This is a genomic window from Sporosarcina sp. BI001-red, from assembly GCF_003384035.1.
Lineage (GTDB): Bacteria > Bacillota > Bacilli > Bacillales_A > Planococcaceae > Sporosarcina.
The window spans coordinates 115,343-173,013 of sequence record NZ_QQAK01000011.1 but is presented as its reverse complement, the minus strand read 5'-3'; the positions used below and the strand labels follow the sequence as shown (position 1 = coordinate 173,013).

58 protein-coding genes and 5 tRNA genes (2 of these 63 running past the window's edge) are annotated in these 57,671 nt (G+C 44.0%); 49 read left to right on the top strand and 14 right to left on the bottom strand.

Translation table 11 applies throughout. The features are described 5' to 3' along the window. The 18 genes from rplR to rpsI form a co-directional block, all read left to right on the top strand. Positions 1 to 280 carry the 3' portion of a 50S ribosomal protein L18 gene (gene rplR, locus DVB69_RS07940; RefSeq protein ID WP_116018324.1) on the top strand. Its footprint begins 83 nt before the window's first position, so the window shows 280 of its 363 coding nt (coding positions 84-363); its start codon lies beyond the left edge, outside the window; the stop codon is at positions 278 to 280. Between the two features lie 22 nt (positions 281 to 302). Next, positions 303 to 803, top strand: a complete 501-nt coding sequence (gene rpsE, locus DVB69_RS07935; RefSeq protein ID WP_116018322.1) for a 30S ribosomal protein S5 — start codon at positions 303 to 305, stop codon at positions 801 to 803. A 13-nt stretch (positions 804 to 816) separates the two neighbouring features. After that, positions 817 to 999 carry a 50S ribosomal protein L30 gene (gene rpmD, locus DVB69_RS07930; protein WP_025783846.1) on the top strand — a complete coding sequence of 61 codons (183 nt, stop codon included), beginning with the start codon at positions 817 to 819 and terminating at the stop codon, positions 997 to 999. Between the two features lie 32 nt (positions 1,000 to 1,031). Further along, positions 1,032 to 1,472, top strand: a complete 441-nt coding sequence (gene rplO, locus DVB69_RS07925; RefSeq protein ID WP_025783845.1) for a 50S ribosomal protein L15 — start codon at positions 1,032 to 1,034, stop codon at positions 1,470 to 1,472. Beyond that, complete coding sequence (gene secY, locus DVB69_RS07920; protein ID WP_116018320.1) at positions 1,472 to 2,764, top strand: preprotein translocase subunit SecY; 1,293 nt, start codon at positions 1,472 to 1,474, stop codon at positions 2,762 to 2,764. The genes rplO and secY overlap by 1 nt, the downstream gene beginning before the upstream one ends. A gap of 49 nt (positions 2,765 to 2,813) precedes the next feature. Beyond that, complete coding sequence (locus tag DVB69_RS07915; RefSeq protein ID WP_116018318.1) at positions 2,814 to 3,467, top strand: adenylate kinase; 654 nt, start codon at positions 2,814 to 2,816, stop codon at positions 3,465 to 3,467. Between the two features lie 422 nt (positions 3,468 to 3,889). Next, on the top strand, positions 3,890 to 4,108 hold the full coding sequence (gene infA, locus DVB69_RS07910; protein WP_025783842.1) for a translation initiation factor IF-1: 219 nt from the start codon (positions 3,890 to 3,892) through the stop codon (positions 4,106 to 4,108). Between the two features lie 39 nt (positions 4,109 to 4,147). Then, positions 4,148 to 4,261, top strand: a complete 114-nt coding sequence (gene rpmJ / locus DVB69_RS07905) for a 50S ribosomal protein L36 (RefSeq protein ID WP_076758849.1) — start codon at positions 4,148 to 4,150, stop codon at positions 4,259 to 4,261. Between the two features lie 23 nt (positions 4,262 to 4,284). Next, complete coding sequence (rpsM, locus tag DVB69_RS07900; protein WP_039043301.1) at positions 4,285 to 4,650, top strand: 30S ribosomal protein S13; 366 nt, start codon at positions 4,285 to 4,287, stop codon at positions 4,648 to 4,650. Positions 4,651 to 4,674: 24 nt separating this feature from the next. Beyond that, entirely contained in the window at positions 4,675 to 5,064 is a 390-nt protein-coding gene (gene rpsK / locus DVB69_RS07895; RefSeq protein ID WP_039043300.1) for a 30S ribosomal protein S11, read from the top strand. Between the two features lie 132 nt (positions 5,065 to 5,196). Next, positions 5,197 to 6,141: a DNA-directed RNA polymerase subunit alpha gene (locus DVB69_RS07890; RefSeq protein WP_116018316.1), complete on the top strand. Its 945-nt coding sequence runs from the start codon at positions 5,197 to 5,199 to the stop codon at positions 6,139 to 6,141. A 32-nt stretch (positions 6,142 to 6,173) separates the two neighbouring features. Continuing rightward, positions 6,174 to 6,554, top strand: a complete 381-nt coding sequence (gene rplQ / locus DVB69_RS07885) for a 50S ribosomal protein L17 (RefSeq protein WP_025783838.1) — start codon at positions 6,174 to 6,176, stop codon at positions 6,552 to 6,554. Positions 6,555 to 6,828: 274 nt separating this feature from the next. Beyond that, positions 6,829 to 7,674 (top strand): energy-coupling factor ABC transporter ATP-binding protein, encoded by an 846-nt coding sequence (locus DVB69_RS07880; RefSeq protein WP_116018314.1) that lies wholly within the window; start codon positions 6,829 to 6,831, stop codon positions 7,672 to 7,674. Beyond that, the gene (locus tag DVB69_RS07875; RefSeq protein WP_116018312.1) at positions 7,650 to 8,522 is read left to right on the top strand and encodes an energy-coupling factor ABC transporter ATP-binding protein; all 873 of its coding nucleotides are present in this window, start codon (positions 7,650 to 7,652) and stop codon (positions 8,520 to 8,522) included. Before DVB69_RS07880 ends, DVB69_RS07875 begins: the two co-directional genes overlap by 25 nt. After that, complete coding sequence (locus tag DVB69_RS07870) at positions 8,519 to 9,316, top strand: energy-coupling factor transporter transmembrane component T family protein (RefSeq protein ID WP_116018310.1); 798 nt, start codon at positions 8,519 to 8,521, stop codon at positions 9,314 to 9,316. Before DVB69_RS07875 ends, DVB69_RS07870 begins: the two co-directional genes overlap by 4 nt. A 12-nt stretch (positions 9,317 to 9,328) precedes the next feature. Further along, positions 9,329 to 10,075, top strand: a complete 747-nt coding sequence (truA, locus tag DVB69_RS07865) for a tRNA pseudouridine(38-40) synthase TruA (protein ID WP_116018308.1) — start codon at positions 9,329 to 9,331, stop codon at positions 10,073 to 10,075. Positions 10,076 to 10,243: 168 nt separating this feature from the next. Further along, a complete protein-coding gene (gene rplM, locus DVB69_RS07860; RefSeq protein WP_025783833.1) occupies positions 10,244 to 10,681 on the top strand; it encodes a 50S ribosomal protein L13 in 438 nt (145 codons plus the stop codon). A 19-nt stretch (positions 10,682 to 10,700) separates the two neighbouring features. Then, positions 10,701 to 11,093 carry a 30S ribosomal protein S9 gene (rpsI, locus tag DVB69_RS07855; RefSeq protein WP_116018306.1) on the top strand — a complete coding sequence of 131 codons (393 nt, stop codon included), beginning with the start codon at positions 10,701 to 10,703 and terminating at the stop codon, positions 11,091 to 11,093. A 119-nt stretch (positions 11,094 to 11,212) separates the two neighbouring features. Here the strand turns inward: rpsI and hpaB are convergent, their stop codons facing one another. Beyond that, complete coding sequence (gene hpaB, locus DVB69_RS07850; RefSeq protein WP_116018304.1) at positions 11,213 to 12,670, bottom strand: 4-hydroxyphenylacetate 3-monooxygenase, oxygenase component; 1,458 nt, start codon at positions 12,668 to 12,670, stop codon at positions 11,213 to 11,215. A 248-nt stretch (positions 12,671 to 12,918) separates the two neighbouring features. Here hpaB and DVB69_RS07845 point away from each other — a divergent pair, with 248 nt between their 5' ends. The 4 genes from DVB69_RS07845 (at position 12,919) to DVB69_RS07830 (ending at position 16,076) form a co-directional block, all read left to right on the top strand. After that, positions 12,919 to 13,770 (top strand): mechanosensitive ion channel family protein, encoded by an 852-nt coding sequence (locus DVB69_RS07845; RefSeq protein WP_116018302.1) that lies wholly within the window; start codon positions 12,919 to 12,921, stop codon positions 13,768 to 13,770. 52 nt (positions 13,771 to 13,822) lie between these two features. Beyond that, on the top strand, positions 13,823 to 14,119 hold the full coding sequence (locus DVB69_RS07840; RefSeq protein WP_116018300.1) for a rhodanese-like domain-containing protein: 297 nt from the start codon (positions 13,823 to 13,825) through the stop codon (positions 14,117 to 14,119). 103 nt (positions 14,120 to 14,222) lie between these two features. Next, positions 14,223 to 14,936 carry an N-acetylmuramoyl-L-alanine amidase gene (locus DVB69_RS07835; RefSeq protein ID WP_116018298.1) on the top strand — a complete coding sequence of 238 codons (714 nt, stop codon included), beginning with the start codon at positions 14,223 to 14,225 and terminating at the stop codon, positions 14,934 to 14,936. A gap of 81 nt (positions 14,937 to 15,017) precedes the next feature. Beyond that, positions 15,018 to 16,076, top strand: a complete 1,059-nt coding sequence (locus DVB69_RS07830) for an Mrp/NBP35 family ATP-binding protein (RefSeq protein WP_116018296.1) — start codon at positions 15,018 to 15,020, stop codon at positions 16,074 to 16,076. A 16-nt stretch (positions 16,077 to 16,092) separates the two neighbouring features. On the opposite strand, the gene gerD is transcribed toward DVB69_RS07830, so the two are convergent. Further along, a complete protein-coding gene (gene gerD, locus DVB69_RS07825; protein WP_116018294.1) occupies positions 16,093 to 16,704 on the bottom strand; it encodes a spore germination lipoprotein GerD in 612 nt (203 codons plus the stop codon). Positions 16,705 to 16,843: 139 nt separating this feature from the next. On the opposite strand from gerD, the gene DVB69_RS07820 reads away from it, so the two are divergent. Then, positions 16,844 to 17,521: a KinB-signaling pathway activation protein gene (locus DVB69_RS07820; RefSeq protein ID WP_116018292.1), complete on the top strand. Its 678-nt coding sequence runs from the start codon at positions 16,844 to 16,846 to the stop codon at positions 17,519 to 17,521. Positions 17,522 to 17,565: 44 nt separating this feature from the next. On the opposite strand, the gene DVB69_RS07815 is transcribed toward DVB69_RS07820, so the two are convergent. Further along, complete coding sequence (locus DVB69_RS07815) at positions 17,566 to 18,228, bottom strand: hypothetical protein (RefSeq protein WP_116018290.1); 663 nt, start codon at positions 18,226 to 18,228, stop codon at positions 17,566 to 17,568. A 174-nt stretch (positions 18,229 to 18,402) separates the two neighbouring features. Between DVB69_RS07815 and DVB69_RS07810 the strand changes: the two genes are divergently transcribed. The 14 genes from DVB69_RS07810 to DVB69_RS07745 all read left to right on the top strand — a co-directional run bounded on the left by DVB69_RS07810 (position 18,403) and on the right by DVB69_RS07745 (position 29,659). Further along, positions 18,403 to 18,477: transfer RNA gene (locus DVB69_RS07810), tRNA-Asn, on the top strand. A gap of 14 nt (positions 18,478 to 18,491) precedes the next feature. Beyond that, a tRNA-Thr gene (locus DVB69_RS07805) sits at positions 18,492 to 18,567 on the top strand. A 43-nt stretch (positions 18,568 to 18,610) separates the two neighbouring features. Continuing rightward, positions 18,611 to 18,685, top strand: a tRNA-Glu gene (locus tag DVB69_RS07800). A gap of 67 nt (positions 18,686 to 18,752) precedes the next feature. Beyond that, positions 18,753 to 18,837: transfer RNA gene (locus tag DVB69_RS07795), tRNA-Tyr, on the top strand. Positions 18,838 to 18,920: 83 nt separating this feature from the next. Then, a tRNA-Gln gene (locus DVB69_RS07790) sits at positions 18,921 to 18,995 on the top strand. Positions 18,996 to 19,268: 273 nt separating this feature from the next. After that, the gene (locus DVB69_RS07785; RefSeq protein ID WP_116018288.1) at positions 19,269 to 21,377 is read left to right on the top strand and encodes a sensor domain-containing protein; all 2,109 of its coding nucleotides are present in this window, start codon (positions 19,269 to 19,271) and stop codon (positions 21,375 to 21,377) included. Positions 21,378 to 21,465: 88 nt separating this feature from the next. Beyond that, positions 21,466 to 22,374 carry an arginase gene (gene rocF / locus DVB69_RS07780; protein ID WP_116018286.1) on the top strand — a complete coding sequence of 303 codons (909 nt, stop codon included), beginning with the start codon at positions 21,466 to 21,468 and terminating at the stop codon, positions 22,372 to 22,374. Positions 22,375 to 22,583: 209 nt separating this feature from the next. Continuing rightward, complete coding sequence (gene sigW, locus DVB69_RS07775) at positions 22,584 to 23,147, top strand: RNA polymerase sigma factor SigW (protein ID WP_116018284.1); 564 nt, start codon at positions 22,584 to 22,586, stop codon at positions 23,145 to 23,147. Positions 23,148 to 23,158: 11 nt separating this feature from the next. Next, positions 23,159 to 23,800, top strand: coding sequence for an anti-sigma factor family protein (locus tag DVB69_RS07770; RefSeq protein ID WP_116018282.1), 642 nt, complete (start codon positions 23,159 to 23,161; stop codon positions 23,798 to 23,800). A gap of 142 nt (positions 23,801 to 23,942) precedes the next feature. Then, complete coding sequence (gene cdaA, locus DVB69_RS07765) at positions 23,943 to 24,782, top strand: diadenylate cyclase CdaA (RefSeq protein WP_116018280.1); 840 nt, start codon at positions 23,943 to 23,945, stop codon at positions 24,780 to 24,782. Beyond that, complete coding sequence (locus DVB69_RS07760; RefSeq protein ID WP_116018278.1) at positions 24,775 to 26,136, top strand: CdaR family protein; 1,362 nt, start codon at positions 24,775 to 24,777, stop codon at positions 26,134 to 26,136. The genes cdaA and DVB69_RS07760 overlap by 8 nt, the downstream gene beginning before the upstream one ends. Positions 26,137 to 26,174: 38 nt before the next feature. Then, positions 26,175 to 27,524, top strand: a complete 1,350-nt coding sequence (gene glmM, locus DVB69_RS07755) for a phosphoglucosamine mutase (RefSeq protein ID WP_116018276.1) — start codon at positions 26,175 to 26,177, stop codon at positions 27,522 to 27,524. A 127-nt stretch (positions 27,525 to 27,651) separates the two neighbouring features. After that, the gene (locus DVB69_RS07750) at positions 27,652 to 29,253 is read left to right on the top strand and encodes a diguanylate cyclase (RefSeq protein ID WP_116018274.1); all 1,602 of its coding nucleotides are present in this window, start codon (positions 27,652 to 27,654) and stop codon (positions 29,251 to 29,253) included. 31 nt (positions 29,254 to 29,284) lie between these two features. Next, the gene (locus DVB69_RS07745) at positions 29,285 to 29,659 is read left to right on the top strand and encodes a response regulator transcription factor (protein ID WP_116018272.1); all 375 of its coding nucleotides are present in this window, start codon (positions 29,285 to 29,287) and stop codon (positions 29,657 to 29,659) included. Positions 29,660 to 29,707: 48 nt separating this feature from the next. Here DVB69_RS07745 and pstA read toward each other — a convergent pair whose 3' ends face one another. The 7 genes from pstA to DVB69_RS07710 all read right to left on the bottom strand — a co-directional run bounded on the left by pstA (position 29,708) and on the right by DVB69_RS07710 (position 38,013). Then, the gene (pstA, locus tag DVB69_RS07740) at positions 29,708 to 30,592 is read right to left on the bottom strand and encodes a phosphate ABC transporter permease PstA (RefSeq protein ID WP_116018270.1); all 885 of its coding nucleotides are present in this window, start codon (positions 30,590 to 30,592) and stop codon (positions 29,708 to 29,710) included. Position 30,593: 1 nt separating this feature from the next. Next, entirely contained in the window at positions 30,594 to 31,550 is a 957-nt protein-coding gene (gene pstC, locus DVB69_RS07735) for a phosphate ABC transporter permease subunit PstC (RefSeq protein WP_116018268.1), read from the bottom strand. 39 nt (positions 31,551 to 31,589) lie between these two features. Then, on the bottom strand, positions 31,590 to 32,555 hold the full coding sequence (locus DVB69_RS07730) for a PstS family phosphate ABC transporter substrate-binding protein (RefSeq protein ID WP_370452940.1): 966 nt from the start codon (positions 32,553 to 32,555) through the stop codon (positions 31,590 to 31,592). A gap of 47 nt (positions 32,556 to 32,602) precedes the next feature. Continuing rightward, positions 32,603 to 33,280: a hypothetical protein gene (locus DVB69_RS07725; protein WP_199562824.1), complete on the bottom strand. Its 678-nt coding sequence runs from the start codon at positions 33,278 to 33,280 to the stop codon at positions 32,603 to 32,605. 438 nt (positions 33,281 to 33,718) lie between these two features. Next, on the bottom strand, positions 33,719 to 36,529 hold the full coding sequence (locus DVB69_RS07720) for an ATP-binding protein (protein ID WP_158541064.1): 2,811 nt from the start codon (positions 36,527 to 36,529) through the stop codon (positions 33,719 to 33,721). A 138-nt stretch (positions 36,530 to 36,667) separates the two neighbouring features. Then, positions 36,668 to 37,480 carry a phosphate ABC transporter ATP-binding protein PstB gene (gene pstB, locus DVB69_RS07715; RefSeq protein ID WP_116018264.1) on the bottom strand — a complete coding sequence of 271 codons (813 nt, stop codon included), beginning with the start codon at positions 37,478 to 37,480 and terminating at the stop codon, positions 36,668 to 36,670. 92 nt (positions 37,481 to 37,572) lie between these two features. Then, complete coding sequence (locus tag DVB69_RS07710) at positions 37,573 to 38,013, bottom strand: YtoQ family protein (RefSeq protein WP_116018262.1); 441 nt, start codon at positions 38,011 to 38,013, stop codon at positions 37,573 to 37,575. Between the two features lie 97 nt (positions 38,014 to 38,110). Here DVB69_RS07710 and DVB69_RS07705 point away from each other — a divergent pair, with 97 nt between their 5' ends. The 3 genes from DVB69_RS07705 to DVB69_RS07695 all read left to right on the top strand — a co-directional run bounded on the left by DVB69_RS07705 (position 38,111) and on the right by DVB69_RS07695 (position 43,228). After that, positions 38,111 to 39,685, top strand: coding sequence for an amidohydrolase (locus DVB69_RS07705; RefSeq protein WP_116018260.1), 1,575 nt, complete (start codon positions 38,111 to 38,113; stop codon positions 39,683 to 39,685). A 464-nt stretch (positions 39,686 to 40,149) separates the two neighbouring features. Beyond that, entirely contained in the window at positions 40,150 to 42,132 is a 1,983-nt protein-coding gene (locus tag DVB69_RS07700; protein WP_116018258.1) for a PAS domain-containing sensor histidine kinase, read from the top strand. Positions 42,133 to 42,412: 280 nt separating this feature from the next. After that, positions 42,413 to 43,228: an undecaprenyl-diphosphate phosphatase gene (locus DVB69_RS07695; protein WP_116018256.1), complete on the top strand. Its 816-nt coding sequence runs from the start codon at positions 42,413 to 42,415 to the stop codon at positions 43,226 to 43,228. 846 nt (positions 43,229 to 44,074) lie between these two features. Here the strand turns inward: DVB69_RS07695 and DVB69_RS07685 are convergent. Further along, the gene (locus DVB69_RS07685; protein WP_116018252.1) at positions 44,075 to 44,638 is read right to left on the bottom strand and encodes a hypothetical protein; all 564 of its coding nucleotides are present in this window, start codon (positions 44,636 to 44,638) and stop codon (positions 44,075 to 44,077) included. Between the two features lie 164 nt (positions 44,639 to 44,802). Between DVB69_RS07685 and DVB69_RS07680 the strand changes: the two genes are divergently transcribed. Beyond that, entirely contained in the window at positions 44,803 to 45,126 is a 324-nt protein-coding gene (locus DVB69_RS07680; protein WP_116018250.1) for a hypothetical protein, read from the top strand. 64 nt (positions 45,127 to 45,190) lie between these two features. Here DVB69_RS07680 and DVB69_RS07675 read toward each other — a convergent pair whose 3' ends face one another. Continuing rightward, entirely contained in the window at positions 45,191 to 45,763 is a 573-nt protein-coding gene (locus DVB69_RS07675) for a hypothetical protein (RefSeq protein ID WP_116018248.1), read from the bottom strand. A 268-nt stretch (positions 45,764 to 46,031) separates the two neighbouring features. Between DVB69_RS07675 and DVB69_RS07670 the strand changes: the two genes are divergently transcribed. From DVB69_RS07670 to DVB69_RS07640, 6 genes are all read left to right on the top strand, one after another. Beyond that, positions 46,032 to 47,279, top strand: coding sequence for an ABC transporter permease (locus tag DVB69_RS07670; protein ID WP_116018246.1), 1,248 nt, complete (start codon positions 46,032 to 46,034; stop codon positions 47,277 to 47,279). A gap of 28 nt (positions 47,280 to 47,307) precedes the next feature. Further along, positions 47,308 to 48,192, top strand: a complete 885-nt coding sequence (locus DVB69_RS07665) for an ABC transporter ATP-binding protein (protein ID WP_116018244.1) — start codon at positions 47,308 to 47,310, stop codon at positions 48,190 to 48,192. Next, on the top strand, positions 48,189 to 49,313 hold the full coding sequence (locus tag DVB69_RS07660) for an ABC transporter permease (RefSeq protein WP_116018242.1): 1,125 nt from the start codon (positions 48,189 to 48,191) through the stop codon (positions 49,311 to 49,313). Before DVB69_RS07665 ends, DVB69_RS07660 begins: the two co-directional genes overlap by 4 nt. Further along, on the top strand, positions 49,217 to 49,432 hold the full coding sequence (locus tag DVB69_RS17935; RefSeq protein ID WP_116018240.1) for a helix-turn-helix domain-containing protein: 216 nt from the start codon (positions 49,217 to 49,219) through the stop codon (positions 49,430 to 49,432). Before DVB69_RS07660 ends, DVB69_RS17935 begins: the two co-directional genes overlap by 97 nt. A gap of 515 nt (positions 49,433 to 49,947) precedes the next feature. Continuing rightward, on the top strand, positions 49,948 to 52,437 hold the full coding sequence (locus DVB69_RS07645; RefSeq protein WP_116018236.1) for a hypothetical protein: 2,490 nt from the start codon (positions 49,948 to 49,950) through the stop codon (positions 52,435 to 52,437). Beyond that, complete coding sequence (locus DVB69_RS07640; protein ID WP_158541063.1) at positions 52,437 to 53,330, top strand: ABC transporter ATP-binding protein; 894 nt, start codon at positions 52,437 to 52,439, stop codon at positions 53,328 to 53,330. Before DVB69_RS07645 ends, DVB69_RS07640 begins: the two co-directional genes overlap by 1 nt. A 77-nt stretch (positions 53,331 to 53,407) precedes the next feature. Here the strand turns inward: DVB69_RS07640 and DVB69_RS07635 are convergent, their stop codons facing one another. Continuing rightward, positions 53,408 to 56,062 (bottom strand): MMPL family transporter, encoded by a 2,655-nt coding sequence (locus DVB69_RS07635; protein ID WP_116018232.1) that lies wholly within the window; start codon positions 56,060 to 56,062, stop codon positions 53,408 to 53,410. After that, entirely contained in the window at positions 56,059 to 56,511 is a 453-nt protein-coding gene (locus DVB69_RS07630) for a MarR family winged helix-turn-helix transcriptional regulator (protein ID WP_116018230.1), read from the bottom strand. Before DVB69_RS07630 ends, DVB69_RS07635 begins: the two co-directional genes overlap by 4 nt. A 324-nt stretch (positions 56,512 to 56,835) precedes the next feature. On the opposite strand from DVB69_RS07630, the gene DVB69_RS07625 reads away from it, so the two are divergent. Next, on the top strand, positions 56,836 to 57,033 hold the full coding sequence (locus tag DVB69_RS07625; protein ID WP_116018228.1) for a YwbE family protein: 198 nt from the start codon (positions 56,836 to 56,838) through the stop codon (positions 57,031 to 57,033). 33 nt (positions 57,034 to 57,066) lie between these two features. Beyond that, positions 57,067 to 57,671, top strand: the 5' portion of a protein-coding gene (locus tag DVB69_RS07620) for an NAD(P)H-dependent flavin oxidoreductase (RefSeq protein ID WP_116018226.1). The gene runs 412 nt beyond the window's last position; 605 of the gene's 1,017 nt are visible here — the first part of the coding sequence; the start codon lies at positions 57,067 to 57,069; its stop codon lies beyond the right edge, outside the window.

Genomic DNA, 57,671 nt, shown 5'->3' with positions numbered 1-57,671 from the left:
TCCTCGCTTGAACGTTTACCGTTCAAACAAACACTTGTATGCACAGTTAATTGATGATGCAAACGGTGTTACACTTGCAAGCGCATCTACAATGGATAAAGAATTCTCAGCGGATTCTTCATCTAATACAGAAGCTGCTATTAAAGTGGGCGAAATGATTGCGAAAAAAGGTGTAGAAAAGAATGTCAAGGTTATCGTATTCGACCGCGGTGGCTATCTATACCACGGCCGCGTTAAAGCACTTGCTGACGCTGCACGTGAAAATGGACTTGAATTTTAATTAAGAAGGAGGGACATATTCCATGCGTCGTAATGAACAAAACAAAAGTGAATTCGAAGAGCGCGTAGTTACCATCAACCGCGTAGCTAAAGTTGTAAAAGGCGGACGTCGTTTCCGTTTTACTGCTCTAGTCGTTGTTGGTGATAAAAACGGCCGCGTTGGTTTCGGTACTGGAAAAGCACAAGAAGTTCCAGATGCAATCCGTAAAGCAATCGAAGATGCGAAGAAAAACCTAATCGAAGTACCAATGGTCAGAGGCACAACGCCTCACCAGATCATCGGACATTTCGGAGCAGGCAACATTCTCATCAAACCGGCTGCACCAGGTACAGGAGTTATCGCCGGCGGACCTGTCCGTGCGGTACTTGAACTTGCAGGAATCACGGATATCCTTTCTAAATCACTTGGTTCTAACACACCAATCAACATGGTACGTGCTACAATCCAAGGATTGACGAATTTGAAGCGTGCTGAAGATGTAGCACAGCTTCGTGGTAAATCCGTAGAAGAACTGTTAGGTTAAGGGGGGAAACACAATGGCAAATAAACTTGAAATCACCCTTACTAAAAGTGTGATTGGCGCTAAGCCAGCACAACGTAAAACAGTCGAAGCACTTGGACTTCGCAAAATGAATCAAACGGTTGAGCACCAGGATAATGTCGCAATCCGCGGCATGGTCAACAAGGTCAGCCATTTGGTAACTGTCAGCGAACAATAATCAGTTATTCTTGAATAAGGAGGTGCCGAAAGATGAAATTACACGAAATGAAACCTGCAGAAGGTGCTCGTAAAGAACGCAAGCGTGTTGGACGTGGTATGGGATCTGGATCAGGTAAAACATCTGGTAGAGGTCATAATGGTCAAAACTCACGTTCAGGCGGCGGTGTACGTCTTGGATTCGAAGGTGGGCAACTTCCACTTTTCCAACGTCTACCTAAGCGCGGATTTACGAACATTAATCGTAAAGAATATGCCATCGTAAATCTTGAAACGTTAAATCGTTTCGATGAAGGCACAGAAGTAACACCAGAATTGTTGATTGAAACAGGTATTGTGAGCAATGAGAAATCCGGTATTAAGATTCTTGGTAATGGGACTCTTGAGAAAAAGATTACTGTCAGAGCTCACAAATTCTCTGCTTCTGCTAAAGAAGCGATTGAGAAAGCGGGCGGGCAAGTCGAGGTGGTTTAATGTTTCAGACAATCTCAAACTTCATGCGAGTAAAAGAGATCCGGTCTAAAATAATTTTCACACTGCTATTGCTCATCGTATTCCGTCTCGGAACGTTTATAACGGTACCGAACGTGGATGCGACTGCGCTCCAGCAATCGGACAATCAATTCATTGGATTTTTGAACATCTTTGGTGGAGGAGCACTTTCTAAGTTCTCAATCTTCGCCATGGGGATTATGCCGTACATCACAGCATCAATCATTGTGCAACTTTTGCAGATGGATGTTGTGCCGAAGTTTGCAGAGTGGGCAAAGCAAGGGGATGTCGGAAGACGGAAACTTGCACAATTCACTCGCTACTTCACCATGATTCTTGCGTTTATCCAAGCGATTGCAATGTCATTTGGATTTAACCAAATGTTCCAAGGAAGACTTGTTGAAGATAACGGAATATCGACATATATTGTCATTGCTCTTGTGTTAACAGCAGGTACGGCTTTTCTTCTCTGGCTAGGTGAGCAGATTACAGCGAAAGGTGTCGGTAATGGTATTTCAATCCTTATCTTCGCCGGAATCGTTGCTGCTATTCCGAGTGCAGTCAACCAATTGTACGTTTCACAGATCCAAGATGCAGGGGATGCTTTGTTCATCCGTATTGCTATGATGGTTCTGTTACTCGTTGCAGTTATTGCAATTACAGTTGGCGTGATCTACTTCCAGGAAGCACTTCGTAAAATTCCGATTCAATATGCAAAACGGGTGACGGGTCGCGGGCAGTCTTCTGCCGGACAACAAACGCACCTACCATTGAAACTGAACGCTGCAGGGGTTATCCCGGTCATCTTTGCGGTTGCGTTCTTTACAACACCGCAATTACTTGGCACGTTTTTCAATGACAACAGTACTGTTGCTGCTATTACACGAGTGCTCAACTACTCGCATCCAGCCGGCATGGCACTGTATATCGGTCTGATCATAGCCTTCACGTACTTCTATGCATTTGTTCAGGTTAATCCTGAGAATGTTGCAGATAACTTGAAGAAGCAAGGGGCTTATATCCCAGGCATCCGCCCTGGTCAGAACACACAGGACTATTTGACAAGCACGCTTTATCGACTGACTTTTGTCGGATCGATTTTCCTTGCTACAGTCGCAGTTCTGCCGATTCTAATTATTAAAATTGCAAATCTTCCGCAGTCCGCTCAAATCGGTGGTACTAGCTTGCTGATCGTTGTCGGGGTTGCCCTCGAAACAATGAAGCAACTTGAATCACAATTGGTTAAGCGCCACTACAGAGGATTTATGAAATAAATTCAAGTGAAGGTTTTCTCCACTTGATTATCGATGGAGGGCAAGGCGTATGAACATCGTATTAATGGGTCTGCCTGGTGCCGGTAAAGGAACTCAGGCCGACAAAATTGTCGAAAAGTACGGAATCCCTCATATTTCTACAGGCGATATGTTCCGTGCTGCGATACAAGAAGGCACGGAACTTGGAGTCAAAGCTAAATCGTATATGGATCAGGGCGCACTTGTCCCTGATGAAGTTACGATCGGTATTGTCAGTGAGCGTCTTCGCAAACCTGACTGTGATAACGGTTTTCTATTGGATGGTTTCCCACGTACTGTTCCTCAAGCGGAAGCGCTTGATGGCATACTGAAGGGAATGTCTCGGAAAATCGAACACGCACTCAACATCCAGGTAAACAAAGAACTCCTTGTTGCTCGTCTGACTGGGCGCCGGATCTGTAAAGTTTGTGGAACGTCTTATCACCTCGAATTCAACCCGCCTAAGGTTGAAGGCGTATGCGATAAAGACGGAGGCGAACTCTATCAAAGAGCTGATGACAATCCGGAAACTGTCACAAACCGTCTGGAAGTAAATATGAAACAATCTGCACCGCTACTATCGTTTTACGATGGAAAAGGCGTGCTGACAAACATTGATGGTCAGCAAGACATTAATGACGTATTTCACGACGTGGATGCTGTGTTAACAACGCAGGTTCACTAAGCCTTTCCGAAGCATGCAGACGTCAGGGCATCACGTCCGGCAGCGTTCTGCTGTACGGAAGGAGCAATTGATTAGAAAGAGCTGCAAAAGCAGTTGATGCTAAGCTGAAAATTGGTAACAGTCGGCGGTTGAACGCTCGGTACTTCACACATGCATTTTCTTGTTTTTCCGAGTATAATGTGTTGTTGTGAGTGGGTTTGTAGTCTTAGGATGTGCAAACCAGAAGCAAACTGTCGGTCATGTATGAACCGATTTGAAGTTCCAGACAACATTTTGGGACCGGCAAACTGGCATGGATTGTGATTTGCGTCTTTTCGAACATCACTCGCGCATACCGGACATATGTTGAAGGAGCTTGTAAAGCGACTGATGCCGCTCGGAAGGTGAGGGCCTTTATAGGATATAGAAGGGAGACTGAGCTGATGGCGAAAGATGACGTAATTGAAATTGAAGGTACTGTAATAGATACGTTGCCGAATGCGATGTTCAAAGTGGAATTGGAAAACGGACATACTGTGCTTGCACACGTATCCGGTAAAATCCGTATGCACTTCATCCGCATTTTGCCTGGTGATAAAGTGACAATCGAATTGTCACCTTATGACTTAACACGTGGTCGCATCACATACCGTTTCAAATAAAATTTTGCAACTCCGGACTAATGAAGGAGGTTGGGTAAGATGAAAGTAAGACCATCTGTAAAACCGATCTGCGAAAAATGCAAAGTTATTCGCAGACGCGGCCGAGTAATGGTAATCTGTGAAAATCCAAAGCACAAACAGCGTCAAGGATAATATAAAGGAGGTGCGCAACCTATATGGCACGTATTGCTGGTGTAGACGTACCGCGCGATAAGCGCGTTGTAATTTCATTGACTTACATCTACGGAATTGGGAAAACGACAGCACAGAAAGTTCTTGCTGCAGCTGACGTTTCAGAAGAGACACGCGTTCGTGATTTAACTGATGCGGAACTCGACAAAATCCGTGAACAATTAGATGCATTGAAAGTAGAAGGGGATCTTCGCCGTGAAACTTCACTTAACATCAAACGTTTGATGGAAATCGGTAGTTTCCGTGGAATCCGTCATCGTCGTGGATTGCCTGTACGCGGACAAAACACAAAAAACAATGCACGTACACGTAAAGGTCCTAAGCGGACTGTTGCAAACAAAAAGAAATAATAGCTAAAGGAGGTATTTTCGAACATGGCACGTAAACAACAAACTCGTAAACGTCGTGTAAAAAAGAATATTGAATCCGGAATTGCACATATCCGCTCGACGTTCAACAATACAATCGTAACGATTACCGACACTCACGGAAACGCGATTTCATGGTCTAGTGCTGGTGCACTTGGTTTCCGCGGATCACGTAAATCGACTCCTTTTGCGGCTCAAATGGCTGCAGAAACAGCTGCAAAGTCTTCTATGGAACACGGCCTTAAAACTTTGGAAGTTACTGTTAAAGGACCTGGTGCTGGACGTGAAGCAGCGATTCGTTCACTACAAGCTGCTGGTCTTGAGGTCACAGCAATTCGTGACGTAACGCCTGTTCCGCACAACGGATGCCGTCCTCCAAAACGTCGTCGTGTTTAATGGTTTCTATTCCAATTGATTGAGAAACACAATTTTTGGTAAGAATGAATTGTGCGATTGCATTTTGCTGTCTATAAAAATCGATTTCAATAAGGAACGACCCACACAGACGTTTTGAAGGAGGGTAAATGAATGATCGAGATTGAGAAACCGAAGATTGAAACCGTTATGGTTGCTGATGATTCCATGTTTGGTAAGTTTGTTATCGAACCATTGGAACGAGGGTATGGAAATACTTTAGGGAATTCATTACGCCGCGTCTTGTTGTCTTCTCTGCCTGGAGCTGCCGTAACATCGATTCAAATCGATGGCGTTCTTCATGAGTTCTCAACAGTCGAAGGTGTCGTAGAAGACGTAGCGACTATTATTCTAAATGTTAAACAGTTGGCTCTTAAAATCTATTCTGATGACGAGAAAGTTATTGAGATAGATGTTAAAGGCGAAGGTGCGGTGACTGCTGCTGACATTACTCATGATAGTGATGTAGAAGTATTGAATCCGAATCTTCATATTGCGAAACTTGGAAAAAATGGTCACCTCCGTATGCGTATGTATGCAGTACGAGGAAGAGGCTATGCTCCTTCGGTACAAAACAAACGTGATGACCTTGCGATTGGCGTTATTCCAATCGATTCTATCTACACACCGGTATCTCGTGTAAACTTCCAAGTTGAAAATACTCGGGTTGGTCAAAGTACAAACTTTGATAAGTTAACACTAGATGTTTGGACAGATGGTAGTATTGGTCCTAAAGAATCTGTTTCACTGGGCGCTAAAATCCTTACGGAACATTTAAATATTTTTGTCGGTATGACAGACGAAGCACAAACTGCAGAAATCATGGTAGAAAAAGAGGAAGACCAAAAAGAAAAAGTTCTTGAGATGACTATCGAAGAATTAGATCTTTCTGTTCGTTCTTACAACTGCCTGAAGCGTGCAGGCATCAATACCGTTATGGAACTTGCTAACAAGTCCGAGGACGAAATGATGAAAGTGCGTAATCTTGGCCGAAAGTCACTTGAAGAAGTAAAGCTGAAATTGGAAGAGTTGAATCTAGGATTACGCTCTGAAGATTGAAGACAGAATTAGATTGAAGGAGGGAATCTTCTATGGGTTACAGAAAACTTGGACGCACAAGTTCACAGCGTAAAGCGATGCTACGGGACCTGGCAACAGACCTTATCATTCACGAACGCATCCAAACAACGGAAGCACGTGCGAAAGAGCTTCGTTCAGTTGTTGAAAAAATGATCACACTTGGTAAGCGTGGGGACTTGCATGCACGCCGTCAGGTAGCTGAATTCATCCGCCGTGAAGTAATTCTAGGTACTGATGATGAAGGTAAAGAAACAAAAACATTTGCCATTCAAAAATTGTTTGACGATGTTGCACCGCGCTATGCAGAACGCCAGGGCGGATACACACGAATCATGAAGATGGGACCGCGCCGTGGAGACGGAGCACCTGTTGTAGTCATCGAACTCGTGTAAGGAACTTGAGGGTGTGACTGGCGACAGCCACACCCTCTTTCCACATAATGATTTATACGACAATATGAAAAGCTGAGTGTTACGATCGACAGACATCGTTTCTGATTGGTCTAGCTCTACGCATCTCATCCGCGATGACGGCTTGAGCACCCGGCATCGAAACATTTTGCTGCGCATTCTTCGGATGAGATGCGCGCTTTTTTTATTTATAGAAATCTTCAACTGGATTTCTAGTTATACATACATAAGTTCACAAGAAAAGAGGCGGTCGTGTATGCGGGAAGTTTTGTCATTGGACGGTATATCGTTTGCCTATGAAACAGAAGAAGATGTGTTCGTACAAGCCGTCCAAGATGTCTCCCTTACAGTTCGTGACGGGGAGTGGGTGTCAATTGTCGGGCATAACGGTTCAGGTAAATCGACGCTTGCCAAGTTGATGATTGGGTTACTCTTTCCTGCTACAGGTACGGTTAATGTCTTTTTGGATCCGTTGAAGGAAGATAATCTATGGGACGTTCGTTCGCAGCTAGGCGTTGTGTTTCAAAATCCGGATAATCAGTTCGTGGGTGCTACCGTGCAAGACGATGTTGCTTTTGCGTTAGAGAACAATGGAGTTCCTTACGATGAAATGCAGACGCGTGTGAAACAAGCTCTTTCTGACGTTGGGATGTCGGCGTATCACAGCCATGAACCGCATCATTTATCTGGAGGACAAAAACAGCGCGTGGCAATTGCTGGAGCACTTGCGATGAATCCAAAGATTTTGATATTGGATGAAGCAACGTCGATGTTGGATCCACAAGGTCGTAATGAAGTTATTGAATTGATCACTTTATTACGTAGAACCACTGGACTCACTGTCATTTCCATTACTCATGATCTGGAAGAGGTTCTTCTAGCGGATCGCGTTTTTGTCATGAACCAGGGGAAGCTTGCTGCGTCAGGAACGCCTACCTCTATCTTTGAACAAGGAACTAAGCTACAAGAGCATGGACTCGATTTGCCATTTGCTCTTCGCCTCTCACAGCTATTACGGAATGCTGGGCTGCCTTTAGTAGGCGATCATATGTCGGAAAAAGAGTTGGTGAACGAATTATGGACATCTCATTTCAGCAAGTGAATTTTGCGTATGCCCCAAATACTCCTTTTGAGAAGAAAGCGCTTCATGACATCAATGCTTACATTAAAACAGGCTCGTATACAGCAGTGATTGGTCATACCGGTTCTGGAAAGTCGACGTTACTTTTACATTTGAATGGGTTGCTGAAGCCCACCGAGGGGACTGTACGAGTTGGTGATACGCTCATTACATCTGAAACAAAAGGAAAAGCGCTCCGGAATGTCAGGCGACATGTCGGAATTGTCTTCCAGTTCCCTGAGCATCAGCTATTTGAAGAGACGGTTGAAAAAGACATTATGTTCGGTCCCTTGAACTTTGGCATACCGGAAGAGGAAGCTAGAGCGAGGGCACACGAGTTAATTGAGATGCTGGGCTTGCCACCAGAGGTTGCGAACAAGTCCCCGTTTGAACTATCAGGCGGTCAGATGAGGCGTGTTGCGATTGCAGGTGTGCTTGCATTTAAACCATCCGTTCTAATTTTAGACGAACCGACTGCAGGTCTCGATCCACAAGGACGCCGTGAAATTATGCAGCTCTTTGAAAGGTTCCACAAAGAAGAGGGCCTGACAACTATTTTAGTTACCCATAGCATGGAAGACGCAGCCCGTTATGCAGAGCATGTCATCGTGATGCATGAAGGTCATACAGTCCTCGCTGGTCCCCCGGAAGAGGTATTGACGGATGTAGAGCAACTTGCGAGGTATCGCTTGGAACTACCCCGTTCTGTGCGGTTCCAGAGAGACTTCGAACGTTTGGTTCACCACAAGTTGCCGAAACCTGCTCTCACGGAGGAACAGCTTGCCGAAATGATTGCAGACCTAGCTAAAGAAGTAGGTGAGCCGAAATGATGGAGAAGATGATTTTCGGACGTTACTTACCAGGTGATTCTATTACTCATCGCCTGGACCCGAGATCCAAGCTAATTTTCATATTTTTATTCATCTTTGCAGTTTTTCTGGCGAATAATACAGTGACCTATGCAATCTTACTTGGATTTACAGTGTTTGTTATTCTCCTTTCAAAAATCAGGATTCCTTTTTTGTTGGGTGGACTGAAACCGATTCTATTCCTCGTGGTTTTTACGCTGCTCATGCATTTGTTTCTAACTCGTGAAGGAGACGTCCTCTTCCATTGGAAGTTCATCACAATTTATGAAGAAGGATTGCGCCAAGGTATATACATTTCGTTACGATTTTTAATTTTAGTATTGATGACAACCGTACTCACACTGACAACCTCGCCGATATCGATTACGGATGGCGTGGAAACGTTACTGAATCCGTTGAAACGACTGAAACTGCCAGTACATGAGCTTGCCATGATGATGTCGATTGCTTTGCGATTCATCCCTACCTTAATGGATGAAACCGATAAAATCTTGAAAGCGCAACTCGCGCGTGGGTCAGATATCAGTTCAGGAAGTGTTCAGCAACGTGTGAAAGCTGTGATTCCATTACTCGTTCCATTGTTTGTCAGTGCATTCAAACGTGCTGAAGATCTGGCAGTTGCCATGGAAGTCCGCGGGTATCGCGGAGGAGAAGGTCGGACGCGGTTTCGAAAGCTGAATTGGCAGGCGAGCGACACAATGGTTCTTGTTTTGTTAGGTGTGCTCTCAGCCATCATGTTGTATTTCAGAGGGTAAAGGAGGACACGCATGATGCGATTAAAAGCTACCGTTGCATATGATGGAACTCAATTTTCTGGTTACCAATCTCAACCAAATATGCGAACGGTACAATCAGATATCGACAAGGCACTTCGTAAGATGCATAAAGATGATTCCATTCATAGTGTGGCAAGTGGGAGAACGGATGCTGGTGTGCACGCATGGGGACAAGTGATCCATTTTGACACCCCCCTCAATCTGACTGAAGATAATTGGCTAATGGCATTGAATGTGTTGCTACCCAAAGATATTCGTATCCTATCTGCCCAACCTGTAAATGAGGATTTTCATGCTCGTTATTCAGCAAAAGGGAAAACGTATCAATACCGCTGGACAAGGAAACCCATCCAAAGTCCATTTGAGCGTAATTACTCCGTTCATTTAGGCAAATGGAACCCGGACCTTAAACGAATGCAAGAAGGTGCGGTGCATTTACTTGGTAAGCATGATTTTACGAGCTTTTGTTCATCCCAAACAGCAACGTCCAACAAAGTGCGGACGATTCGTATGCTTGAGATTGAGGAAAAGGGCGATGATCTTATTTTGACCATCGAAGGGGATGGCTTTTTATATAACATGGTGCGCACGATTGCAGGTGTTCTTTACGCTGTCGGTATAGGATGGGATGAGCCTTGCGAAGTTGCTGAAATTCTAGAAGCTCGAGATCGTAAACGAGCTGGAAAAACCGCGCCATCACACGGTTTGTATTTGATGAGTGTTACGTATGGAGAGTAAAGCAACTTTTCCAGGTGTATTTATGATAATTGCTTGACTTCCTAGACGATAACGGGTAAGATAATCTTTGGTATTTCAATAACCCCACAAAAAGCCCCGAAAGTTTATTTGTGTTTAGGGATAGAGAAAACGGAACAGACTGATATTCATTTAGGAGGATATGAAACTATGCGTACAACATTCATGGCTAAAGGCCACGAAGTAGAGCGGAAATGGCTCCTAGTAGACGCTGAAGGCCAAACGCTTGGACGTCTTGCTTCAGAAGTCGCTACATTGCTTCGCGGTAAACATAAACCGACATTCACACCAAACGTTGATACTGGTGACCACGTGATCATCATCAATGCTGAAAAAATTCAACTTACAGGTAACAAGTTGAAGGATAAGAAATATTACCGTCACTCAGGTTACACTGGTAGCCTTAAGTCTCGTACAGCGCTTGAAATGCGTACAAACTATTCAACAAAAATGCTTGAACTAGCTATCAAGGGAATGCTTCCAAAAGGTCCACTTGGTCGTCAAACAGCGAAAAAGCTTCACGTTTTCGCTGGAGCAGAGCACACTCATGCAGCACAAAAACCTGAAGCATTTGAGCTTCGCGGGTAATTAAGAGGAGGAAACACTTTTGGCACAAGTACAATATATCGGCACAGGCCGACGTAAAAGTTCAACAGCTCGTGTACGTTTAGTTCCTGGTGAAGGTAAAATCATCATCAACAAACGTGATGCAGAAGAATACGTACCATTTGAAACACTTCGCGAAATCATTAAGCAACCACTTGTAACTACGGATACACTTGGAAGCTACGATATTCACGTAAACGTGAACGGCGGAGGATACACAGGTCAAGCAGGAGCAATCCGTCACGGAGTAGCTCGTGCATTGTTAACTGTAGATCCTGATTTCCGTCCAGCTCTAAAGGCTGCAGGTCTCCTTACACGTGACCCACGTATGAAAGAACGTAAGAAGCCAGGTCTTCGCGGCGCACGTCGTGCACCACAGTTCTCAAAACGTTAATTATCAATTACGTACAGTCCATTCCCTTACCGGAATGGACTGTTTTTGTATGATGAAAATTACTTTCATGTATGCAAAAGTCGTTCTTGATTTCAGGTGGTTATCGTTTCCCTGCATAACTACTCTAGACTACAATCCAAGGGCCCAAGCAAAGACTCAATCATGGAAAATCTGCTAGTTGACGAGTAGGACCGGTACAATTGACTAGATAATCGAATAGGGTCTCCAAAGAAGTACCGCTCATATTGAGTTTGTCGGGTGCCGAAAGAACTCATCGTCAAATCCCATGCCAGTCTGAAGATTTTCACACGATCTTCTGCAGATTTAGTAGCCCCTTGCAAATACTGGACTAGGTCATGATGAATCTCTGATTGGAATGCTTTTTCTGTAGGGATGGTCACCAACCCGCTAGCTCCTATTAGTTGAATGATTTCGCTAAAACGAGGATAGACTATCGGGAAGATGTTACTTGCCACCTGGAGCGGGACTATACTAGGTCGTAAATACCCCCACTGATCGAGTGTTGCATCCTGCTCGGACTTATCCAACAATGCTTTCATCGTTTCTAAACTAATAATAATTTCTGATACTTTGCCTTGGACGTGAGAGTATTCGCCAACGTTTATCGTTTCTATAAGAAGCATTGCAACACTAAGTATGAATTCGGTTTTGACAACTTGTCGAGTAATGACTTGATGGAGTGTGTATGGATGGAACGAACTCATTGAGAAAAATCGTGATGCTGCTTCTGGATTTTGATAAAAGAAAACTCGATCCCATGGGATGAGCACGTTATCGAACACGACAATGGAGTCCATCTCTTCGAATCGTGAGCTTAGTGGGTAATCGAATGTGGAATCCCCGTTTGTAAAGGATTCTCTGCAGATGAAACGTATCCCATCCGTATCTGAAGGGAGGGTGAATGCAAATGCTTCATCGGGGTCGGGAAGCAGTCTTGGTGCGCTAAACACAAGAATTTCATCCGTCAGTCCGCCCTGTGTTGCGAGTAATTTCGCCCCCTTAATAATGAGTCCTTCTTCTGTAGTTTTCACGATCTTTGCGGAGATGGGCTCATCAGAAGACTCGAAGTACATCGATGCGCGATTTACTTGAGGGGTGATGAATGTATGAGTGAACGTTAAGTCTTGTTCTCTTGCACGTTCATATGCAGATTGAATATTCTCGGGGAAACAATTTTCTTTTCCTTCTAGAAATGATGCAGAGCTTGCAAAACTCATAAGAGCTGTATTCAGATAGTCTGGACTTCTGCCCATCAGCCCACAAGTCTGGAAGGCCCAATTCTCGATCATAGTCCTGCGCTTTTTTAAGTCCTCCTTTGTTGTTGGCTGTAAAAAAGAAATCCCTACTCTTTTTCCAGATGTAGGAGAATCGTAAGTCATCTCGGACTTATGTTCATCCGAGATCTGGTAGTCGTATAAAGTAGCTTTAGACTTTAACAACCCCTTGAACTCTGGACATTCGGAAATAGGTCCCTTCAACTGATGACCATCTACCCAAATTTCCGTTTTTAATTGGTTAATGCGACTAATGAATTCTTTACCGTTTTTTGCTCCCATAGAACTCCTCCTGCTTTTGTTGTTTTGTATAGTCTATTAATTGCCAATGAAAAGTGTATACATAGAAAAATCTGGAGGGCAGGAAGGTGAATGCGGAAGCCTTCTATCCATTTACCGGTATAGGTTACATGTTCAAGTTGAAAGTAATTTTCTGACTTGTTAACTCAGCATCGGATTGCTTGAAAGTACGATTTCATATACGTTATGCTATTTCAATGCAACACAATGAAAGTGAGGGGAAGTTTACGATGCAGATTTTTGGGATACACATTCCTCTTGAAATGGAGAAACTAATTGCAACAGCCATCAAGCTTGCTATAGTAATTGTTGTCTTTTCAATTGCGCTACCTCTAGGTAAAAAGATGATCAGCGCAACAGTTCAGAAAATGTCCCTGACTAGAAAAACAACACCAGGTCGAATTAAAACTTTGGATAAACTATTGTTGAATGTCTTTTCTTACGTGATGATTTTTATTTTAGTTGGTACATTACTTAGAACGTTCGGTGTAGATATCGCGCCGCTAATTGCAGGAGCTGGGGTAGTAGGACTAGCCATCGGATTCGGAGCACAAGGGCTAGTCAGTGACGTCGTAACCGGCTTCTTTATCCTTCTAGAGCAACAGATGGAAGTAGATGATTATGTGACGGTTGCAGGGATTGACGGTGTCGTGGAAGAGATTGGTCTACGCACAACGAAAGTACGGGCATTCGACGGTACCCTTAATTACTTACCAAATCGGATTATCGAGAATGTAGCGAACCACACACGTGGCAACATGCGTGCTCTTGTTGATATCGGTATCAGTTATTTCAATGATGTCGATCAGGCAATTAGTGTTTTAGAACAGGTGTGCGAAAACTTTCAGAGAGACAATCGTTTCAAAGACGGTCCAAATGCTATCGGTGTCCAAAGTATTGACGGTACAGACGTGGTACTTCGTATAATTGGGCAAGTTGAAAATGGTCTTCAGTGGGAATGTGAACGGGACATTCGTAAAGCCGTGAAGGTGGCATTTGATGACGCGAATATCGAGTTGCCATTAAATTATCAAGTCATTCATCAACAGCAACAATTAGGCGAAAACAATGGACGCAATTGAATAGAACGTATATGATACCGATAGCAAGTTAAGCGTACAGGAGGCGTAAAAAATGAAAGAAATTACAGCGATTGAATTGGAAACAATATTAGACGAAGGTCAACAAGTCAACATGATTGACGTTCGGGAAGCAGATGAAATTGCGACAGGTAAAGTTATTGGTGCCATTCACATTCCGCTTGGAGAAATCCCTGTCCGTCTAAACGAGCTTGACAAAACGAAGCCCTATACACTCATTTGTCGATCGGGTGGACGTAGTGGTCGGGCTGCTGATTTTCTAGAAGAAGAAGGATATGACGTAACTAATATGACCGGCGGTATGCTTAGCTGGCAAGGCCCCATTGAATAAGTAAATGCAACAGACGACTTCCGTTTTAGGAAGTCGTCTTTTTTTATGCTTGGTCATATTCGAATCCACAGCTGCGTATAGTGGATGAAAAAGGCGGTGTCATATGAAGCGTGTAATGATTATTACCTTATTACTAGTGTGTTCTTTAAGTGTTGTCTGGTATGGAGTGAATGCTTCGGATCGAGCATTTTTCATGCCGGCTGAGCTTGCAGGCGTAAAAGTGCTGCTGGATGCAGGACATGGAGGAGAAGATGGCGGCGCCTCTACGGATGAGCTCATCGAAAGTGACGTCAATCTTGCCATTACAAAAGAAGTGGAAAAGAAGCTGAAACAAAAGGGTGCAACTGTTGTCATGACGCGCACGAAATCAGGAGATGCAATAGCTGAGCATGCGCCAGACAAAGAGTTTTCATCGATGCGTGAACGCAAGTTTGAAGATTTGAAGATGCGCGTCCAGATTGCAGAGACGGAAGAACCTGATTTATTTTTGAGTGTCCATGTGAATGCAATCCCAGAGAAGCAGTGGAGAGGTGCTCAAGTATTTTATCATCCAGAAGGTCATGAAGGCGGAGAGGCACTCGCAAAATCGATCCAGGGCTCTTTTAAAGAGCGATTAAAGAATACTGACCGGGAAGCAATGAAGATTAAAGGCGTGTATTTATTGAAGAATATCCAAGTCCCATCTGTGATTGTGGAAACGGGGTTCATTTCCAATCCGGAAGAGCACAAATTGTTAGCCGATCCAGCTTATCGTAAGAAGGTTGCCGATGCGATTGTTGCAGGGGTAGTGGCGAACCAGCTTATGGAACAAAAGTGATAAGCGAATGGACTTACGTAGAAGGAGTACTATGCTATACTTGGAGGTGAATGTACTAAACCTCGTAAGGAGTGTTCCGTTGTGATTAATGAAGAAACAGTACGTGAATTACTAGGCGGTATGAGCGATCCTTTTTTACATAAAACATTGGCAGAGACAGATGGGATTGTGGGTATTACCATCAAGCCTGAAAAGTCTCATGTGAGTGTGAAATTGGCGATTGCCAAAGTAAATACGGCAGAACAAATGACCCTACAAACTAAAGTTGTAGAAGTATTAAAAGCTGCAGGAGCCAACTCGGTTGGTATTCGATTTGAAGAATTGCCACAAGAGACGCTGGAGAAGTTCCGTGGAACTGCGACAGCTGCAGAAGCCCAGGATTTACTATCCCCTATCAATGACGTGACGTTCATCTCCATCGCGTCAGGTAAAGGTGGGGTCGGGAAGTCGACGGTTTCCGTTAACTTAGCAGTCGGTCTTGCTCGTCTTGGTAAAAAAGTAGGGCTGATTGACTCGGATATTTATGGGTTCAGTGTCCCGGATATGATGGGGGTTACGGAATCACCTGTAATTCGCGGAGATCGGATTATTCCTGTGGAACGTAAAGGCGTTAAAGTCATTTCAATGGGCTTCTTTGTTGAAGACAATGCACCTGTCGTTTGGCGTGGTCCGATGCTTGGTAAAGTACTCGACCAGTTTTTCAGAGATGTCGAGTGGGGCGAACTGGATTACATGATTCTTGACCTTCCACCGGGTACAGGTGATGTTGCGCTCGATATTCATCAGATGATTCCAGCTTCTAAAGAAATCGTTGTGACCACGCCGCATCCAACAGCTGCATTCGTTGCTGCTCGTGCGGGTGCAATGGCATTGCAAACAGATCACGCGTTACTCGGAGTTATTGAAAACATGTCTTGGTTCGCGTCCAAACAAACGGGTGAGAAGGAGTTTGTTTTCGGTTCTGGCGGGGGGAAGCGGCTAGCTGAAGAACTTCGCACAGAATTGCTTGGGCAAATTCCATTAGGCCAGCCGGATTGGGATGAAGAGGACTTCGCGCCATCTGTTTATGCAGCTGACCATCCAATCGGAAAGATTTACTTGGATATCGCTCAAAACGTCATTGATAACATACAAAAATAAATAAAAGCGGAGTGGGCTATTTACCCTCTCCGCTTTCTTCTTTGTCGTCTTTTTTGTCGCCTTCTTTTTTCTTTTTCTTTTCGTCTTTTTCGACAGGTTTCACCTCACCTGCTTGTAGAATGAGTTCTTGCCATTTTGCTTGGAGTAAGGGGCTGCTAATCGTCTCTTCAATGGCTTTTTGAAATTCCTTTTTCAAAGATCCCGAGTGCAAAATGTTTTCTAGCTGTTTTTGCATATCCGGTGTCCCAAAAAACTCTTCAAGCTCTTTTTGGAAGGATGCGTCATTCATCAATGCTTTCATAATTTCTTGTTGCTGATCCTTCATACTTGTTGCAATGGTTTTTTGGAACTTAGGATCATCGAACTTTTCTTTCCAAAAGTCTTTTCCTTCTTTTGAAAGTAGCGTCGATTCAATGGCGGAAGCTACTTCAGGTTGTTCAAGGACGAGCTGTTTACGGAATTCTTCTTCCGTAAGCAACTGTCTGATCGCTTTTTTTCCTTCCTCCGTTTGTATCGCATCAGTCATCATCTTTTTCGTTTCATCGTAAGAAGGAGCTGCGTTTTGTGCGTTGCTACATGCGGATAAGACGAATAGGACAGGGAGCAGATACATTGCTAATTTTCTCATGGTTTAGAAATCCCTCCACTGGCTTTTCAATTATTGTTCACAACTTTCCGCAGATTATGCAAAGACTGTTGAATGAAATAGATTTTTCGATAAATCGCTGTTACACTATAATTAGTAATTAAAACGGGGGAACGCTGTTGTGACTATACGAAATTGGATGAAATTTTTTATACGCGCTCTGCTCTTGGGAGGCGGAATTACAGGACTTGTCGGACTAATTGTTCGTTGGGACTTTTTTTACTCATATTTATCAACAGGTGAGTTTTTTCAGTTTTTAGGTGCTTTTTTATGGATGGTATTTCTAGGCTTTACGATGAGTGTTATCGCACAAATGGGCTTCTTCGCTTATTTAACCATCCATCAGTTCGGAGTCAATCTGTTTAGAACGTTGACACTCTGGAACTGGGTGCAAATGTTATTAATTGTCATCGTTCTGTTTGACTTAGTGTTTTTCAGATTCCGTCTTACTTCAGACGATACAGGACGTACTGTTCTCTATATGGTATTGCTTGCAATACTAGTAGGTACTGCTGTAGTAACGGCATGGTTCAAAGCACAGTGGACAAAAAAGCATATTCTAATCTCTGCATTGTTTTTCATGATTGTCATTACAACTATAGAGTGGTTGCCAGCGTTGATGGTTCGCAATGGCGAAGTCGACACATGGGTGACAATTATGTTATTCCCTCTTGTTGCGGTGAATGCTTATCAACTACTTGCACTTCCCAAGTACAATCGAAAGTCTGATGAGGACAAACTAAAATTAGATGCACGAAAAGCCGAGCGTAGAAAACAAAAAGCTGCGAATGCAAAATAACAAAAGACGCACACTAACGAAAATCGTTAGCTGCGCGTCTTTTGTTATTCGGGAATCTTTTTGGTTTTGACATTTGTCGCAAATAGTACATCTTCCACAGAGTGAAATTCACGGCTGTCTAGTAAACGATCAATGTCATCTAAAGTTGTTTTGCCCTTGCGCTCTAGGGCAATGGTCAATATTTCTCCTTTTTTGTGGGAAGGGAGTTTACCACCCTTCCAACGTAAAGTGGAACCGAGAGCATTTATTTCATGCTTCCATAAGGATTCTTGAAGTAGTTTTGGAAATACTTCATCGCTTGTACGGAACCAAAGAGGTCTTTTCTCGAATAGAATAGTGAATTCTTCTAGCTGCTTAGTTAAAAGGGTAGAATCTTCTTCATAGACGGCTCCTTTTTTACCCAAAAGAGCAACCGGGATATTCTTTTTACGAATGAGTTCAGAAGAGTCTGGGAAGCGCTTAGCCCAAGCGGTATCCACTAGTAACAAAGGATAGGGGGCTTCTAGATCTGCAATCCAGTTTTCAAGAGCAGAATCGCCAAAAGAAATATCCAGGGTCAGTGCGGAGCCGGATGTGCCTCTAACGATGACATCAGGTTCTTCTGTCAGTTTAAACACACTCAATAGTTGCGGAGCTGTAATGAAAGAGGGCCATAATACGAGAGTTAGCATACAAATAATCATGATCCAACCTATTTTTTTTAGCACAAAAAGCTCCTTTCAACATGTTTACTGTACTTTATGATGAAGGCTTGACCGTTATGCGCATCACATGCTATTATGTAAAAGTCGTCAATAGACGAAAGAACGCGAAAAAAACTATTGCTATATTTTGAAGTTCTGGTATAATTTTCGTTGTTCCATAAAAGCTAATTATATTATTCCGCAGTAGCTCAGTGGTAGAGCAATCGACTGTTAATCGATCGGTCGTAGGTTCGAGTCCTACCTGCGGAGCCATTTTCCATGCCTATGCTTCCATAGCTCAGTAGGTAGAGTGCTTCCATGGTAAGGAAGAGGTCACCGGTTCGAATCCGGTTGGAAGCTCCAGTAATCTGTACTGAACAGTTGGCGGCGGTTTAGCGGTTATTCCGGCCCCTTGGTCAAGCGGTTAAGACACCGCCCTTTCACGGCGGTAACACGGGTTCGAATCCCGTAGGGGTCACCATGTTTGTTCCAGTAATACATAGCAGATAAGCGATGTCGCCATGCACGCTTATTTATAATTAATCAATGGTGGGGTAGCGAAGTGGCTAAACGCGGCGGACTGTAAATCCGCTCCCTCCGGGTTCGGCGGTTCGAATCCGTCCCCCACCACCATTTTTCATGTATAGTTTCTAATAATAGTGGTTATCCTAATTTGTAGTACTCCGGCGCAGAGATGAGCCGATTTTTTTAATTATTGGGGTATAGCCAAGCGGTAAGGCAACGGACTTTGACTCCGTCACTCGTTGGTTCGAATCCAGCTACCCCAGCCATTTTTTAATTACTTGCAACAAACACCATACAGAAAATGATTAATCCAATCCAAACCAAACCACTCCAGTAGTGAAAACACCATTTAGTATATGTCCACAAACCTTGAATAATTCAAAAAATGATTTTTTGAAAAGTTGTAAAGCTGAACCGATAATTATAATAAGCCGTTCCTTGATCCTTCCTTGACTTAACGGAAAGGGTCTTTTTTGTTTTGTAGACATCAATAAAATTATGCAAAGCCCCAGGTGTGTCCTGGATGAAAGAGGTGTTATATGACGGACCATCAAGATATGATTCGTAACCTAATTAATCGTCATCAACACTTTGAAGTTTCGCAGTTGTTGAACGACATCGTTTTTGCAATAGACAATTCAGCGATTGTAGCAATTACCGATAGAACTGGGGAAATTATTTATGCAAATGAGTTTTTCTCAAACCTTTCAAAGTACTCTCAAGATGAGCTCATAGGAGCGAATCAGCGTATCGTCAATTCAGGATATCATCCTAAAACATTTTTTAAGGAAATGTGGAAAACAATTGGCCAAGGACAGATCTGGAGAGGTGAGATCTGCAATCGCGCTAAAGATGGTTCTCTCTATTGGGTGGATACGAATATTGTCCCTTTCCTAAACGAAAAAGGGATTCCTGAACAATATATTTCTATTCGACACAACATTACTGAAAAGAAAGGCATAGAAGCATCATTGCGAAAACAGGCAGAATTGTATCGGCTGATTACGGAGAACTCGGGTGACTACATTGCTGTCGTGGATACGGGTGGCATGATTCACTACCAATCGCCTTCAGTAGAAAAGTTAATGGGTGGCAAAAACCCCAACGTATTGCATGCAATGATAGAAGAGGATCGAGTCAACGTGAAAAAAGCTCTTCAACGGGTCAATCAAACAGATGTGCACGAAGTGTCGGTTGAATTTCGTTTGAAAGTAAACATAAATTGTATCTTACAAATGAGCGGAAGTTTGTCACGTATAACACCTGAAGGGGAATATGCAGGATACAGCGTTTTAGTCATGCACGATAACACCGTGACAAAAAAGCAGGAACAACTTATTTTAGATTTAGCATCCATCGACCAACTAACAGGATTGTTAAATCGAAGAGCCTTTTTAAAAGAGCTGTTTGTTGAAATCGATCGTGTGAAACAGACGGAAGAGTTACTTGGTCTAGTCCATGTCAACATTGACAAGTTACGTTATGCGAACGAAACTTTTGGTCATGATCGGGGTGATGAGATCATTAAGAAAATAGCAGAGCGCCTCACGTTGCATCTGAATGGGGCAGTATGCGGGCGAACAGCTGGGGATGAATTTGCTTTTGTAATGAAAAGTGAAAAGTCCACCACTGAACTACTCGAATGGACTCGCGATTTGCAAAAAATAATTGAAACACCTGTTGAAGTGGCAGGACAATTGTATAACCCATCTGTCAGTTGTGGATTATCTGTTTATCCTCTCCACGCTACTGAAGTGCCAGGTTGGATTACAACGACAGAGCAAGCGATGCAGTATGTGAAGAAACAAGGTGGCTCAGGAAGCGCTATTTTTGTACCAGATATGTACTCGAAATCATTGGATAGAATTATTCTGGAGAACGAGCTTCGAAAAAGCGTAAAAGAGGGACATTTCATATTAGAGTATCAGCCGAAAGTGAACTTGGATCAGGAGGAAATCGTTGGTTTTGAAGCGTTAGTGAGATGGCAACACCCTGATCTTGGAAGAATCCCTCCTGACAAGTTCATAGGACTTGCAGAAGAAACTAGGATTATTATTCCTCTTGGAGAATGGATCTTAGAAGAGGCATTTATCAAAGCGAAGCAACTTCAGGTTATGCGTACATGTCCGATCACGGTTGCAGTCAACCTCTCGGCAGTTCAATTAGAGAGTCCGGATCTCATTCCATTTGTTCGAAATCTTATGGAGAAAACAGGTGTAGATCCTGCGACCATTGAAATGGAAGTAACGGAAAGTGCTTTTGCTGATCGTTTAGAAATGAGTTCATCTCTTAGGCAGTTGCGAGATCTTGGATTTGTTGTATCCATCGATGATTTTGGAACAGGGTTTAGTTCGTTCAGCTATATAAAAGAATTTCCTGCGGAAACATTGAAGATAGACATGTCTTTTGTCCGCGATGTTGAAACGAGTGAAAATAGCCGGGCGATTATTAAAGCGATCGTCACCATGGCGGATACTGCTGGAATGAAAGTCATAGCGGAAGGAATTGAGACTGTGGGCCAAGCAGAAATTGTTAAGCGTCTAGGTTGTAGGGAGGGGCAGGGCTATTTTTATAGCCGACCACTTCCAGCGTCTGAGATAGCAGGACTCCTCAATAACTTTACAAAAACACGACGACCTATTGAATAAATATTCAATATATTGCTTGGTTGAGTCAATAGAATGAAGCGGTTACAATATAAATGTAGACAAAGAAAACTTCAGGGGGAAAAGAGATATGAAGAAGAATTTGAACATTTCATTGGTAGGGGTTCCGCTTGATTATGGACAAAGCCGTAGAGGCGTAGATATGGGGCCTAGTGCAATTCGTTACGCGGGTGCCGTACCTCGTCTTGAAGCGATTGGTCATCAAGTGACAGATACAGGAGATATCGCTATTCCAACAGGAGAGCGCGTTGGGCATGACAGCGATGGGTTGAAAAACCTGGATGAAGTTACAAATGCATGTACGGATCTTGCTGAACGTGTGGCAGAGTTGACGAAGACTGGACAGTTCCCGCTTGTTTTCGGCGGTGATCATAGCATGGCAATTGGTACACTTGCAGGACTTTCAGAGAAATACAATAATCTAGGAGTTATCTGGTATGATGCGCACGCTGATATCAATACTGAGAAAACATCTCCTTCTGGCAATATTCACGGGATGCCTCTAGCAGTCAGCCTTGGAATGGGCCATGATCGGCTTGTAAACATCTATAAAAAAGGTCAAAAAATCAAACCTGAAAACGTCGTTATCATCGGAGCACGTTCTGTAGATCCTGGCGAACGCGAAGTGATTAAGGATTTGGGGATTAACGTGTTCACCATGCACGAAATAGATAGGGACGGTATGACGTCTGTTATGAATCAGGCTATCGACTATTTAACATCTAAAAATATTGACGGTCTTCATTTGTCACTGGACTTGGACGGATTAGACCCACTTTATACGCCAGGTGTTGGAACGCCAGTACCAGGTGGAATCAGCTATCGGGAAAGTCATTTAGCAATGGAGATGCTTCAAGATTCAGGATTGCTAACTTCTGCGGAGTTTGTAGAAGTGAATCCAATCTTGGATGATAAGAATGCGACTGCTGACGTAGCTGTCGGACTAATTGGTTCGTTATTTGGCGAAAAACTTATATAGTACCGGACAAACGCAGTTTTTTAAATTGAAAATAATAGAGTGAAAAGCGACATGCAACCTATTGCATGTCACTTTTTTTTTACCGTATTGTAAATAGTGAGGAAATATTTTGTGTTGTTTGGTAAAATGAATTTATATTTAATGAAACCTGTAGACCCCTTCATCCGTATAGAAGGGACAGCCGCAGCAGAAGCGGAGGATGAGACTCGTTGGATGAATTGATCAATAAACGAATAAATGAAGTGCTGAAAGGAAATCAGGATTCTTTTGAAGAAATTGTACTGCTGTTTCAGCACCGCTTATATCATGTCTGTTACAGGATGCTCGGTAGTCGGGAAGAGGCACAAGATATCGCGCAAGAGGCTTTTGTGAGGGCGTATTCTAATTTGCATACATTTGACCAAAAGCGGAAATTCTCAACTTGGATTTTTCGAATTGCGACAAACCTTTGCATTGATAGGATTCGGAAAAAGAAACCAGATTATTCCTTAGATGCGCAAGTTCCTGGTACAGAAGGACTCGATATGTACTCACAAATTGCAGCTGCTGAAGATTTGCCCGAAGAGGAAGTCGAACGTATGGAGACACAAGAACGTGTTCAATACGAGGTCGGACGTTTGCCGGAAAAGTATCGTTCTGTCATAACGCTAAGGTACATGGAAGAACTACCACTCCAAGAGATTGCCGACATATTAGATTTACCGCTGGGCACTGTAAAAACACGTGTGCATCGAGGGCGGGACGCTTTACGAAAACAGATAGGTACAATGTAGGAGGGGTAAGGATGACTAATTGTCCAATTGAAGTTGTCCAGTATATGCACGAGTACCTGGATGGAGAAATCTCTCCTGAACAAGAGCAGGTACTGAACGAACATCTAGCTACATGCGAAGAGTGCCAAATACTTTTTGAGGAATTAAGTGATGCGGTCGCGCTTCTTGAACTCGCAGACCCGATGCAAGCACCTATTGGATTTGCAGAGGGAGTCATGGCTCGATTGCCACAAAGTACACAGCACAAAAAGAAGAAAGGAGTAAATCGTTGGTTACGCCGACATCCATTGTTGTCTGCAGCAGCGTTATTTCTCATTTTGATGAGTGCAGCACTATTTTCAAGTTACAATACAAACGATCATTTTTCAGTTACGATGCAACCAAACCTCGTGATTGAAGGGGATACAGTTGTCGTCCCGGCTGGTGAAGTGATTAAGGGAGACCTTGTCGTGAAAAACGGGGATATACGTATTGAGGGAGAAGTGGATGGCAATGTAACTGTCATACGGGGAGAGAAGTACATGGCTTCTACTGCCGTAGTAACGGGGAACATTGAAGAAATCGATGAGCTATTCGACTGGTTATGGTATAAGATCAAAACTGCATTCAAAGGACTGACCCCTGAAAAAGTTGAAAAGCAAGAAACTGAGTGAGCGACGTGCAATTATGCCGATCGCTTTTTCAGTAATTACGGGAACTTGAAAGCTTATATTCCCGTCTAAGTACAGCATGTAAAGTGTGCTCTATGGTATACTTAAATAAGTGAAAAATTGTCTGTAAAGGTAGGGGAAGCGCATGCCTGATTGGGGAATAGTTACAAATATGAATGCTGTTGAAGTCTTGAAAGCCATTTTGGATGTGCTTCTCGTTTGGTTTGTTGTGTATAAACTCATCACAATTATCAAAGGTACAAAAGCTGTACAGCTGTTAAAAGGAATATTTGTCATTTTAATTGTTCGGATATTGACAGACTTACTTGGACTCGACACTTTGAAATGGATGGTAGAGCAAGTTCTGACATGGGGGTTCCTTGCGGTTATTATTATATTCCAGCCTGAATTGCGTCGTGCACTTGAACAGCTAGGTCGTGGGCGATTGTTTGCTCGAAATCAAATGCAAGAGGAAGAAGAGCGGGATCGCCTAATTAGTGCATTTACTAAGTCAGTAAGTTATATGGCGAAACGCCGAATTGGTGCACTTATAACAGTCGAAAAAGAAACAGGACTCAGTGAATATATTGAGACGGGCATAGCGATGAATTCAGATATTTCCTCTGAATTAATTATCAATATCTTTATTCCCAATACACCGTTGCATGATGGGGCAGTTATCGTTCAGAAAAACAAAATTGCTGCAGCGGCATGTTATTTACCGCTTTCCGAAAGTCCATTCATTTCAAAGGAACTAGGAACACGCCACAGAGCGGCATTGGGAATTAGTGAAGTCACAGATGCCTTTACAATTATTGTTTCAGAAGAAACCGGAGCAGTGAGTGTGACAATTGACGGGGATATTAATCGTAATGTCACGATGGAAGAATTTGAAAAGATCGTACGTCTCGCATGGTTCGAAGACACTACAGCGGTTAGCGCTGTAAACTCCATTTGGAAATGGGGGAAGAGGAAAAATGGATAAATTCATGGATAGTCCTTGGTTTCTGCGATTAACGGCACTCGCACTTGCACTATTTCTCTTCTTTTCTGTGCGTGCAGACCAAGAAAAATCATCTCTTGCAAATGCAGGGGACTCGATGGATATTATTGGTGATGTACCCGTGGAGGTTTACTACGACAACGAAAACTTAGTGGTTACAGGGGTACCTGAAACGGTTAATATGACCATTAAAGGGCCGGCGACTATAGTGCAAAAAACGAAATTGCTTAAAGACTTTACTTTGAAAGTCGATTTGAGGAGCATGCCTATGGGAAGTCACACGGTTCAAATTCAGACTGAAAATATTTCGGATAAAATCAAAGTCGAATTGGATCCAGCGACCATAGAAGTGAACATTGAAGAGAAAGTTACACAATCATTTAGAGTGGATCCGGAAATGAATGATAAGTTACTGGCAGATGATTATGAACTGGCGAAAATGGAAGTGGATCCATCGACGATAGAAGTGACGGGCGCGAAAAGTGTTGTGGATTCCATTAATTTTGTAAAAGTTTCTGTAACTGGTGATAATGGGATCAACAAATCGTTCGAGCAAAAAGGAAGAGTTCGAGTACTCGATCGGGATTTGAATAAGTTGAATGTTTCTATTGAACCAGAAGAAGTCACTGTAAAAGTGCATGTAGAAGCGTATCATAAAGAGGTACCGATTTCCGTAAAGCAAAAGGGGAAAACAAAAGAAGGAGTTACCGTCAATTCCTTAACAACCGATGAAGAAATGGTTACCTTGTATGGTCCCCGTAAAACGGTAGATGCCATCGATCAGCTGAACGTGGATGTAGATGTAAGCGAGCTGTCCGGAAGTGGGAAGCAATCGATTGAATTGCCGAAACCTAAAGGGATACTGAAAATGTCTGTTGATAAAATAAACGTCAATATCGATGTCAAAGTATCTTCAGAAGGAGAAAAGGAAAAGGCTGACGACGATAAAGAAGATGATCAGGCCAGTCTGCCTACCTCTGAAGGATCTACGAATTCGGATGTCACAACAGAAGAACCATCCTTCAATGAACAGGAACCTACAGCAATTACTAAAAAGACTCGTGAATTCACTGGTATAAATATTGGGATACAAGGTCTAGACAAGAGTCTTACAGGGAATATCGTTAAGCCTTCAGATGGAGTAGCGGCCGTTACGGTAACAGGCGAAGAGAAAATAATCGATGCCCTTACTGAATCGGATGTTATAGTATTTGCTGATGCGAAACGTGTGAACCATGTAGGAGACCATGTCCTCCCCGTTTTTGTGCAAGTACCACCAGACGTTCATTATGAAGTGAATTTTAAAGATATTACAGTAATGGTTGAACACGCGTAAAGTACGCAGAATGGCTAGGATCGAAAGGGAGAATGAAAATGACTAAGTATTTCGGTACGGATGGTGTAAGAGGCGTTGCAAATTCAGAATTGACTCCAGAGTTGGCATTTAAGTTAGGTCGTTTTGGTGGTCACGTCCTCACGCAACATTCAACGGAAGTAGCACGTGTTCTTGTTGGAAAAGATACCCGTATTTCTGGTCAAATGTTAGAGAGTGCGTTAATCGCAGGGCTTTTGTCAACAGGAGTCGAAGTCATGACACTGGGTGTAATCAGTACACCAGGAGTCGCCTATTTAACAAGAGCAATGAATGCTCAAGCGGGTGTTATGATTTCAGCTTCACATAATCCAGTCGAAGATAATGGTATTAAATTCTTTGGAGCAGATGGCTTTAAGCTATCGGACGATCTTGAATCTGAAATTGAGCAGCTCTTAAATGCGGAGATAGATACCTTACCGCGTCCAACTGGTGGCGATGTAGGCACCATTACAGAATACTTCGAAGGCTGTCAAAAATACAATCAGTATTTGAAACAAACAATAGATGGTGATTTTGAAGGTATGCACGTTGTACTCGATTGTGCACATGGTGCAACTTCTACGATTGCGACACACGTTTTTGCAGATTTAGAAGCCGATCTCACTACGATGGGGGCATCCCCAAATGGATTGAACATTAATGACGGGGTTGGCTCTACACACCCTGAAGAACTGGCTAAACTAGTCCTTGAGAAAAACGCCCAAATCGGACTCGCATTTGATGGTGATGGGGATCGTTTAATCGCAGTTGACGAAACAGGTACAATTGTTGATGGAGACCAGATTATGTATGTAATTGGAACCTATCTTCATTCTAAAGGCGCGTTGAACTCAGATACGGTTGTTTCTACAGTTATGAGTAATCTTGGATTCTACAAAGCGTTAGATGACCAAGGAATCCAAAGTACCCAAACAGCTGTAGGTGATCGGTATGTAGTAGAAGAAATGAGAAGAGGCAACTACAATCTTGGCGGAGAACAGTCGGGACATATTGTTTTGCTGGACTACAATACAACAGGAGACGGTCTCATCACTGGACTCCAACTTGTGAATATTATGAAGAGAACAGGTAAGAAGTTATCTGAGTTGACGAGTGGGATGACGATTTATCCTCAAAAGCTTGTGAATATCCGAGTGACGGATAAGCATGCAGTGACGGATAACGCCAAGGTCGCTATGATTATCAACGAAGTGGAAGTTGAAATGGCTGGAGAAGGACGGGTTCTCGTGCGACCTTCAGGTACAGAGCCACTAGTTCGTGTGATGGTGGAGGCACCTACAACGGAAGCATGTGAAAGTTACAGCACAAGGATTGTCAATGTGGTTACGCAAGAAATGGGATTAGACTAACGATATTTTACGAAGAACTGAAGTTCCTGGATATAAAAGGGCTTCAGTTTTTTTAAAAGGAATGATGTTTCATGTATAAAGGGGATAAAGAGAAGATCTACCGTAGTTGGGACGGGGAGGTGTAGGGGTGGATTACGAAAAATATCGAAAACTACTGGCTGAAAAGATTGAAGATTCTTTTACACAATGGGGTAACAAGAAAATAGTGAACGAGTCAGAACTCTATGCATTTCTTCATACATTGAAGGGGACAGCAGGAACGATTGGTCTTCAGCCCCTAGCTGAATTTTGCGATGCACATTTAGAAATCTTGTCCCCAGATGATGAAGCGGGTATACCAATTTCATCATTAAAAAATTTTAAAAAGAACATTCGATTACTGGCAAATGGGAACGAGAAGAAAAGACGGGATCTTGTATTGCCAGACTTATCCGTGAATCATTTCGACCAGGATACTTTCATCTTACTCATTGATGATGATTTAGAGTTTGTCTCATTTGTTAAAGAATTGCTGGAACAGCTCGGTGCCCAAGTACTTGTCGCCATGAACGGCACGCGTGGTATTCAGCAATTTTACGATATGCAACCAAACATGGTGATGATCGATCTGCAACTCCCGGATATGACAGGTTTGGATGTGTTTGAAAAAATCCGTGATACTGCCAGTGACCGACATGTGGTTTCTATATTAATGAGCAGTAACCATTCAGATGAAGTCATTGGTCAGGCATATACAGCAGGCTTGATGGATTTCATCCGCAAGCCATTTGACCTGAACGTATTTTTGCCTTACTTATTCAATAGGGATAAATTGAGGAAAGCGATTAGTCAATCCATTACAACAGACGGATTAACTGGCGTAGGTAATCGGAAGCGTTTGGATGAGATGCTGAAGTATTGTGAACGGCTAACATTACGCTCAGGAATTCCTTTCTCAGTCGTTATGATAGACTTAGATCATTTTAAGAGTGTAAATGATACATATGGACATCATACAGGTGATGAAGTGCTTAAAAACTTCAGCAGGATCGCTCTGGCAGAAAAACGAGAGACTGACTATATCTTCCGTTACGGTGGCGAAGAGTTTGCCATGCTCATTTCTGGTGGCAAAGACGAAGCGCATACTTTCGTAGAACGATTGCATGAATCCTTTAATGGAGTTGTGTTTGAAGAAGGAGACAAATCATTTTCCGTGACGTTTTCTGCAGGAATAGCAGAATATGAAGGAAGGCTAGAAATGCTTCTTATTGAAGCTGACCAAGCACTTTATCAGGCTAAGCGCACAGGACGAAATCAAAGTGTTATTTTTGATAAGAATCAAGTAGAAGTAAAACGTAAACTTCAAGTCATTATTATCGACGATGATCTTCTTATTCGTACAATGTTGGAAGAGGAACTAAGCGGATGGAGTTTGCCGGACATTGAGTTATCGGTGAAGTTGTTTGAAGACGGAGTTTCATTTTTAGCAGCAGATTGGTATGATCCTGACACGAACTTCATTATCCTGCTAGATGGGATAATGCCGGGTATGGATGGACTGGAAGTATTAGAACGTCTCAAGCGAAGACCTGATACAAATAATATCCTGGTCTCGATGATGACGGCCCGAACGAGTGACCAAGACATTAAGTCTGCACTATGGCTCGGTGCTGATGATTATATGATGAAACCATTCCAAAAGAATGAGATTTTATCCCGCATCCAGAACTTGTCATCCAGATTGTTTTAATACAAAATTGGCTACACCAGGAGGATCGCTCATGGAAGAAGGCAAGAAGATATTGGTGGTCGATGATGAAGAAATTTTAAGGATGCTAATCGCTGATACGCTTTCTTTTGAAGGATATGCGGTGGAAGAAGCGCAAGACGGACAAGAAGGGCTCGACAAGGCTGTAACTGGTCATTTTGATGTCATACTCCTCGACTACATGATGCCTAAATTGACTGGGCCGGAGTTGTTGGAACGCTTACAGCCACTCAATCTTGGGATTCCAATTATTATGCTAACTGCCAAAGCCCAGCAATCAGATAGAGACTTAGCTGCTCATTTTGGAGCGGATTACTTCATGCCTAAGCCTTTTAGTCCTTCAGAACTTGTAACGCTCGTAAAACAAGTATTGGAAGGGTCCGTATAACTATAAGAAAACGCTAGTTCCGTTAAATGGGAACTAGCGTTTTTGTTGTTATGCTTTCATACTGTACTTGTTTCTCAGGTAAATCGCGGAACCGTTTAAGAGGAATAGGCTGATGAGCAATACAATGCTGGCAGCTGCTGCTAGGTGAGCATAATCAGCGACGAGCGCTGCATCCAATGTCCAGTAGTAGATTTGCATCGGTAACACTGTGAAACGATCTAAGATTCCTCCTGGGAATGGGATGAGTAACGCAGGTATACCGAGTACGACAAGCGGTGCAGTCTCTCCGATAGCTCTTGAAAGAGCTAAAATTGCGCCCGTCATAATAGAGGGGAGGGCGACAGGTAAAATCACTGACTGTATAGTTTGCCATTTCGAACCACCTAATGCGTAAGAGGCATCACCAAGCTGACTTGGAACGGATCGTAGTGCTTCTTGAGCAGCCACAATGACAATTGGTAGGATGAGTAATGACAACGTAAGTCCTCCAGCGAGCACGACACTTCCAAATCCAAGTACTCTTACAAAAACAGTTAAACCTAGAATTCCGTAAACAATCGAAGGAACGCCAGCAAGATTCGCGATATTGGTTTGAATGAACGTTCTGATCTTACCGTTCTTTGAATAGAGTTCCAAGTAAACAGCAGAACCGATTCCCACGATCATAGTTACAGGAACAACAACGGCAAGTAACCAGAAGGTGCCGAGCACGGCACCCATAATACCTGCCTTTTCTGGAGAGGTAGAAAAGCGCCCTGTTAGAAAGTCGAGTGAAAGCCAACTCAGCCCTTCAGAAGTGATACGAGCCAACAAGATGCCCATGATGACAATTCCAAATAGAGCCGCAGCACCAAACACTAGTTTAGCCGCTCGATCAGCTAGAAGACGGAAACGAATTCTGGATGGACTAGACGGTTGTCGGGTATGGAGCATATTAATAGACCTCCCGAAACTTACGTGCGATTTTCCCAGCAAGTAAATTCATGATTAAAGTCGTTGCGAATAGAGTCATCGCAACTGCATACAGGCTGTAGTAGACCGTGGATCCCGCTGCTGCATCACCACTAGTAACTTCAACGATGTAAGCAGTCATCGTTTGCATAGATTCAGTAATGTCAAACGTGAAGTTTTTAGAACTACCGCTTGCAATGGCGACAATCATCGTTTCACCGAGCGCACGTGATATTCCTAGAACGAATGAGGCGATGATACCAGAAAGTGCGGCAGGAACGACCACTTTCAATGCCGTTTCCAATTTGGTGGCACCAAGTGCCGCAGAGCCTTCGCGCATTGCTGCAGGTACAGATCGCATCGCATCTTCAGAAAGAGAGGCAATCATAGGAATGATCATCACTCCCATTACCAAACCAGGACTCAAGATATTCGTAGCCTCCAGGCCGGGAATCCATTGACGTAGTAATGGCGTCACAAATGTGAAAGCGAAGAATCCATAAACAATTGTCGGCACACCCGCTAATAATTCAAGAGCAGGTTTAAGGATGCTGCGAACTCTTCGTGAAGCATATTCACTTAAGTAGATTGCTGCCATGAGACCAATTGGACCGGCAACTAAGATTGCAATACCGGATGAAACCAGGGTTCCCATCACAAGTGGAAGTATCCCGTAGGCGGGTGTTTGACTCAATGGTTTCAACACAGTACCTGTAAAGAAATCGAGGATTGGAACTGCTTTAAAAAATTCAACAGTCTCGGTCAATAAAATAAGGAGAATCCCTACCGTCGTAAAGACGGATAGGGATGCTAGTAGAAACAGAAACCGTGGAATCCATACTTCCATTGTTTTTCTAAAAGACTTCTGATCCTGATTGTGACGGATGAGGTCACGGATGTTGCTGGAGCTACTTGAGTTTGCTTGGAATGGAGATGTCATAACCTCACATCCTCCTTTTCTGCGATGGGTGGCGGTGATTTACTTGTCGCTGAGTGTATTCAGGAAGTCTAAGTTCTCTTTACTCTCAGATTCGGGAATTGGAGCAAATCCGGTTTCACCGGCCATCTTGTTGGCATTCTCTAAAACATACTTTGCATAGTCGAGTACTTGTGGCTTGTCTTCTGCGTGCCCGACATTTAAATACGTAAACACAGGACGCGTGAATGTTGCGTATTTACCGTCTTCTGCAATCGTTTCAAGAGACGGTTCAACCGGTCCTTCTCCAAAATCTACAGGTACTGCTTGGAGCTTCTCTTGGTTACCTGCATAATAGCCATATCCAAAGAATGCGATGCCATTCTTGTCTTCAGAGACAAGTGTGACGAGTGTTGAGTAGTCTTGTTGCAAGTTAACGGAAGGCTTTAAATCTTGTTCTTCCAACACTTTCTCATAGAAGAATTCGTAAGTCCCGTGGTTTTCGTTAGGTCCCATTGCCTTGATTTCTTCGTCTGGCCAAGAAGGATCCAAATCAGACCATTTTGTTACATCACTATCTGCTTTAAAAATACTTATAAGTTGTTCAGGTGTCAGTTGATCCACCCAATCATTATCTTTATTAACAACGAATGTGAGGCCGTCCAGTGCGAGTTTGAGTTCTTTCACTTCAATCTCTGCATCCTCTGCAGCCTGACTCTCTTCATCTTTTATTTTACGTGAAGCATCATTGAAATCTGTTCCATCCTTCACAAGAAATTTCTTGAATCCAGCACTTGTTCCGGCCCGGCTCACTTCTACAGAAACTCCTTCTTGTTCTTCTACCATGTAGGTTTCAGCGAGTTTCGCCATGAGAGGGTATACGGTGCCTGAACCATCGATGAGAACGCTACCTTCAAGTTCCGTTGAAGCAGTGGCAGAAGCTGTGTCACTCTCTTCATCCTTTGAGCTACAAGCTGCGAGTGTAAGTGCCGCCACTCCGATAAGCATGGTTTTTTTAATGGATTTGATCAATGAATGTTCTCCCCTTTGATTATGTTTTGTATGCCTTTCAACTCTTAGTATAGGGATGGAGTGTAAAGGCGGTATGGGAGAAGTGTAAAGACTGTGTAAAGATGAAAGGGAGGCAGGAGTCGGCTTGTCCTAACGAGCAACCCGCTCGTATCAGCGGTGAACCCGCTCGTTCCGGCGTTGAACCCGCTCGTTTCAGCGGTGAACCCGCTCGTTCCGGCGATGAACCCGCTCGTTCCAACGATGAACCCGCTCGTTTCAACGGTGAACCCGCTCGTTCCGGCGATGAACCCGCTCGTTCCGGCGTTGAACCCGCTCGTTCCGGCGGTGAACCCGCTCGTTCCAACGATGAACCCGCTCGTTCCGGCGGTGAACCCGCCCGTTTCAGTGGTGAACCCGCTCGTATCAGCGATGAACCCGCTCGTTCCGGCGATGAACCCGCTCGTTCCAACGGTGAACCCGCTCGTTCCGGCGGTGAACCCGCTCGTTCCGGCGGTGAACCCGCTCGTTCCCACGATGAACCCGCTCGTATCAACGGTGAACCCGCTCGTTCCGGCGATGAACCCGCTCGTTTCAACGGTGAACCCGCTCGTTCCGGCGATGAACCCGCTCGTTCCAACGGTGAACCCGCTCGTTCCGGCGATGAACCCGCTCGTTCCAACGGTGAACCCGCTCGTTCCGGCGGTGAACCCGCTCGTTCCAACGGTGAACCCGCTCGTTCCCACGGTGAACCCGCCCGTTTCAACGGTGAACCCGCTCGTTCCGGCGATGAACCCGCCCGTTTCCCATGGCAGGGTATCTTTTACAATTTGTATCGATGCTAGCGACTAATCCATCTTTCCCCGATTCAAAACCAAGACTAATTGGTGTGCTCCGCTTCGCATCGCATTTACTGCTGGGAGATTCATAGAAACTAGTAAATACCGATCAAGCAAGAGGCGAATCCACTCAAGTAATGCCAAAAGTGATCAAGCAAGAGGGGAATCTGCTCAAGCAATGCCAAAAGTGATCAAGCAAGAGGGGAATCTGCTCAAGCAATGCCAAAAGTGATCAAGCAAGAGGCGAATCCGCCCACCCAACCCACTCGTTCCCTCACCATGGCCAACCCCTCAAAAAAGCCACCGGGCGATGCAGGAAACTTCCTGCACACCCAGTGGCTCATGTTACTCATCTTTCGTAGGATATAAAATTCGCCCGTCATCCACTTTCAGCGTTTCAGCAACGGTTTCTGTTAGTGTTCGAAGCGGATAAGGCTTTGTCATGTAATGACTGATTCCAAACTTGCGCGTTAACTCTTCTTCACGTTCCAACGCAGAAGAAATTATGATTGGGATGTGGCGTGTCTCGATGTCATCCTTCAACATGCCGATTAAATCCCAGCCGGTCAGTTCTTCTCTAAGCATTAAGTCGATGACCATACAGTCGGGATGATGCTTCTTCGCGTAAGCAAACGAACTGGCTACATCTTGGAATTGGAAAACTTCATATTCATGTGCTTTCAATTCTTCTTCTAATAACAGTGCGATACTTGCATCATCTTCGACTACAACGATTGCAGGTAAGCCGGAGCGCTTTGACAATCGCGTCTGAGAAAGTTTTAAAGGAATTGTGAAACTGACTGCAGTGCCAACATTTTCTTCAGATTGCACGGTTATTTCTCCACCATGTTTTTCAATGATCTTACGGCATATCGCAAGACCTAATCCGGTTCCTCCGATGTTTCTTCTATACGTATTATCGAAACGATAGAATTTTTCAAACATATGCTTCAATTCATCCGCCGGAATGCCAATTCCTTTGTCCTGGACGGTGACTTTCAAATGTTCCCCTTGTTGTGTAAATGTCACACGTACATCGCCACCATCTGGAGAAAACTTAATCGCATTGCTGAGCAAATTCGTGAAAACTTGAACAATGCGATCCGGATCCACCATGCAAATGGTTGGTTTATCATTCACTTGTAGTGTTATCGAATGATTATCCTGTGATGAGAAGTTTTGTATGGTCTGCTGTGCAATGTCCGCAATGTCCACTTCTTGCATCCTATATTCCTGGTTCCCGGACTCCATACGTTGCACGTCTAAAAAGTCATTGATCAAAGAGGTAAGGCGTTTTGCTTCTTTATAAATCGCATCGAGATAACGGGAGCGCCTTGAACTATCCATCTCTTTACCGATGAGTAATTCGGTAAATCCGAGAATACTTGAAAGCGGAGTCCTTAGTTCATGACTCACTGTTGAGACGAGTTCTGTTTTCATTTTATCTACTTCAAATGCTTTAGTAATGTCTCTGTGGACAAACAGCGTACCAATCCGTTGACCTTCGTAGTATACAGGAGATCCATAAAGAGAAATCACTTTCGCTTCTGAACCCTCGACTGTGTAGACTGTCTCTGCGAGTCCAGGAGTTTCGTCTTCTAGAGAAGTATTTATAAAACTTATGAGTGCCTCTGGATTACTGGATAGTTCAGCCATTCGTTCTTTCCAGTCCTGCTGAGAAAGTGATTCAGAAGGAAGGTCCATTAAGGTCGATAGCGCCTGGTTCACTTGAACAGAGGCGTCTTCCATGGAGATAAACTGAATGCCTTCCTCCAGATTATCGAGTATCGTCTGGTTCAGTTGCCGTTCCTTACTTATAAGTTCATGTTGGTCGATTCGATCGATTGCAAAGGATACACGGCTTGCGAGCGCGAATAAGTCTGCCTGATCTTCTACTGAAAATTCGAGTGATGAACTACTAAGAACGAACAGTGCATTAAATGTTTGACCACTAATATGGGGTGCTGCATAAAATTCATAGGTGATTGAGCCGTCTTCTCCTACACGTTGTAGTTGGAAGTAAGGTTCCGCCTTTAAGCGATCAATTGTTGCTTGTGTCAGCAGATCTGGGTAACTAGCATAAGACTCATCTAAATCTCCTTGTAACACATGCTGATCGGTCGAGGGCAGGTAGATCATTCCATGGTCGATCAAAAACAAGGTATCCAAGTAGTTGAGAGTTGAAGTTGCAATCCCCTTCGCATCATCCGAAAAGGATAGCTGATGACTAAGACCGTTATAGCGTTCTAATCGTATTTTAGAATTGCGCGCTTCTTCGAGAGCACTCTCGAGTTGTTTCTTCTGAACGAATAATTCATCCTGCTGTGAGAGTAATTCTTCTTGCTGGGACAAAAGCTCTTCGTTTTGTGCTAGTAACTCTTGTTCCTTCACCTGTATCGTTTCCATCATTCCAGCAAACGAACGGGAAAGGGAGCCAAGCTCATCTTCTCGGATTTCAGGTTCATAATTCACATCCTGATCAGACATGTAGCGTTCGGTCGCTGACGTCATAGATTCAATAGGAGAGATGAGTTTACTCACAACTCGCCAACTAAAGAAAATCAGGAACAAAAGTGAAAGAACTCCTACGAGTAGAATGGCTACATAGAGCTGATTCAACTGCCGCTCAGATTTTTGATAAAATTCATCTCGAGCTTCTTGTGCCTGTTTTTCGTATTGGTCTGCATATTTGATGAACTGATTGACTGAGAGGTTTGTACCTGAACTAGACAATTCACGCAAGCCTTCGTAGTCATCATCGTCTACTAACTTTATGGCTTTAGGTAGAATAACCTTTTCAAAATTAGAAATGAACCCTTTAATTTCAGTGGTGAATTGTTGTTCTTCCTTTGTTAACTCAATCGTACTCAATCTGTTGTTTAACTCGTCAATTTTAAGGAGTTCTTCATTAGCCAACTTCAGTTCGTGTTCGAATTTGAATGCATAGAATCCACGAGTTCGAAAAAAGAGATCTGAGATGCTGTCGGAGAGTTCACCAATTACTTTCGCTTTTTCAGTTTGTGCCTCTAGATTTTCACTTCGATGTTCGAACATGGAAGTGCTATAGAAATAAGCTGCTCCAAGTAATAGAAACAATCCAATCGAGAGCGCTGCAATGATTCTCATATAATAGGTACGAATGCTCTTTCTGCGCACGGTCCACCTCATTAACTTCTGATTTGATACTCCTATTCTATCACGCCGGTTGAAATCGCGTAGTAGTTTTTTCACCTTTTATAAAAATAAAAAACGGGCCATTCCCTTCAAATAAGAAGGGAATGGCCCGTTTAGGTTTCATCCAAAACGACCGTTTACATAATCATCCGTCAAATGACTGGATGGCCGTTCAAAAATAGCTTCTGTACGATCATATTCCACCACTTCGCCGTGTAAGAAGAAGGCTGTGCGATCTGAAATCCGTGCAGCTTGTTGCATGTTGTGCGTCACGATAACAATGGAGACGTCTTTCTTCAATTCACCGATCAATTCTTCCACTTTGTTGGTCGACACAGGATCCAGGGCAGAAGTTGGCTCATCCATAAGTAAGACAGATGGTTCAATAGCGAGTGAGCGTGCGATACACAGTCGTTGCTGTTGTCCCCCAGAGAGCCCAAATGCGCTTGAGGTTAGGCGATCTTTCACTTCGTCCCAAAGAGCGGCTTTCTTCAGGCTGTTTTCTACGATTTCATCCAACATCGCCTTTTTACGGATTCCATGAAGCTTCGGACCGTATGCGACATTGTCGTAAATCGATTTCGGGAATGGGTTCGGCTTTTGGAACACCATTCCGACTTCAGAGCGTAACCGTTCGACAGTGGCGTGCAACAGATCGGTGTCTTTAAACGCTGCGCTCCCAGCAATCCGAACGGCAGGATCGGTCTCAACCATTCGATTCAATGTTTTTAAATAGGTGGATTTCCCACAACCAGATGGACCAATGATTGCAGTCACTTCGTTTTCAAAAATAGTTAAATCGATATTTTTTAGTGCGTGAGTATCTCCATACCAAACGTTCAGACCTTCCGTTGTAAAAATCGCTGCGGGCGCTTCGGTTTGTGCAACGACCCGCAAACGAGTAGCCGGTCGGTAATTCGTTAATGTAGTCATGCGCGCTGCCCCTCTCTTGTATCTTCTCCATCAGTATAAAGAAGAAGTGTTGAGGGGGTATGAAGGTAGTGTAAAGATTGTGTAAAGATTGGTTACTCGAATATATACTTAAGTGCTTTTAATGCCTGATCAGGCGTTTCCACAGTGGCGTGGGATTTTCTAGAGAGTTCCTTAAGTGCATGGTGATGCTCATGCGGGCGGATTAAAATTAGCGGCTTGTTTAGCGAAACTGCTGTACTTGCATCCATTGCCGTATTCCATTGCTTATACTTTTCACCGAATAGTGCAATGACAAGATCACACTTCTTCAGTAACAATTCAGTCCGTAAGTTATTGAAGCTCGACGCAGCAGCATCTTTTGCGACAGCGTCATGTTGTGTGCCAAGGATTTCTTCCCCGATATTGTCCGAACGGTCGTGGTCTTCCATAGGACCGTAAAACGTGACGGGCAACCGAAGTGCGGCTGCTTTTTCTTTGATTTCATCACGCCAAGAGCTGTGGATTTCACCTGCTAAGTAAACCGATAATTCCATTTGGATCTCCTCCTCAATTCTATTGATTTCATTGTAGCAGAATATTGCCTCAAATTGTCGAGGCGAGTACACTAAGGGAAAAGGAGTGCATGGGGATATGAAGACGATTTGGTATAACGGCATGATTTACACGATGGAAAAAGAAGGCGAGACGGTAGAAGCGGTGTTAACGGAAGACGGGACGGTTCGGGAAGTAGGAGTGTTAGATACTTTACGTGCACAAGCAGATCACGAAGTAGACTTGCAAGGAGCAGTCATGTATCCGGGATTCATAGATAGCCATATGCATATGATCGGACACGGCAGTCGATTGTTGCAATTGGACCTGTCGTACGTAACGTCTGCAGAACAAATGCTCAGACGTTTGGAGGAAGCAGCTGTGAGTCATCCTGAAGGCGAATGGTTCACAGCGGACGGCTGGAATGAAAACAACTTCGCGGACCATCGCGTTGTGACCAGCTCTGAGCTGGACGCCATCAGCACGTCTCCCATGTTTTTGAAGCGCACATGTCGTCACGCAGCCCTTGCCAATTCCAAGGCTTTGGAACTGGCAGGTATCACGAAAGACACACCTGATCCAGGCAACGGAACAATTGTGAGGGATGAGTTAGGGGAAGCGACTGGTTTACTCCTTGAAGGTGCAGCGGATCTGGTGGAGGCCGTCATTCCAGTACCCGATGAAGCAGCACTCACGCGTTCGCTACAAGCTTCCGTTGAAGACTTGCTTGCACGCGGGATCACAGGAGCTGTGACGGATGATCTTGGCTATTATGCAGACTATCGCAATCCGCTTCAAGCATTTCGGAACGTTATTGGGGAGGACAAGCTGAAATTCCGTGCGCATTTGTTACGTCGTTCTACTGTCTTTCAATTACTGATGGAAGATGAAGCAACGTATGACGAACCGTGGATTCATGGGGGAGAGATGAAGTTCTTCATCGATGGGGCATTAGGCGGAAGAACTGCACTACTTAGTAAACCGTATTCCGATGACCCAGGGAATTCAGGGATGGCCGTTCTGACGGATGAAGAGATTCGTGAAAATGTTGCAATTGCACGTAAATATGGGGAAGCCGTGGCGGTGCATACGATTGGGGATAAAGCATTGGAGAAATTACTTGATGTAATTGAAGCGAACCCGCCTGCAGCAGGAAAACGGGACCGCATTATTCACGTCAACGTGCTGAGTGCGGAACTGGTCGATCGTATGGAGAAATTGCAGGTTATCCTCGACATCCAACCCGTGTTTGTATCATCTGACTTTCCATGGGCCAAAGACCGCCTCGGAGAAGATCGTATGGACTGGGCGTACGCGTGGAAAAAGCTGATCGACCGTGGCTTCATTTGCGGGGGCGGTTCGGACGCACCGGTCGAAGAAGTAGATCCATTGCAAGGAATTTATGCGGCTGCTTATCGTCGTAAGCAGGGAGAAACGCACAAAGGTTATCTACCGGAAGAGAAGCTGAGCCGTTATGAATCTGTTGCCCTCTTTACTTCAGGCAGTGCAGCGACTATGGACAAAGTGGACAGTCGCGGTAAAATTGTAAAAGGTTTTGACGCGGACTTCACGATTTTGGATCGGGATTTGCTAACGGTGGACAGCGAGGACATGCTGAATGCTAAAACGGTCATGACTGTTGTGGCGGGAGAAATTATGTATAAAGGGAAATAGAATGTATACGTTATAGTTGAACAGAACTTCTAATCCTACATTTATATAATGGGATTAGAAGTTTTCCTTTAGCAATATGGTATTGAAAAGGAATTCGATAATTCACATATAAGTGTTATGCTTGTTCGGACAGATTATAATACTTAGCAAACAACCACTATTAGTTTATAGCAAACCATCAGTAAGGCCATAATTAGTGAGGTAGTAATAGAGGTTTTAAGAAATGGACTCCTTGCTTTGAAATAATCTTAATGAAAACCAATAAGGGATTGTCCTTTTAGACAATAGTTTTGGAAGTATGCCAAGTCGGTTTCAGCCATGTGATTAAACCAGTTGTACCATCATTTTGACGTATCTCTGCCGTGGTTTTTGATACGCCCTTTACATGAAAGATGAATAATTAACAGGTTCTACTTCTACTACTTGTCTACGAAAATAAAAATAAAACATGCAGGTGATACACAATGGCAAAAGGCTTACAGAGATTAGCTGAAAATCCACTTCTTTATACTAAAGATAATATGATATATAGGGTGAGCGAAAGTTTCTTACACTTAACTGGCTATGAAGAGTGTGATTTGATTGGGAAATCTCTTCTAGAATTAGACAGATTATTAAAATCCGAACATCAAATATCGTTCCAGGATCTGAAAGGTATATACTATCCCTATATTTTTAATAGCGATAACGAGCCATTAGAAGTAAAAGTTAGCTTTGATATCTTAGATAAAGAAGACCATAAAGTGTATTACTTTGAAGAACAGAAGAATCTAGCGCTACAATTCTTGTTGAAAAATTTTGGCGGCAGTAAAACGAATAAAAATGGAACTACAGCAGTATTTAGCTATCCAAATTGTATTTTACTTAGCCATGATCAAAACTACATCACAACGTTGTGCTTGATGGACATTGCTTCTGACAATCCGCTAGGCAAATATCCTTCATTCTCAAACAGTATTTTAGATGTACTTAAACAAGGGACATCCTTTCATGAATTCGAGGTAGAATCACGTGGTTCTGACGGAGCAGCTACGTATTGGGATATAAATGTAAAAATGATTTGGGGAGATGGGACAACGCAGTATGTAGTAATTTCTTTTTATGACGTTACGGAGAAGACACGAGAAAGAAAACTTCTTATGAAGAAGAGAAGTGAAATGGAATTCATAGTAGACAGTATGTCAGATGTCGTAAAAAGTCTAGATAAGGACGGAGAGTATACATATAAAAATATAGAACCAGGTTATAAAAATGAAGAATATACAGCGTTGCAAGAAAGTGTAGAAGAGATTTCTATGTACTATGCATCATTTTCTCACAAAGACTATAAAATAAATTATCTCAATCAGTTTGCGTTTCAAGCCTTTAAAGAAGAATGGCCAGAGATAAAAATAGAATCGGATATAATTGGGAAAGACTTTTTTAATTACTATAGAACCGAAGATGTTGAGGAATTGATTCAAGATATTAATAAATCGATTGAAACTCAAACCTCATATTTGCATAAACTTGAGTTTACTAAAGATGGGAAGACATATCATACGAAAACAATTTTTCAGCCTATTATCAATCAAAATAATGAGGTAGAAAAGATAATTGCTTTAGGAATAGATATATCTGATGAAGAACTTGCTAACAAAGCGATGGCAAAACTTCTTAAAGCTCAAGAAGAACTATTTATCAACACCTCTCATGAACTGAAGACCCCATTAACTGTAATATTCAGTGGCGCTCAATTATTGAATTTGTACTTGGAACATGATTCTTTAGAAGACTATAGAGAAGATATACTAAATGTAAATAGAATGACAATAAGGAATTGTTACAGGCTGACCAGGCTCATAAATAATATATTGGACATTTCTAAAATAGAAACGGGACTGTATGAATTAAACTTATCTAATTACAATATTGTGGGGATTGTAGACGATATTGTGGAATCAGTTTCAGAATACACGAAGTCGAAAGGGATCAAAATTGTATTTGACCCGGATTTGGAAGAACTGATGATGGCGGTCGATGTTTCTAAATTTGATAGAATTTTACTTAACCTAATTTCGAATGCAATTAAATTCTCTATTGCGGGTGAAGCCATATTAATCAGGCTAGTGGAAAAAGACAAGCATACTGTAAGTATCTCTGTAACAGATGAAGGCATAGGAATAGACCCAAAGAATGTAGATGTGATCTTTGAGAAATTTACGCAATTGAATAGGAGTTTAAATCGCATAGCGGAAGGTACTGGATTGGGATTATCCATAGCTAAATCTTTGGCTGAGCTACATGGAGGCAGTATCAGTGTAAAGAGTACTTTAAATGAAGGGAGTACATTTACAATAGAACTTCCTACTAAAAGAATTGATAGCAGTGATAATAATCAAATCTATACTAACAACATGGATAGAGTTGAGTTGATAAAATATGAGTTTTCGGATATCTACTTATAAGGGTAAAAGACCCTTTTATCAAAAACCTAATCGTAATAAATTAATTTAAATCATACCTGTGTATGAAACTTAGTGGGGAATTGAGATGCGATTTCTACACCAAATGCTTTTGAAGGATATTTTTTCCTGGAGAGTATTTCAATTAATGGAAAGTATGTTAAGATTGACGGAATAGTTAAATGGCCGTTTCGGTATAGATGCTTAATAAGTCACTATGCACCAAACGGGATAGATTGTTTTAAGGAAATAAACAACTTCAATTTTGATAGAGAGAGGTGAAATGGGAGTTTTGGATAGTTTATTAATAATAAAAATGATTATTATTGGGTTAGTTCAAGGCTTTACAGAACCAATTCCTGTGTCATCTAGTGGGCACGTAATGATTGCAAGTGAAATCTTGGGGTTGGGTGAACAAGGATTTACTTTTGCTATATTAACAAATACAGCGTCACTATTTGCGATACTTTATATTTATAGAAAAGATATCGTAAGGCTTGCATTAAATTCCATTCTTTATTTGAAAACGAAAAATGTTCGTTATAAGAGTGACTTTCGTTTTGTTTTCTTTATCGTGATTGGTACTATTCCAGCAGGTGTTCTTGGGATATTATTAAGTAATTATATAGCAGAAAGTGTTAGTATGACAACGATTGCGGTGATGCTTTTCGTGACAGGGATTGCCTTGTGGTTAATTCGTAATCTGAAAGGTAATAAAGGCGAGGGTGATATTACTATTAAGGATGCTTTCATAGTGGGATTAGGGCAAGCTGTTGCATTAACACCAGGGATTAGTCGTTCTGGAGCAACGATTATTTCAGCAGTTGCTGTTGGAATGAAACAAGATACAGCACTTCGATTTTCATTTATGTTGTATATTCCCGTAAGCCTCGGAGGAGTCATACTAGGTTTTTCTGACTTTTTAAATGAACCGAATAAAGCAGACTTAGCAATTCCTTATTTAGCTGCATTTATCGCAACACTTATAATGACCTATTTTGCGATGAAGTGGTTTATGGGAATTATGAAAAACGGGAAACTGGTTTATTTTACATACTACTGTTTCATCGTAGGTATATTACTTCTAATTTTCTTTTAACGGATATTAATTATTGAACTATCGAGTACCATTGTGGCACAACTAGATTGGGAAATTGGATGTAGACAACAGTTTCATAGATAGTACTGAAAAACCGTTCCGGTAGAATATCATCCGGAACGGTTTTTGGTTTGTAATTTCAGCACTTCTCTAATGGTGTAGCAGAAGAAATTCAAGGTGATTAATGAACCCAAATGATAAAACACTAATTTCTAAGTCATTGAACCGAAAAGGCAATGCATAGTTCGCCTGACCCTTCACTTCCAAATCCCAGGTCACGGTCGCAAGGTAGAAATACAGCCCGGGTTCCTCCGGCATATTAAAGCTATCACCGACATTTTCATAATGCGTTTCACTGCCTTTGAAGAATTGGGTGATATCGACCTGGGTGCCCTGCCAAGAATCGAGACCGTTTTAGAAAGCCATGTCCAGGAAGGGTTGATGGCGACAGAAAAAGAGAGTTGACCGCCTGGTTTTACCTTTCCGGTTATGGAATCTGCCATCATATCTTGGGGATCATCCGGTTCTACCGAACAGCTTTCACCATTTTCACTCCAGCAATATTGCCCCAAAATGACAGACGTAGCATTCTCCGCTTTGTTACCACCATTAGCGAAGAACTCTGCTGGTCTTCCTAACTCTCTTTTCTCTTCAAAATTTTTTTCGCTTTCATCTTTGGATGGCTGCACCGGAGGCAACTCGGTTCGTGGTTGCGGACTGCAGGCATGTAAAAAGAATAAGGTGATCAGTATAAAAGCTACTACTGATTGGTTTGTCTATCACTACCTTTCCTCTCCCCTCACAAACGAGATATCATTTCATATGCTCTATGTTTCTCGTGTTTTCCTAGTTGTCCGGGGATACTGAAAACGCGAAGGCATAATTCGCCTGGCCTTTCATTTCCTTCTCCCAAGTTACAGTCGCCAGATAGAAATACAAACCAGGCTCTTCCGGTGCTGTCAAACTAAGCCCTACATCTTCATAGCGAGTTTCAACTCCTTTAAAGATTTGCGTGACATCAATCCGGGCATCCAGCAAGGAGTCTACGTTGTTGTCTGAAAGGTAAGTCCACGCCGGATTAATCCCCATAGAGAATTGGATCAGGCCGCCAGGTTTTATTCGGCCGGAAGTCATACCTGACAGCAACTCACGTGGGTCCTCGGGTTCCACCGAACAGCTGTCTCCGTTCTCCCCCCAACACCAATTACTTAAAACTTGGGCCGCCGCATTATCAGTGGTCCATACACCCAAATCAGCTGGTCTTCTCATCTCCTCTTTCTCTTCAGGGTGTTCTGTCAGTTGCTGTTCGCTCACCTGAACTGGAGGAGCATCAGTTCGCGGCTGGGGACTGCAGGCATGTAAAAAGAGTACGGAGATTAGTAAAAAGACGGTTGTTAATGACTTACGCATGACTTTCTTTCCTCCCTTCAACAAGATCTGAGCTTACTATAACATGTAGAAGATAATGAATTATAATTATTTGGGATAATAGGAGGGTATTTCAATTACTTGTAGAATATACCACTAACCAGTGATATTCCAATTCGCTGGCTAATAAGAATGGAGGATGAATCATGAAGAAAAAAATTGTAAGTACGGTTGCAGCAGCCGGTCTAGCATTGACACTGTCGTTTGGTTTGCCAAGCCAGTCGTTTGCAGAATTGAGCCCTGCGGAACCAGTGATTGTCGCAGCGGCTAGTAAAGTGGTGAGCATACAAAAAAATTATAGGACAGGGGACAACATAAAGTCGTACTTAGTGTATAACACAGGGGGTTGGAGTGGCACCCTGTATCCTGTCTCCAAGCAGGCCGTCGATGGTGGATATCTCGTCATCTATTCGGGAACTGTTACCTGTTCCGGGAATTGTGCGGTTCCGCAAACTGTCTCACCGAAATGACTGAGATGATCGAGCACCTGATCTGGAAGTTCCTGATCCGGTGCTCGTTTTTTACCATGAAGGCCTAGTAGTCCGGTGATACCGAAAACGCAAAGGCATAGTTCGCCTGGCCCTTCACTTCCAGATCCCATGTCACGGTCGCCAGATAGAAATAAAATCCGGGTTCCATTGGTGCATCCAGGTGGTCTCCGACGTTTTCATAACTTGTTTCAATTCCATCAGAAATTTGAATGACGTCAATTCGGGTACCTTGTATGGTATTCAGGTCATTTTCAGAGAGCCATGTCCATGTGGGATTGATGGCCATGGAAAACTGGATTCGTTCTCCAGGTCTCGTTTTGCCATACCGTTCTTCAAACATTAACTCTCTTGGATCGTCCGACTCTGCCGTGCAGGAAGTTCCATTCTCACTCCAGCAATAGTCCCCCAGAATTACGTCCGAGTCACCTTCCACTTCATTACCTGACCACGCGTAAAATTCCCCGGGTCTCCCTAATTCCTTTTTTTCTGGAGGGCTGCTTATCGGTTGCTCTGCCGCTTCCTGAACCGGCTTCACATCGGTACGCGGCTGTGGGCTGCAGGCGCTGAGTATCAGCAGTGCCATTAGTAGAATGAAGCGGATTGTCCTGTTCGCCATGCTAGTCTTCCTCCTTGTTTAACAAGCTGATGCGGTCTATTGCACCCATTGTACAGGAGATTGTTTGTAAAATATACAAATTATTGTTTATTTTCAATTTATAATAGAGTACTATGGAAGCAAGTGCTGCTGGGTCCTGCAAGGCATAGCAAAAGCGGTCCTTGCATAGGCTGTACGATTACCTTACGAAAGCGTATTGATCTGTCATACATATGTTGGAACGTGAAAGCAGTCGGGACATGCCGGCTGTTCAAAAGGGGGCTGTGCCGTGAGATTGCTGCAATTCGAATGGAAGAAGTTATGGACGTCCGGTCTATTCAAGATCCTCCTCGTCGTCTTCTTCCTCAGTATCGCCTGTTACTTTGTATACGCTTACATGAACACCGTCCGAGTGTCCGATGTGGCACTCGAACTCCGAGATCAAATCCGGCAGCACGAACTGCAGATGGAGGAGCAGCCAGATGAAGAGGACGGAGAGTCTACGGAAGCGGCGCAGTTCTGGAAGGAGTACAACGAGAAACTGGAGGCCCAGCTGCAAGCCTATGAAACGGGTGACTGGAATACGGTTCTCCAGATGGAGATCGATAAGATACAGCCCGATCTCGACACCCTCATCGTCAGCCGGCAGTATTACACATCATCCTTCCCGACTCTGTTCACAACAGAGACGCGGCGGGCACTATTCCAGTATATGCAGGAACACGGCGTGACCCCGACTCTGCCCGTCGATATCTACGCTTGGCGCACGCTCTACGATCTCAATTTTCCGATCGATGGATCGAACGACGACGAATTCCTGAAAGACTTTGTGACGGAGCACAGCACGCTGAATTCGTCGGCCGGCATCTACTTCCTGAAGCAGGTGACGGACCTGCTGTTCGGTCTCAGCGGGCTGCTGTTCTTCCTGCTGCTGTTCAGTGATATCGTGACGAAGGAAGGGATCGGCGTGAACGGGCCAATCCATCTGTTGGAGACACAGCCGATCCGGCGGCCGCTCATTTTGCTGGCGAAATTCGTGACAGTGCTTCTTACGAGTGCAGCGGTTCTGGTGGGCGCCGCCCTGTTCTCACTCGGTCTCGGTACCGGCTTCGACAAGCTGGGGGACTGGGACTACCCGGTTCTCGTATATGGGGAAAACTATGCGTATGAATTCATGCCGATCGGTCTGTATCTCGCGAAAACAGCGGTCCTGTTCTTCTTCGGCCTGCTGTTTGCGGCAGCCCTGTTGTTCTTCTTCTCGTATGTCACGAAGCGGGCCATCGCGGCTCTCGTCCTGACAGCCGCCGTTATCCTGCTCGGCATCCAGCTCAGCAACCAGGTGGCGGGACTCGCGTTCGCCCCATATGTGCCGTTCGCCTACTTGGCATCTCCGTATATTGTCACGATGCAGACAGCGGCGATCTGGCAGGATTTCCGGTTCACATTCCCGCTCGGCCTGCTGGTGCTCGGCGGTGCATCCGCCGTCCTGCTCGCCGCGGCCTATCTAGTGTCCGGTCTGCAGCGGAAACGGGCATGAAAACCCTGGTCAAAAAGGAGGAAACCCGATGATCATCCAAGTCGAAAATCTTCATAAACACTATAAAAAACAGCACGTCCTGCGTGGAATCAATATGACGGTCAGCGAGCCGCAGATTATAGCCCTAGTCGGACCGAACGGCTCAGGGAAGACAACGCTCCTGAACTGCATGACGAACCTGCTGCCGTTCCAGGAAGGGAAGATTGAGCTGCTTGGAAAGAAGAACACCGATATCTCCGTGTTCAAAGACGTCTCCTACTTGCAGGACAACCGGATCCTGTACGGGGACCTGACAGGGTACGATCATCTGAAGTTCGTGTGCAGCATCCAGCAGCTGCCAGCCACAAGGATCCGCCAAGTGACCGACCGTGTCGGCATGACAGCGTATGTGAAGAAACGGGTGCGCAATTATTCGCTCGGCATGAAGCAGCATCTGCTGCTCGCGATGGCTATCTTGAATGAGCCGAAACTACTGCTACTGGACGAACCGCTCAACGGTCTGGATCCTTCCAGTGCGATCACGATGCGCAATATTCTGCTGGAACTGCACGGAGAAGGGACGACGATCTTCATTTCTTCCCACAACCTGGATGAAATTGATCGGTTGACAGACACGATCTACTTCATGAAAGACGGGGAACTGCTGAAGGAATCCTTACAGGACTTCTCAAGGAGCGAGTATACGATTACTGTCGACGCACCGGATCAGGCGGCAGCCGTCCTTACGCAGACAAGTCTGCCGTATACAGCAAACGAAGACGGGCAAATCGAGTTCTTGGAAACGGAGGCACCGCTGCAAGATCTACTCGATCAGCTGAAGGCGGCCGGGCTGACCATCTTGCGCATCGATAACCGGAAAATCGGGGCGGAACGACGCTATCAGGAGTTGTTTGCAAAGGAGAATGTACGATGAAGTTATTCCGGTTCGAGCTGAAGAAATTGCTGTTCAGCAAGAAGACGCTTGCCGTCCTCGCTGTGCTCGCAGCGTTCGTCATTCTCCTGTTTGTCCGCAACTTGACGTTCCAAACGCAGGTCGAAAAAGCGGAACGCCAGGCGATCGATGCCCAGGTCCGGACGAGTCAGGCGAACGGCCGCGCCCATATCCTGCTGTTGGAAAAAGATCCTGACGATGAAAAGCAGAAAGAACTGCAAATCGTCAACCTGGAAATCCGGGATCCGCTGTATGATCTCGCGGCGAATTTCTCCCATGAGGACTGGAAGCACAATCTCGAAGTCCAGAACGGTATTTTGGAAACGACGCTGACCTACAAAGAACTCGGTGGTGAAAGCCCGCTTTCCGTCAAGGAGATCGAACGCACAATAGCGCAGAACAACGAATTCCTGAAACGCGGAATCCGGCCGGAACACAGCGCCTACAGCATCGCGCTGCCGAATTTCCTGCAGCAGATCGTATCGCTCTGGATGTATGGCGGCGGACTGCTTCTCGTGTTACTGCTCGCCGGGGACATCCTCGCGTCCGAGTATGAAAGCCAGTCCGTCAACCTGCTGTTCACGCAGCCGATCCGCAAAGCACAGTGGCTGCTCAGCAAACTGGGTGCAGCTTGCATCGCGTATGTCCTGGCGCTATTCGCCGCACTGATCACTGCTGCAGCGGTGAGTTCCTTGTTCGGGGACAAAGGGTCGTTTCGCTATCCGGTCCTTATCGAAAAGGACGGCTCCCCGGCCTTTAGCAATCTTGGAGTCCAGCTGATTGAAGGAATCATCATCACCTCGGTTCTAGCACTTCTCGTCATCTCGCTGATCCTGCTGTACAGCCTGTATGCGAAGAAGACGCTGCCCGTGCTGGCCGCTGTTCTCGGAACACTCGGTGCAGGCTACGGCATCACGAAATTGTTCGGTACCTCTATCCCCAGCTGGCTGAACCCGTTCCTGAATCTGTTCTCGAGCGATCTCCTCCATCTGCAAAATGGTCGGACATGGTACGAAGCGCTGCCGATTACACTGGTTGCAGCCATTGTGATAGTTATTGCCGCTGTCCGGGAAGTGAGAAAGAGCTATTTACGAGGAGGATAGAGACGAAGCCAGGAACACAAATCAAAAAAGAAAGACTGCGACAAGGCGTGAAACTGGAAGTACTTGCAAAGGGGATCTGTTCCCCCTCATACGTTAGTCGTATTGAAAACGGAAAATGAAAACCAAATGAGGAGATTCTATCGCTGCTGTCAAATCGATTGGATTTTTCTTTGACAGTAGATTGTGGTCATACTCTTCCTGATATTAATGAGCTGGAAGCTCGGTGTTTTCAAATAATCCACTTACGAGACAATGGAAAAGCAGTTAAGATGACAGCAGAGATCGAGTCAATCTTTGTAATCAAGCAGTTAGCTTATACAACAAAAATAAGCGTTTGGGTTACAGAAGTAAGAAACGGTAAAACATACTCAGGATATTTATACAACAGAGGAACTACGGATAATAACAGAACTTCTACTTTTTCTGGTTACCTAAAAACAGGCCCCTACGCACCGACTAGCCAAAATCTTGAAAAGTGACGTGAAGAAAGTCGTGGAATATGGAAAGTATAGGAGTTAATAGGATTCCAATTAAATTGACTGCTCAGTTATAAACTGACGCAGTCAATTTTATACGCAAGAGGAACTACTTGCCATAAAGGAATGCTAAGTTGTTATGACGAGGAGGAGGTATTGTGAGAGCTGTTGTCAATTACGTAAGTAAAGGTGTCTTTAAAAGTAAATATATTTTGTTGTTCTTAATCGCTATTATTCTTATTTCTTCTGCTTTACTACTAACCAATCTCCGTTACTCTGGAAACACGTTCACTGAACTGCAAGAGATAAATGATAACCGTAAAGAATCTCTCGACTTTCTTATTAGTAAAACATTAAATAAGAAAAATCATATCGGACTTCCTGACGAGCAGCAGCAGGCACTGGATAGCTTGCTAGCCCAAGAGGATTTGATAAATGAAATCGATCAAGACTTACATGACGGTAATCTGACGATTGCGGCTGATCTAATTGGATACATAGATGAATACGAGAATTATACAAAGCTTCATTTCGTAAACTTCGAAAATGAAAGCTTGTTGAAAATCGAAAAAGACAAAGCACAGATGTTGGTCATGCATAATTTACCCTACACCGAACAACAAAACCCTGTTTACTCCGTACTTTTCACAAAGCAGCTGCTACAGTTATTCTTAAATCCTATTACAGCGATGCTATTTCTTCTTTTCTTCACCTATAAACATATTTCGGATGAACAAAATCGGACATTTGACTTTTTCAGGGTGAACTCTGTTTCAAATCGAGCTATCTATTTTGGTTATTTGATCTCTTTTCTCCTGTTCATGGCAAGTTATATTGTAATCGTCAGTATACTTTCTGTGCTACCGCCTCTATTAACCGGTAACCTTGACACTATCCACTATCCAACCGAAGTAATTGTTGGGGCGGAAACAAAGATGGTGCCCGTATGGAAATGGCTTCTCTTCATCCCAATTGGCTGGGGAGTTTTTGTCTCATTGCTGCTGACTGTAGCAGTATGTCTATGCAAACAGCGTATTTCTTTAGGCTTGCTTTTGACGTCAATTGCACTGCCGGTGTTGATTACCTATATCATTTCCGCACAAGCAGGATTTCATATGGCAAACCCCATACATTTAGTGCTGTCCTATGAAGCACCATTATTAACTGGCTATCAGTTCGTTCCCTATTTGGCAGGTATGCTGGGACTGCTCCTTGTTGTGCTGTGTGTTTCCTATCCACTGTTGCGAACGAAGAGACCAATACTGAAGATACGGATAACAACCGGTAATCGAAAGCAATATCAGCCGAAGATGAAATGGAAGATGCTTCAATTCGAAAAGTTGAAGAAGAGGCGGAGCGGTCAATTTTTATTTTTAGTTTTTCTTCTTTTTGGTGTATTTGTCGGAACGGTCATTATGGTGAACCAACAAAATGAAAAACTTCCGGAAAAAGCGCTGCGTGCCATTACTGATTTGCAAAGTTTCTATATCGATCGGCAAGTGGATTTTAAGCTGTTAGCGGAGGAATTCGAACAGAACCGGCAATCTGAACAATCAGATGTCTCGACCGAGGAGGAAACAGCAGCAAATCCTTACACGGAAATAGTTGAGGAAATGATGAAAAAAGCATCTATCCTGGAAAACTTGAAGAAACAGGCGAATTCTCCGCAATTTGTGGAGGCATATAGAAAAACAATGAAATCAATAGATGATTATCAATCATACAAAGAGCTGGAACAGACGCTTTGGAGCGTAACTGTCATGGCCACGGAAGAACAGCAGGTACTTTTGGAAAAAAAGGGGTTATCCCCTTGGCCAATCGGTGATGTATGGGTGTCGAACTTAGATGATCCGAAGACAGCGGCGCTTGATAGCCAACATTACAAAACATTAGTGGAGAAACAGGAGGGAAACACGAAATACGGAAACAGCGCTTTGTTTACCAGCTACCGTTTCTTCACGTGGAATGTGCCGTGGCTTGTGCTCGGCGTATTTGTCCTCTTTCTTTGGACTAGTATGGCAGAGGAGAAAAAGCCGGTTCCGTCCGTCCAGTTCCTATCGACCCAGCCACTCCGTCTCCGGTCGGTCTATATCAGTAAAACGATCTATAACCTGGCAATGGCTTATGTGCTGTTGTTTGTGGCAGGCGTGCTGGTCTTCCTGTTCAATTCACTGCTTGGCGGAATCGGGGATGCCCAGTATCCGATTGTGACGTACGCCACGGCGGCTGCCGCTGAGAGTTCAAAGGAGACCCTGTTCTACTCCCCGGTGGACCTGACGTACTTTTCGTTTGATGGTTTGGGAAGTCTTCTTGTGAAATGTCTCGTTCTCGTGCTGGCGCAGCTCTTTTTTCTGAACGGCCTGTTCGGATTGCTCGGCAGGTGGATGAACCATCCATATGCTGCCATCCTGACGACATTGTTCCTCACTATCGCAGGAGTTGTAGCGGCGAGCCAGTTCCCGGCCCACGACCTGATGGTGTTCAATCCGTTTTTGTATTTTGATACGTGGAATATCGCAGACGGCTGGAAATCGGTGGAGGCAAACTCTGCCAGCGTGAATGTCCTGACTGGGTGTCTGGTCCTCGTCATCGGCGGGTTTGCATTATTCCTTTTAGGCCTACTATCCCCTGGAAAGAAGGTGTCATGATGTCTGTTTTGACGGTTCATCAGCTAACGAAAAAATATGGGAAACGCTCCGTATTAAAAGAGATATCTTTTACGATGGAGAAAGGAGACGTCATCGGGCTAGTTGGCCCAAACGGAGCTGGGAAATCGACGCTGATGCGCTCTATTCTGTCACTCGAGAGGGTGGAGCAGGGCTCGGTGACAGTCGAAGGGGTTTCCAATCAAAACCCTGAGTTTTTCCAATACGTATCCTTCTTACCAAGCGATAACTATTTATATCAGCAGCTGACCGGGTATGATCATCTGGCGTTCGTTGCCAGCATCTATAAGCTCGAACGCCAAATAATCGACAGTGTAGTTGACAGCATCGGCGTCCGAAGCTATGTGGACCAGCCGGTTAAGTCATACTCCTACGGAATGCGACAGCATTTACTGATTGCCTTGAGCATTCTGACCAATCCGCGTGTCATTCTGATGGATGAACCATTCAACGGGCTCGATCCTACGAGCGTGATAGAATTGAAGCAATTGATCCGCTCGCTACGTGACCGGGGAATTAGTATCCTAGTTTCTACTCATAACTTGGACATACTGGAGGATCTGACGAAAACTATTTGGTTCCTTAAAGACGGAGAACTTGTGAAGACCAGTATGGAGCACTCTGAGGAGACGCCGTTCTATATTGAGTTTTCCATGCCGGACGGCCGCTCAGCCGCTCAACTGTTGGCGAACAGTAACAGTCCGCTGCCGTTCCGCGAAGCTGAGGACGGATTGGTCACAGATCCGGCATACCCATTAGAAGCCTATTTAGGAAAGTTATTAGAAAGCGGAGCGAAAGTGCTGGGAGTCCGTCGGAGCAATGGCAATCTCGAACAGCTGTATAAAGAATTCTATGAAATCGATTCGACCGTCTGAACGATGCCTGAGTACAAAAAAACGCCCGGAACAGGTAGTAATCTGTTTCGGGCATTTCTAAAAATTTTACGGGACAATCACCCGCGGAATGGCCACCAGACGCCTCGGCCGAACGATACGGTGATCGCCGGGATCAGAAGCGGTAAAATGATGAGTCCATACAGCAAGAGACCTGTAATGACGATGGTTGCAATCTGCACGAGGCTCAAGACGCCGGACGGCATCATTGCACCGAATGTACCGGCTAAGATGACAGCTGCGGTGATGATGACTGTGCCCATCTTGGCCATGGAGATCTTCAATGCATCGGCAATCGTACTTCCTTTGATACTCTCTTCACGGAAGCGATCGAGCAGGAAGATTGAATAGTCGACACCGAGCGCGATGAGCATGATGAATCCGAAGAATGGAACTGCCCAGCTGATGCCGTCGTAGCCCAGAATATTTACGAAAATCAATTCCGTCACGGAAATTGCCGTGTAATACGTGAGCAGCAACGAACCGATCATATACAGTGGCATGATTGCGGAGCGGAATAGAATCGTCAATACGACGAACAGTCCGACCAACATAATGACAACGGTCCGGGTAAAGTCTTGCGATGAAATATCATCAAGGTCTGAGTTCATGCTGGAAATACCTGCGAATGCAACTTCCGTATCTTCAAATGGAGTACCGATGACAGAAGTCCTTACGCTGTCCTTGATCGCATGTACTGTTGCAATCGATTCACGGGCATAGGGATCATCTTTCAATATCACTTCCATAAGAATTCCGGTTTCGTCGCCAAATGTATAACGATCGATGACTGGTTGGAACTCTTCTTCGCCGAGTGTACCTGCGGGAATGTAGATTCCTGTATCGCGGATACTTGGTGTTTCACTCATATCTTTCAGCATATCGGTCACTTCTGTGAGACCTTTGCTGATTTCAGTGAGACCATTTTTAGAATCAGTGACGCCTTTAGCAAGCTGACTGAGTCCGCCGCTAAGCTGGCCAATTTGGGAACCGGATCCTTCGATCTGTCCTGCAGCGCCATTCAGGCTTGTAGAGATTTTGCCTAGCTCTGCACTAAGGTCATTCAAACCGCCTGCAGCTTGAGCGGCCGGCATTCCTTGAGATAATCCGCCAGCAATTTGCCCAAGCTGGTCATTGATTTGCCCAATACCTTGCGCAGCTTGACGCAATCCTGCACCGCCTGACGATGCTTCAGAACCAGACGGTAGCTGGCTTGCGGCATCGTTCAGTCCTCCTTCGACTTGCCCAAGTCCGTCTTGAACGCTTTTAATACCGTCATTTGCTTCTTTTAGTCCATCGGAGAGTAATCCCAGCTGCGTATCGACATTTAACTCATCAATTTGCTCACCTGTTGGTCGAGTAATCGTGCGAACGGATTTCACACCATCCACTTTCTCTAGGTTTCGACTGATTGTTTCCAAATAGGGGACATCTTTTTCATCGACAATAGAACTATCAGATTTCAAGATGACCTGGACTGGAAGGGAATCCCCTTTCCCGAATCCTTCTGAGATCAAGTTCAATCCTTTCACGGATTCTTTCGACTGATCGATTTCATCCACTGTATTAAAGGAAAGATCGTTGTCGTACGTCAGCAATAATGGCACTGTAATAACTGCAACGATTGCCATCGAGAGCAATGGGCGTGAAACGGATAGCTTACTGAAACGAACCCACAATTTACTATCGTTATGAGTCGTTGCCTGTTTTGCTGGCCAGAACAATTTGTCTTTTAGCAACATCATGAACAGGGGAACGACTGTAAACAGGACAAGAATCAGTACCGCTATTCCTACAGCAACCGCGACAGCGGATTTAAAGATAGGGAAGTCAGCGAACCCAATCGCCGCGAATCCGATGAATACAGCAAGTGAACTGATAATCAACGTACGACCTGCAGTTTTATATGTGTTCACAATTGCTTCCTGGATTTCGTGTCCTTCAATCAATTCCTCTTTGTACCGGCTCAAGAGCAGGATACAGTAGTCAGTCCCGAGTCCGAATAGAATCGCGACGAGGAAAATCTGCGTGTAGTTGGAGACCGGGAACCCGAACCAATCTACGAAGAACGCAACGAGAGATTGACTGAGCAAGTATGTAATCCCAACGGCGATCAGTGGAACGATTGGTGTCACAATTGAACGGAACACGATAAGAAGCAAAGCGAAGATAAGGACAACGGTGATGACTTCCGTTTTCTTCAATCCTTCTTGCGCACTGTCGTTCACATCATTATTGATGATGGCTTCGCCAGTTAGATAGACTGTTGTGTCTTTCGGCAGCATTTCAGAACGGATTTTATCACTTAGATCGATGACTTCTTCTTCTGAACCATCTACAGTGATCGGAACAAGTACCGTTTTCTTGTCTTCAGAGACAAGTTGATCTTCAATCTCCGCGCTTTCAAATGGATCCATGACAGCAGTCACAGGTTTTCCTAAGTCTGCAATTTCTTTCGCAGTGGCCTGAACCGCTTTTTTGTCTTCATCCGATACGGCTTTGTCAAAGTCATAGACGAGGGAAAGTGTATCTTCTGAAGCGCCTGCTTGTTCTAAGATATCCGCCGCTTTCTGGGAATCCGCATCGTCCGCTAACTGGAACGAACCGGCTTCTTCTGCTTGCTTTGCAAGGTCAGGTGCAACGAACAACAATCCGATCGCAAGGCCAAGCAATACGATGAAGATCGGCCATCTAAATTTTAATATCGTTTTCATTCGTTAAACTCCCTCATTTGTAAGATATCTTTCAGTTTCCGGAATGTGCGGACGAACTGGACCAGCTCCTCTTCTGATATTTCATCACTAAAAAGAGAGGTGATCGTTTCGTTGATGGCAGTATTCGAAGCAACAAGAATTTCTTGACCTTCTTCGGTCAGTCGAACCACTTTTGCACGTTGGTCATGCTGAGCACGTTCGGTACGGATCAGTCCTTTTTCTTCGAGCTTCTTTAAACGAGCCGTAATCGCACTTTTGTGGACACCCTGTAGTTCCGCAAGTTTGCCATTTGATAAGGAATCATAAGCCGATAACAGCTTTAACGTTTGAATCTGCTCTGGAGAATACTCTTTCCAAATCGGTGATTGAACCGACTTTATGAAATGCTCCGTTCCGTAAATCATCACTTCCTCGAATAACTCAATTGCTTCTAGTAATGTTTCTTTCATAATAAGTTCACCCCCTAAACTAATTACTAGTTTAGGGCATAAACTATTGTGCGTCAACTAGAATGTTTTTATTATTATCTACCAACATAAATGCCCAAACTAGATGTGATAAACTAGTACAGAGACTTATATAGGAGTAATGTATATATTAATTATCTCCGTTGATTGGAGTGGAAGGCGGCGACTCCGGAGGGATCAGCGAAGATTGAAGACCCTGGACTGAGCGTAGCGAGGGAAGCGGCTGAAATCGAGCCCCTCGGAAAGTGTTCGCCTGCAGCGCAAATCAACACTGTTATGCAGACTATTAATAAAGGAGTGGTAACTATGGACGGTAAAAACAGAAATGATATTCATCCAGGATTAAAAGTAGCAGTCATCTTGAAGAAAGATCAGCGGAGCGGTGCAAAGACAGAGGGGATTGTTAAAGACTTGCTGACAAATTCAGCCCATCATCCTCACGGCATCAAAGTGCGTCTTGAAGATGGACAAGTCGGCAGAGTGTGCGACATTTTAGGGAACTAAAAAATCCTGACCACTATGAATAGGAGGGAAATCATGGGGTTCGAACACACTCTGGGAATTCAACATCCGATTATTCAAGCGCCTATGGCGGGTATTACGACACCTGAATTCGTGGCAGCATGTGCAGAAGCTGGTATTTTAGGGTCACTCGGAGCAGGGTACTTATCTGCTGCTGACACTCGCGCTGCAATTCAGCAGGTAAAGTCACTTACTAAAAGACCTTTTTCTGTGAATCTATTTGTGCCGGACAACACGCCATTTAACCAAGAACAATTGCGCTTAGCCTATTTAGCACTTCAGCCAATCGGAGAACAGCTTGGAATGCCTTTCTGGAAAGCACCGCTGTCTGAACCGGATTTACAGAGTCAAATTGACGTCGTACTAGAAGAAAAACCGGCAGCGTGTTCGTTTACATTCGGAATTCCATATGGTGAATCCGTTGAAAGACTTCGCGAAGCTGGAATCCTTTTAATGGGAACGGCAACCACTATAGACGAAGCAATGGCTGTGCAACAGGCAGGGCTAGATATGGTCGTCATCCAAGGAGCAGAAGCCGGTGGACATAGAGGGTCGTTTCATCCGGAAGGTCCGTTAGTTTCGCTAGACGACTTACTGGCGGAGGCGCGAGAACTCATTCG

Coding starts and splice junctions, on each gene's coding strand:
- rpsE (WP_116018322.1), top strand. CDS start 303: ATGCGTCGTAATGAACAAAACAAAAGTGAATTCGAAGAGCGCGTAGTT.
- rpmD (WP_025783846.1), top strand. CDS start 817: ATGGCAAATAAACTTGAAATCACCCTTACTAAAAGTGTGATTGGCGCT.
- rplO (WP_025783845.1), top strand. CDS start 1,032: ATGAAATTACACGAAATGAAACCTGCAGAAGGTGCTCGTAAAGAACGC.
- secY (WP_116018320.1), top strand. CDS start 1,472: ATGTTTCAGACAATCTCAAACTTCATGCGAGTAAAAGAGATCCGGTCT.
- DVB69_RS07915 (WP_116018318.1), top strand. CDS start 2,814: ATGAACATCGTATTAATGGGTCTGCCTGGTGCCGGTAAAGGAACTCAG.
- infA (WP_025783842.1), top strand. CDS start 3,890: ATGGCGAAAGATGACGTAATTGAAATTGAAGGTACTGTAATAGATACG.
- rpmJ (WP_076758849.1), top strand. CDS start 4,148: ATGAAAGTAAGACCATCTGTAAAACCGATCTGCGAAAAATGCAAAGTT.
- rpsM (WP_039043301.1), top strand. CDS start 4,285: ATGGCACGTATTGCTGGTGTAGACGTACCGCGCGATAAGCGCGTTGTA.
- rpsK (WP_039043300.1), top strand. CDS start 4,675: ATGGCACGTAAACAACAAACTCGTAAACGTCGTGTAAAAAAGAATATT.
- DVB69_RS07890 (WP_116018316.1), top strand. CDS start 5,197: ATGATCGAGATTGAGAAACCGAAGATTGAAACCGTTATGGTTGCTGAT.
- rplQ (WP_025783838.1), top strand. CDS start 6,174: ATGGGTTACAGAAAACTTGGACGCACAAGTTCACAGCGTAAAGCGATG.
- DVB69_RS07880 (WP_116018314.1), top strand. CDS start 6,829: ATGCGGGAAGTTTTGTCATTGGACGGTATATCGTTTGCCTATGAAACA.
- DVB69_RS07875 (WP_116018312.1), top strand. CDS start 7,650: ATGGACATCTCATTTCAGCAAGTGAATTTTGCGTATGCCCCAAATACT.
- DVB69_RS07870 (WP_116018310.1), top strand. CDS start 8,519: ATGATGGAGAAGATGATTTTCGGACGTTACTTACCAGGTGATTCTATT.
- truA (WP_116018308.1), top strand. CDS start 9,329: ATGATGCGATTAAAAGCTACCGTTGCATATGATGGAACTCAATTTTCT.
- rplM (WP_025783833.1), top strand. CDS start 10,244: ATGCGTACAACATTCATGGCTAAAGGCCACGAAGTAGAGCGGAAATGG.
- hpaB (WP_116018304.1), bottom strand. CDS start 12,670: ATGGGAGCAAAAAACGGTAAAGAATTCATTAGTCGCATTAACCAATTA.
- DVB69_RS07845 (WP_116018302.1), top strand. CDS start 12,919: ATGCAGATTTTTGGGATACACATTCCTCTTGAAATGGAGAAACTAATT.
- DVB69_RS07840 (WP_116018300.1), top strand. CDS start 13,823: ATGAAAGAAATTACAGCGATTGAATTGGAAACAATATTAGACGAAGGT.
- DVB69_RS07835 (WP_116018298.1), top strand. CDS start 14,223: ATGAAGCGTGTAATGATTATTACCTTATTACTAGTGTGTTCTTTAAGT.
- gerD (WP_116018294.1), bottom strand. CDS start 16,704: ATGAGAAAATTAGCAATGTATCTGCTCCCTGTCCTATTCGTCTTATCC.
- DVB69_RS07785 (WP_116018288.1), top strand. CDS start 19,269: ATGACGGACCATCAAGATATGATTCGTAACCTAATTAATCGTCATCAA.
- rocF (WP_116018286.1), top strand. CDS start 21,466: ATGAAGAAGAATTTGAACATTTCATTGGTAGGGGTTCCGCTTGATTAT.
- DVB69_RS07770 (WP_116018282.1), top strand. CDS start 23,159: ATGACTAATTGTCCAATTGAAGTTGTCCAGTATATGCACGAGTACCTG.
- cdaA (WP_116018280.1), top strand. CDS start 23,943: ATGCCTGATTGGGGAATAGTTACAAATATGAATGCTGTTGAAGTCTTG.
- DVB69_RS07760 (WP_116018278.1), top strand. CDS start 24,775: ATGGATAAATTCATGGATAGTCCTTGGTTTCTGCGATTAACGGCACTC.
- glmM (WP_116018276.1), top strand. CDS start 26,175: ATGACTAAGTATTTCGGTACGGATGGTGTAAGAGGCGTTGCAAATTCA.
- DVB69_RS07745 (WP_116018272.1), top strand. CDS start 29,285: ATGGAAGAAGGCAAGAAGATATTGGTGGTCGATGATGAAGAAATTTTA.
- pstA (WP_116018270.1), bottom strand. CDS start 30,592: ATGCTCCATACCCGACAACCGTCTAGTCCATCCAGAATTCGTTTCCGT.
- pstC (WP_116018268.1), bottom strand. CDS start 31,550: ATGACATCTCCATTCCAAGCAAACTCAAGTAGCTCCAGCAACATCCGT.
- pstB (WP_116018264.1), bottom strand. CDS start 37,480: ATGACTACATTAACGAATTACCGACCGGCTACTCGTTTGCGGGTCGTT.
- DVB69_RS07710 (WP_116018262.1), bottom strand. CDS start 38,013: ATGGAATTATCGGTTTACTTAGCAGGTGAAATCCACAGCTCTTGGCGT.
- DVB69_RS07705 (WP_116018260.1), top strand. CDS start 38,111: ATGAAGACGATTTGGTATAACGGCATGATTTACACGATGGAAAAAGAA.
- DVB69_RS07700 (WP_116018258.1), top strand. CDS start 40,150: ATGGCAAAAGGCTTACAGAGATTAGCTGAAAATCCACTTCTTTATACT.
- DVB69_RS07695 (WP_116018256.1), top strand. CDS start 42,413: ATGGGAGTTTTGGATAGTTTATTAATAATAAAAATGATTATTATTGGG.
- DVB69_RS07685 (WP_116018252.1), bottom strand. CDS start 44,638: ATGCGTAAGTCATTAACAACCGTCTTTTTACTAATCTCCGTACTCTTT.
- DVB69_RS07680 (WP_116018250.1), top strand. CDS start 44,803: ATGAAGAAAAAAATTGTAAGTACGGTTGCAGCAGCCGGTCTAGCATTG.
- DVB69_RS07675 (WP_116018248.1), bottom strand. CDS start 45,763: ATGGCGAACAGGACAATCCGCTTCATTCTACTAATGGCACTGCTGATA.
- DVB69_RS07665 (WP_116018244.1), top strand. CDS start 47,308: ATGATCATCCAAGTCGAAAATCTTCATAAACACTATAAAAAACAGCAC.
- DVB69_RS07660 (WP_116018242.1), top strand. CDS start 48,189: ATGAAGTTATTCCGGTTCGAGCTGAAGAAATTGCTGTTCAGCAAGAAG.
- DVB69_RS17935 (WP_116018240.1), top strand. CDS start 49,217: ATGGTACGAAGCGCTGCCGATTACACTGGTTGCAGCCATTGTGATAGT.
- DVB69_RS07640 (WP_158541063.1), top strand. CDS start 52,437: ATGTCTGTTTTGACGGTTCATCAGCTAACGAAAAAATATGGGAAACGC.
- DVB69_RS07635 (WP_116018232.1), bottom strand. CDS start 56,062: ATGAAAACGATATTAAAATTTAGATGGCCGATCTTCATCGTATTGCTT.
- DVB69_RS07630 (WP_116018230.1), bottom strand. CDS start 56,511: ATGAAAGAAACATTACTAGAAGCAATTGAGTTATTCGAGGAAGTGATG.
- DVB69_RS07625 (WP_116018228.1), top strand. CDS start 56,836: ATGGACGGTAAAAACAGAAATGATATTCATCCAGGATTAAAAGTAGCA.